Annotated in this window: 47 protein-coding genes, 1 tRNA gene and 6 pseudogenes (1 of these 54 running past the window's edge); 18 read left to right on the top strand and 36 right to left on the bottom strand. The window is 35.3% G+C overall.

The window, feature by feature from the left end; translation table 11 throughout:
• The 3 genes from BWZ41_RS04150 to BWZ41_RS04140 form a co-directional block, all read left to right on the top strand.
• Positions 1-462 carry the 3' portion of a hypothetical protein gene (locus tag BWZ41_RS04150; protein WP_143689501.1) on the top strand. It extends 342 nt beyond the left edge of the window, so the window shows 462 of its 804 coding nt (coding positions 343-804); its start codon lies off the left edge, out of view; its stop codon occupies positions 460-462.
• Positions 463-562: 100 nt separating this feature from the next.
• Positions 563-1,723, top strand: coding sequence for a porin (locus BWZ41_RS04145; RefSeq protein ID WP_143689500.1), 1,161 nt, complete (start codon positions 563-565; stop codon positions 1,721-1,723).
• A gap of 263 nt (positions 1,724-1,986) precedes the next feature.
• Positions 1,987-3,345, top strand: coding sequence for a DNA recombination protein RmuC (locus BWZ41_RS04140; protein ID WP_143689499.1), 1,359 nt, complete (start codon positions 1,987-1,989; stop codon positions 3,343-3,345).
• 32 nt (positions 3,346-3,377) lie between these two features.
• Here BWZ41_RS04140 and BWZ41_RS04135 read toward each other — a convergent pair whose 3' ends face one another.
• A complete protein-coding gene (locus BWZ41_RS04135) occupies positions 3,378-4,484 on the bottom strand; it encodes a D-alanyl-D-alanine carboxypeptidase family protein (protein WP_143689498.1) in 1,107 nt (368 codons plus the stop codon).
• Between the two features lie 557 nt (positions 4,485-5,041).
• Between BWZ41_RS04135 and radC the strand changes: the two genes are divergently transcribed.
• Entirely contained in the window at positions 5,042-5,722 is a 681-nt protein-coding gene (gene radC, locus BWZ41_RS04130; RefSeq protein WP_143689497.1) for a RadC family protein, read from the top strand.
• 214 nt (positions 5,723-5,936) lie between these two features.
• Here radC and BWZ41_RS04125 read toward each other — a convergent pair whose 3' ends face one another.
• Complete coding sequence (locus BWZ41_RS04125; protein ID WP_143689496.1) at positions 5,937-7,187, bottom strand: hypothetical protein; 1,251 nt, start codon at positions 7,185-7,187, stop codon at positions 5,937-5,939.
• 155 nt (positions 7,188-7,342) lie between these two features.
• Here BWZ41_RS04125 and BWZ41_RS07965 point away from each other — a divergent pair.
• A pseudogene (locus BWZ41_RS07965) lies at positions 7,343-7,648 on the top strand (heme lyase CcmF/NrfE family subunit); the annotation flags it as partial.
• A gap of 311 nt (positions 7,649-7,959) precedes the next feature.
• Here the strand turns inward: BWZ41_RS07965 and BWZ41_RS07670 are convergent.
• The 3 genes and pseudogenes from BWZ41_RS07670 to BWZ41_RS08680 all read right to left on the bottom strand — a co-directional run bounded on the left by BWZ41_RS07670 (position 7,960) and on the right by BWZ41_RS08680 (position 10,287).
• Complete coding sequence (locus BWZ41_RS07670; RefSeq protein ID WP_206663879.1) at positions 7,960-8,247, bottom strand: methylated-DNA--[protein]-cysteine S-methyltransferase; 288 nt, start codon at positions 8,245-8,247, stop codon at positions 7,960-7,962.
• Positions 8,248-8,499: 252 nt separating this feature from the next.
• Positions 8,500-9,060, bottom strand: a pseudogene (locus BWZ41_RS04110) (DUF2339 domain-containing protein); the annotation flags it as partial.
• Between the two features lie 80 nt (positions 9,061-9,140).
• Positions 9,141-10,287: pseudogene (locus BWZ41_RS08680) on the bottom strand (IS3 family transposase).
• A gap of 63 nt (positions 10,288-10,350) precedes the next feature.
• Between BWZ41_RS08680 and BWZ41_RS04085 the strand changes: the two are divergent.
• Together BWZ41_RS04085 and BWZ41_RS04080 are read left to right on the top strand one after the other, a co-directional pair.
• Entirely contained in the window at positions 10,351-10,779 is a 429-nt protein-coding gene (locus BWZ41_RS04085) for a hypothetical protein (protein WP_143689495.1), read from the top strand.
• A gap of 86 nt (positions 10,780-10,865) precedes the next feature.
• On the top strand, positions 10,866-11,153 hold the full coding sequence (locus BWZ41_RS04080) for a hypothetical protein (protein WP_143689494.1): 288 nt from the start codon (positions 10,866-10,868) through the stop codon (positions 11,151-11,153).
• Positions 11,154-11,313: 160 nt separating this feature from the next.
• On the opposite strand, the gene BWZ41_RS04075 is transcribed toward BWZ41_RS04080, so the two are convergent.
• From BWZ41_RS04075 to BWZ41_RS04020, 12 genes are all read right to left on the bottom strand, one after another.
• Positions 11,314-11,640, bottom strand: a complete 327-nt coding sequence (locus BWZ41_RS04075; protein ID WP_143689493.1) for a hypothetical protein — start codon at positions 11,638-11,640, stop codon at positions 11,314-11,316.
• 49 nt (positions 11,641-11,689) lie between these two features.
• Positions 11,690-12,181 (bottom strand): hypothetical protein, encoded by a 492-nt coding sequence (locus tag BWZ41_RS04070; RefSeq protein WP_143689492.1) that lies wholly within the window; start codon positions 12,179-12,181, stop codon positions 11,690-11,692.
• Positions 12,181-12,705 (bottom strand): hypothetical protein, encoded by a 525-nt coding sequence (locus BWZ41_RS04065; RefSeq protein WP_143689491.1) that lies wholly within the window; start codon positions 12,703-12,705, stop codon positions 12,181-12,183. Before BWZ41_RS04065 ends, BWZ41_RS04070 begins: the two co-directional genes overlap by 1 nt.
• Entirely contained in the window at positions 12,695-14,356 is a 1,662-nt protein-coding gene (locus BWZ41_RS04060) for a portal protein (protein WP_143689490.1), read from the bottom strand. Before BWZ41_RS04060 ends, BWZ41_RS04065 begins: the two co-directional genes overlap by 11 nt.
• Positions 14,338-16,140: a hypothetical protein gene (locus tag BWZ41_RS04055; RefSeq protein ID WP_143689489.1), complete on the bottom strand. Its 1,803-nt coding sequence runs from the start codon at positions 16,138-16,140 to the stop codon at positions 14,338-14,340. The genes BWZ41_RS04060 and BWZ41_RS04055 overlap by 19 nt, the downstream gene beginning before the upstream one ends.
• A complete protein-coding gene (locus BWZ41_RS04050; protein WP_143689488.1) occupies positions 16,134-16,409 on the bottom strand; it encodes a hypothetical protein in 276 nt (91 codons plus the stop codon). Before BWZ41_RS04050 ends, BWZ41_RS04055 begins: the two co-directional genes overlap by 7 nt.
• A 113-nt stretch (positions 16,410-16,522) precedes the next feature.
• Positions 16,523-17,923, bottom strand: coding sequence for a hypothetical protein (locus tag BWZ41_RS04045; RefSeq protein ID WP_143689487.1), 1,401 nt, complete (start codon positions 17,921-17,923; stop codon positions 16,523-16,525).
• Positions 17,910-18,590: a hypothetical protein gene (locus BWZ41_RS04040; protein WP_143689486.1), complete on the bottom strand. Its 681-nt coding sequence runs from the start codon at positions 18,588-18,590 to the stop codon at positions 17,910-17,912. The genes BWZ41_RS04045 and BWZ41_RS04040 overlap by 14 nt, the downstream gene beginning before the upstream one ends.
• Entirely contained in the window at positions 18,583-19,989 is a 1,407-nt protein-coding gene (locus BWZ41_RS04035; RefSeq protein ID WP_143689485.1) for a hypothetical protein, read from the bottom strand. Before BWZ41_RS04035 ends, BWZ41_RS04040 begins: the two co-directional genes overlap by 8 nt.
• Positions 19,989-20,474: a hypothetical protein gene (locus tag BWZ41_RS04030; protein WP_143689484.1), complete on the bottom strand. Its 486-nt coding sequence runs from the start codon at positions 20,472-20,474 to the stop codon at positions 19,989-19,991. Before BWZ41_RS04030 ends, BWZ41_RS04035 begins: the two co-directional genes overlap by 1 nt.
• 23 nt (positions 20,475-20,497) lie before the next feature.
• The gene (locus BWZ41_RS04025) at positions 20,498-22,828 is read right to left on the bottom strand and encodes a hypothetical protein (RefSeq protein WP_143689483.1); all 2,331 of its coding nucleotides are present in this window, start codon (positions 22,826-22,828) and stop codon (positions 20,498-20,500) included.
• Between the two features lie 305 nt (positions 22,829-23,133).
• Positions 23,134-23,433, bottom strand: coding sequence for a hypothetical protein (locus BWZ41_RS04020; RefSeq protein ID WP_143689482.1), 300 nt, complete (start codon positions 23,431-23,433; stop codon positions 23,134-23,136).
• Between the two features lie 144 nt (positions 23,434-23,577).
• Between BWZ41_RS04020 and BWZ41_RS04015 the strand changes: the two genes are divergently transcribed.
• The 5 genes and pseudogenes from BWZ41_RS04015 to BWZ41_RS03995 all read left to right on the top strand — a co-directional run bounded on the left by BWZ41_RS04015 (position 23,578) and on the right by BWZ41_RS03995 (position 25,977).
• Entirely contained in the window at positions 23,578-23,793 is a 216-nt protein-coding gene (locus tag BWZ41_RS04015) for a hypothetical protein (protein ID WP_143689481.1), read from the top strand.
• Positions 23,784-24,059 (top strand): type II toxin-antitoxin system RelE family toxin, encoded by a 276-nt coding sequence (locus tag BWZ41_RS04010; protein WP_064085396.1) that lies wholly within the window; start codon positions 23,784-23,786, stop codon positions 24,057-24,059. Before BWZ41_RS04015 ends, BWZ41_RS04010 begins: the two co-directional genes overlap by 10 nt.
• A gap of 210 nt (positions 24,060-24,269) precedes the next feature.
• The gene (locus BWZ41_RS04005) at positions 24,270-24,512 is read left to right on the top strand and encodes a hypothetical protein (RefSeq protein WP_143689480.1); all 243 of its coding nucleotides are present in this window, start codon (positions 24,270-24,272) and stop codon (positions 24,510-24,512) included.
• An 8-nt stretch (positions 24,513-24,520) separates the two neighbouring features.
• Positions 24,521-25,107 (top strand): annotated as a pseudogene (locus BWZ41_RS07950) (DnaB-like helicase C-terminal domain-containing protein).
• A 51-nt stretch (positions 25,108-25,158) separates the two neighbouring features.
• Positions 25,159-25,977 carry an Rpn family recombination-promoting nuclease/putative transposase gene (locus tag BWZ41_RS03995; RefSeq protein WP_143689479.1) on the top strand — a complete coding sequence of 273 codons (819 nt, stop codon included), beginning with the start codon at positions 25,159-25,161 and terminating at the stop codon, positions 25,975-25,977.
• A gap of 420 nt (positions 25,978-26,397) precedes the next feature.
• Here BWZ41_RS03995 and BWZ41_RS03990 read toward each other — a convergent pair whose 3' ends face one another.
• Positions 26,398-27,393 carry a ribonucleotide-diphosphate reductase subunit beta gene (locus tag BWZ41_RS03990; RefSeq protein ID WP_143689478.1) on the bottom strand — a complete coding sequence of 332 codons (996 nt, stop codon included), beginning with the start codon at positions 27,391-27,393 and terminating at the stop codon, positions 26,398-26,400.
• A 130-nt stretch (positions 27,394-27,523) separates the two neighbouring features.
• On the opposite strand from BWZ41_RS03990, the gene BWZ41_RS03985 reads away from it, so the two are divergent.
• Complete coding sequence (locus BWZ41_RS03985) at positions 27,524-27,862, top strand: outer membrane protein assembly factor BamE (protein WP_143689477.1); 339 nt, start codon at positions 27,524-27,526, stop codon at positions 27,860-27,862.
• Positions 27,863-27,914: 52 nt separating this feature from the next.
• Here BWZ41_RS03985 and BWZ41_RS03980 read toward each other — a convergent pair whose 3' ends face one another.
• A complete protein-coding gene (locus BWZ41_RS03980) occupies positions 27,915-28,442 on the bottom strand; it encodes a TonB C-terminal domain-containing protein (RefSeq protein ID WP_143689476.1) in 528 nt (175 codons plus the stop codon).
• A gap of 196 nt (positions 28,443-28,638) precedes the next feature.
• Between BWZ41_RS03980 and recO the strand changes: the two genes are divergently transcribed.
• Positions 28,639-29,367, top strand: a complete 729-nt coding sequence (gene recO, locus BWZ41_RS03975; protein WP_143689475.1) for a DNA repair protein RecO — start codon at positions 28,639-28,641, stop codon at positions 29,365-29,367.
• Positions 29,368-29,389: 22 nt separating this feature from the next.
• Here the strand turns inward: recO and BWZ41_RS03970 are convergent, their stop codons facing one another.
• From BWZ41_RS03970 to BWZ41_RS03950, 5 genes are all read right to left on the bottom strand, one after another.
• Positions 29,390-30,763: a PleD family two-component system response regulator gene (locus BWZ41_RS03970; protein WP_143689474.1), complete on the bottom strand. Its 1,374-nt coding sequence runs from the start codon at positions 30,761-30,763 to the stop codon at positions 29,390-29,392.
• Positions 30,735-31,025 (bottom strand): Sec-independent protein translocase subunit TatB, encoded by a 291-nt coding sequence (gene tatB / locus BWZ41_RS03965; protein ID WP_143689473.1) that lies wholly within the window; start codon positions 31,023-31,025, stop codon positions 30,735-30,737. Before tatB ends, BWZ41_RS03970 begins: the two co-directional genes overlap by 29 nt.
• A 6-nt stretch (positions 31,026-31,031) precedes the next feature.
• Positions 31,032-35,684 (bottom strand): NAD-glutamate dehydrogenase, encoded by a 4,653-nt coding sequence (locus tag BWZ41_RS03960; protein WP_143689472.1) that lies wholly within the window; start codon positions 35,682-35,684, stop codon positions 31,032-31,034.
• A 27-nt stretch (positions 35,685-35,711) separates the two neighbouring features.
• Positions 35,712-38,264: an ATP-dependent chaperone ClpB gene (clpB, locus tag BWZ41_RS03955; RefSeq protein ID WP_143689471.1), complete on the bottom strand. Its 2,553-nt coding sequence runs from the start codon at positions 38,262-38,264 to the stop codon at positions 35,712-35,714.
• Positions 38,265-38,388: 124 nt separating this feature from the next.
• Positions 38,389-39,221, bottom strand: a protein-coding gene (locus tag BWZ41_RS03950; RefSeq protein ID WP_143689470.1) for an IS5 family transposase whose coding sequence is annotated in 2 segments (ribosomal slippage) — positions 38,389-38,855 and positions 38,855-39,221 — 834 coding nt in all. Because the reading frame shifts where the segments join, the coding sequence is not laid out codon by codon here.
• A 194-nt stretch (positions 39,222-39,415) separates the two neighbouring features.
• Between BWZ41_RS03950 and BWZ41_RS03945 the strand changes: the two genes are divergently transcribed.
• A complete protein-coding gene (locus BWZ41_RS03945; RefSeq protein WP_143689469.1) occupies positions 39,416-39,607 on the top strand; it encodes a hypothetical protein in 192 nt (63 codons plus the stop codon).
• Here the strand turns inward: BWZ41_RS03945 and metG are convergent.
• The 3 genes from metG to BWZ41_RS03930 form a co-directional block, all read right to left on the bottom strand.
• On the bottom strand, positions 39,604-41,133 hold the full coding sequence (gene metG, locus BWZ41_RS03940) for a methionine--tRNA ligase (protein WP_143689468.1): 1,530 nt from the start codon (positions 41,131-41,133) through the stop codon (positions 39,604-39,606). The two genes, BWZ41_RS03945 and metG, sit on opposite strands and share 4 nt — an antisense overlap.
• 132 nt (positions 41,134-41,265) lie before the next feature.
• The gene (locus tag BWZ41_RS03935) at positions 41,266-42,168 is read right to left on the bottom strand and encodes a hypothetical protein (protein ID WP_143689467.1); all 903 of its coding nucleotides are present in this window, start codon (positions 42,166-42,168) and stop codon (positions 41,266-41,268) included.
• A gap of 83 nt (positions 42,169-42,251) precedes the next feature.
• On the bottom strand, positions 42,252-43,655 hold the full coding sequence (locus tag BWZ41_RS03930; RefSeq protein WP_143689466.1) for an NAD(P)H-dependent flavin oxidoreductase: 1,404 nt from the start codon (positions 43,653-43,655) through the stop codon (positions 42,252-42,254).
• 135 nt (positions 43,656-43,790) lie between these two features.
• Between BWZ41_RS03930 and coaE the strand changes: the two genes are divergently transcribed.
• Complete coding sequence (gene coaE, locus BWZ41_RS03925) at positions 43,791-44,369, top strand: dephospho-CoA kinase (protein ID WP_143689465.1); 579 nt, start codon at positions 43,791-43,793, stop codon at positions 44,367-44,369.
• Here the strand turns inward: coaE and BWZ41_RS03920 are convergent.
• The 5 genes from BWZ41_RS03920 to BWZ41_RS03900 form a co-directional block, all read right to left on the bottom strand.
• Positions 44,359-45,543: a ribonuclease D gene (locus BWZ41_RS03920; RefSeq protein WP_143689464.1), complete on the bottom strand. Its 1,185-nt coding sequence runs from the start codon at positions 45,541-45,543 to the stop codon at positions 44,359-44,361. The two genes, coaE and BWZ41_RS03920, sit on opposite strands and share 11 nt — an antisense overlap.
• 84 nt (positions 45,544-45,627) lie before the next feature.
• A complete protein-coding gene (locus BWZ41_RS03915) occupies positions 45,628-46,947 on the bottom strand; it encodes a dihydroorotase (RefSeq protein WP_143689463.1) in 1,320 nt (439 codons plus the stop codon).
• A gap of 125 nt (positions 46,948-47,072) precedes the next feature.
• Positions 47,073-49,583, bottom strand: a complete 2,511-nt coding sequence (locus tag BWZ41_RS03910) for a lipase family protein (RefSeq protein WP_143689462.1) — start codon at positions 49,581-49,583, stop codon at positions 47,073-47,075.
• Between the two features lie 91 nt (positions 49,584-49,674).
• Entirely contained in the window at positions 49,675-50,277 is a 603-nt protein-coding gene (locus BWZ41_RS03905) for an RDD family protein (protein WP_007302723.1), read from the bottom strand.
• A gap of 22 nt (positions 50,278-50,299) precedes the next feature.
• Positions 50,300-50,382: transfer RNA gene (locus BWZ41_RS03900), tRNA-Leu, on the bottom strand.
• A 102-nt stretch (positions 50,383-50,484) separates the two neighbouring features.
• Here BWZ41_RS03900 and BWZ41_RS03895 point away from each other — a divergent pair.
• Positions 50,485-51,927 (top strand): replicative DNA helicase, encoded by a 1,443-nt coding sequence (locus BWZ41_RS03895; RefSeq protein WP_017531675.1) that lies wholly within the window; start codon positions 50,485-50,487, stop codon positions 51,925-51,927.
• A gap of 210 nt (positions 51,928-52,137) precedes the next feature.
• Positions 52,138-53,095: pseudogene (locus tag BWZ41_RS03890) on the top strand (IS256 family transposase).
• Between the two features lie 92 nt (positions 53,096-53,187).
• On the opposite strand, the pseudogene carB reads toward BWZ41_RS03890, so the two are convergent.
• From carB to BWZ41_RS03870, 4 genes and pseudogenes are all read right to left on the bottom strand, one after another.
• Positions 53,188-55,040, bottom strand: a pseudogene (carB, locus tag BWZ41_RS03885) (carbamoyl-phosphate synthase large subunit); the annotation flags it as partial.
• A 64-nt stretch (positions 55,041-55,104) separates the two neighbouring features.
• Positions 55,105-55,863 carry a cell division protein FtsQ/DivIB gene (locus BWZ41_RS03880; protein ID WP_143689461.1) on the bottom strand — a complete coding sequence of 253 codons (759 nt, stop codon included), beginning with the start codon at positions 55,861-55,863 and terminating at the stop codon, positions 55,105-55,107.
• Entirely contained in the window at positions 55,844-56,797 is a 954-nt protein-coding gene (locus BWZ41_RS03875; RefSeq protein ID WP_143689460.1) for a D-alanine--D-alanine ligase, read from the bottom strand. Before BWZ41_RS03875 ends, BWZ41_RS03880 begins: the two co-directional genes overlap by 20 nt.
• A gap of 473 nt (positions 56,798-57,270) precedes the next feature.
• Positions 57,271-57,645, bottom strand: a complete 375-nt coding sequence (locus tag BWZ41_RS03870) for a ferredoxin family protein (RefSeq protein WP_143689459.1) — start codon at positions 57,643-57,645, stop codon at positions 57,271-57,273.
• Between the last annotated feature and the right edge of the window lie 26 nt (positions 57,646-57,671).

Genomic DNA, 57,671 nt, shown 5'->3' with positions numbered 1-57,671 from the left:
TATGAGCTATTGATACGTGACATTAGCCTGTTTCATAAGCTAGCAATGTTTAGGGATAAATATCTGATGGGTAAGAAATATAAAAAACACAACTTGTTTGATATACCAGACAATGATTCAACGATTTTGGAGTTATATGTCATATTGAATTTTGCCTTTGAATATCAAATTAATGCAGTTATAGGAATAATAGGCTTCAATAATAAATTTAATGAGATAAACGATGCATTGAGTATGATCACAGAGCATTTTTATAAAAATTGCCGTAGTGATGATTTTCTAGGATTTATTGATGAGAATAAGGTGCTTTTTATTTTGATTAACTGTGATGCAAAGAACACATCTAAAATAATTAGTCGTATATATTCTACCATTAATAAGCAGTTACTAAAGCGAAAGTTACCAAGTATATCAATTATTTATGGAAATATAATTCAAAAACATAGTGTGAAGAATGCTTAAACGCTTTTGTCATTAATTGGTTTGTAGTATCTAAGTTCTACACAATATAAGAATTGTTTTTTATTTCTATTAAGCTTATATTAAAAATTTAAGCTTAACTATGAGGTTACTGATCAAACTATTTTCATTATTATTCGTGGTAGGGAGTGTCAATGCTAGGGTAATTCTGGATAAGGAGATGTTTTATGCAGAACTAGATGGAAAAATAGATTTAAGATTTGGCTACGCTTTCAACAGAGATTCTTTTAGCTCTACAAAAGACAAGACCTCAAGTTATTCAGACCTGCGCTTTCTTTATTTGCAGCAAGTTTATCCCAATACGCAAATGGGGTTTAATGTTAAGGCAGGAGTTTCTGCTATTGCAAACCTAAAAGCATTAGACATAGAAAAATTAGAAATGGAGAAGTGCTATTTTATCATAAAGAACCAGGAGTTTGGATCAGTTGAATATGGTAAAGGAAGTTTAGTTAGTCAGAGTATGTTAGTTAACACTTCAAAAATTTACACAGCTGCTGGAGGAATAAATGGTCATTGGACAGATTATGCAAATTTGCGCGGTAATAAAAAAAAAGATGATGGTTCTGGGTATGATAAGGATAAGGTATTTTGGGTCAAGCCTAATATTTATAGCGACTATAATAGACTAGAACTAAAGTTAAAACAACTAACGTTAAACTATATCTCTCCTAAAATCTATAACTTTCAACTTGGATTTAGTTATGTTCCAGGTAAAAATAATTTACAATATAACAATCTAATAGCCGCTGGTCTTTCGTATGAAAATGGCCTATCAGATGATATAAGTTTTACTACTGCCTTGGCTGGTGAGTTTGCAAGGGAAAATTTAACTGACTGCTCGGATGGTACTTCTCAAAATTATGAATGCCGTAATCAATTACTACACTGGAATTTTGGATTGAAGCTAAAACTTTTTGAACTTGATTGCATTTTTTCGTACGGTAATGGCGGTAAATCTGGTGAGAAGCGTAGTCCTGAAACAAATAATATGCATTATGTAAATGCAGGTGTTGCTTATCATTCTGATTCTCGTAAAGTGAGCTTAACATATTTTAATAGTGTTAGGTATATTGCAGGTAAAGGTACAAACGAATTCACATCACAGGCTTTCAGTCTTGAATATCCATTAGCTCTTGGCACTTCATACTACTTCGATATTGTAAAATTTAGTACTCAGGAACCTGTAGTAAAAGATAACAACTACGGGTATGTGCTTTTGGCCGGATTGAAGCTAAGTTTTTAGTGAAGTAACTGGTATGTAAGTATTGTAGTAATGAGAGTAAAATTGAGTTGTTAATATATGTGCTATTTGATATTATAAAAATAACTATTACATAAGATTTTCAATAAAAAGACATTCTGTTACTAATCCAAGTGTAGAAGAAAACGGTTATTAATTAGCAAACCAAGCCCTTCAGTAAGCGCATCTCTTCAGGTGCTCTTTTTTTCTTTTTTATATATAAAAAAATTAGATAGTATTGTGAGTGCGGTTTTTTCTGTGTTCTGATGCTTTTCAATTCTATAGCTTTTGTATTGAATGTCCTTTTTTTACTACTATTTCTCTATATCATTGCAAGAAAGAACAGAAAGCTAAGTGAGGAAAATATAAAGTCAGCAAATCTTGAGAGGAATTTACTTAAAGTAGAGCATGAGTTTCAAGAGACAAGGCGAACTTTACTGAATAAGGATGAGGAAATAGTTGATTTGAAAGTGAGGAACGCAGAACTTGAAGTAATTCTTCAAAAAGAGCGTGAAGAAAAGAAAAAGGAAATAGAATTACTGACAAAAGCAGAGGAGAGGCTTACGAACACTTTTAAAGTGCTTTCTCTTGATGCTTTACAGGTAAACAATAATAATTTTCTGAATTTAGCGAAAGAAGTAATCGATAGTAAACTAAAAGAAACAGAAAGTGACTTCAAAAAAAGGCAAGCAACGATCAACGAAGTTGTCACTCCAATAAAAGAAAAATTAGAAAAATTCGACAGCGAAATACGTGAGCTAGAGAAGGAGAGGGTAGGGGCTTACGAAGGTTTAAGAGAGCAAATTGGAGCGCTAATGAGCCAAACCTCTAACCTTGCCAACGCCCTGAGGAAACCTCACATTAGGGGCAAGTGGGGTGAAATGCAGCTCAAAAGAGTGGTAGAAATGGCGGGAATGATTGAATATTGCGATTTTTTTACTCAATCCTCAGTAATTGATAAAAATGAGGGCAGTTTGTTACGTCCTGATTTAATAATAAAAATGCCATCAGGAAAGCAAATAATAATAGATGCTAAAGTACCACTTGATTCTTACATGGATGCTATGTCGCAAAATGATTTACAGATACAAAAGGAAAAATTGAAGAATCATTCTCTGGCAATAAAAAAACATATAAATGATCTAGGCAGAAAGGAATATTGGAACCAATTTGAAAATACGCCAGAGCTTGTGGTGCTTTTTTTAACAGGGGAAGGGGTTTTCAGTGCAGCACTAGAATGTGAACCAGCTTTGATAGAAATTGGAATAGAAAAAAAAGTAATTATTGCAACACCAATCACTTTAATCGCGCTACTTAGGGCAGTAGCCTATGGATGGAAGCAAGAGATGATAGCTGAAAATGCAAAGAAAATAAGTGAATTAGGCCATATTTTATATGAGCGAATCTGCACAATGGGCGAAAATTTTGATAATTTACGTAGAAGCTTAAAAAGTGCTGTTGATCATTACAATAAAACTGCTGGTTCGCTTGAGGCAAGAGTGTTTCCTGCTGCCCGAGAATTCAATAAGCTTGGTATACATGCAAAAAATAAAGAACTAACTGCTGCAAAAGAGTTGGAATCTTTACCACGTAGTTTACATGCTGAGGGGTTGAAAGTAGATTAGTATTTCAGGTTTCCTTAACTTACATTTGCTGATTAAAATAACTTTCTAAAAATTTTTTTTATATAGCTCAATTCCTGCACATCATTTGCTGCATAAACAGGTATAGTTTTTTGCTCAGTACCAGGTATTTCTACAAACATTTTGCCCACTTCTTGACCTTTTTTAATTGGTGCGGGTACCATATCTTTATACTCAATACGAACTTTAATTTTATCATGTAATCTGCGGTTATAAGTTATGGTAACATCGTTTGCAACTGTAACGGGCACCTTTTTATCTTTTCCATAAACAATATTTATTTCTTCAACTACGCTATCCTTAGCAAATATTTTCTTGGTATTAAAATGATTTAAGGAATATTGTATTAGTCTTTTTGCTTCCTCTATTCGCTCTTTCTCGGTGTCCAAACCATTCACAACAGCAAAAATTCTCCTATCGTTCCGTTTTGCAGATACTATAATTCCATAACCACCAGCACTCGTATGACCTGTCTTTAGACCATCAACTCCAATATCATGGAAAAGTAAAAGATTTTTATTTTTTTGTACAATATCGTTATATGTCAAATATTGTTCAGAGAATAAATCATAGTATTCAGGAAAATCGGTGAAAATTCTTTTTGCCAGTGTTACCAAGTCTTTTGCGCTCATAAAATGGTTTTCATCTGGCCATCCACTTGAGTTAACAAAATGACTATCATTAAGATTCAAATCTTGTGCAACTTCATTCATTTCAGCAACAAAATTCTCTTCTGATCCTGCGATACCCTCGGCTAGCACTATGCATGCATCATTACCTGAGGCAATTGTAATTCCTTCAAGCAGTTCTTTTACAGTAACAAATTGACCTTCTTTCAAAAACATAGAAGAGCCTTTCCTTTCCCATGCTTTTCTACTTACTCCAAATTTATCTTCCATTTTTATTATTCCAGCTTTTAGATAATCAAAAGCTACATATAAAGTCATTAACTTGCTCATTGAAGATGGGGCCATTTTTTCACTGGAATTATGGTCAAAAATGAAAGAGTCTGAAGCTAAATCTAAAACAACTGCTTGCTTTGCTTTGGTTCTAAACTGATATGAGTATGAGTAAAAAGGAAATATAAAAATTAATAGCAAAGTTACTAATTTGCTTAACATATTTATAATTTTAAATTTATAATGTGCTAAATTAATAGTATGATTTTGCACGAGCATTTCAATAGATCTCTTGCATAAAACTTCCTTGACAAACTGCGCCAGCCCCCTTATTATGACAATAAGAGTATTTATCCTTGTTTTCGATCCGCGCGGGTTCAACAACAAAAATTCAGTAAAAAACTCAGATATTTATTGGCAAATTACATAAAAATTATAGCGGCTGCATGTCTTTTTTATTTTTTCTACATTCAGCCAAAACGTGCTTATTTTAAGCGTTAGCACATTATTACAGCGCCAATTTACATTATTATAGGGTCAAAACTCGTTACACGGGGATTTTTTTGCCTTTTTTTCGTTTGGTAAATTTATTAATATTTGAGGTGTCATTCCAGTGTCAAGCACTGGAATGACACCTTCTTGGATGGAGGACAGTGTCAGCTACTTTCATGACACCATTTGCTGTCTTCAAAAATTTACAATTATGCTTCATATATTTTATTAAATATTTTACTTAAAAATTCAATTTCTTATTATAAGAGATAAGCAATTCATGAATAATGAAAGATTACAAAAAAGGTCATAGAAAGCGCCTAAGAGAGAGAATTATTTCAGATAACGGACAATCATTACTTGATTATGAGATTTTAGAACACATTTTATATTCAGCATATAGTAGAATTGATGTAAAGCCAGTAGCAAAGAATTTGATAGAAATTTTCGGCAGTTTGAATAAGGTTTTTAATGCCGATTTAGAAGCACTGCAGAATATTAAAGGAGTTAGTAATGCAGCTATATCTGCTATCTTTTGTGTTAAACAGGCTTTTGTTCGTTCTGCACGAGAAGAAGTAAAGGACCTACCTATAATCAATAATTGGGAAAAATTGCTTGATTATTTAAAAGCAAGTATAGGAAGCCTTAATAAAGAAAATTTTCGCGTTATCTATATGAATAAAAGATATCGTCTAATAGCAGAAGATCTACAAAACTTTGGTACAATAGATCAAACTCCTCTTTATGTTAGAGAGATCATAAAACGCGCTCTTTTGATTGGCTCAACATCGATTGTAATATCCCACAATCACCCAAGTGGAGATATACAGCCTTCAAGTAGCGATATGTTTCTCACCAGACAGCTTGCAGAAGCTTGCAAAAGCATAGGAATAGAATTAATAGATCATATTATTATCACATTTAGTAGCTATTTTAGTTTCAAGGAAAATAGGCTTTTATTAGAGTAGATCTAAAATTGCTTTTGCCATTTTTCTTATTATGGAAGTAAAGCTATACATGAGGTGGTTGCCAGTGGAACAAAAATTTTCCTTCTGGAAGACAATGTGTGATTTAGGTAGTGGCAAATTGAAAGAAATACATGGTATTTGCCACCATTAGAAATCTCCTGTTTTGATAAGACTTATGAGGTCTTTGTTGGTTTTTTGAATTTTGTTGAAGCATTCACATGCTTACTCTAATATTTTGTTCACAGAGCCTAGTTAGCTCAATTTCAAAGTTAATTTGTGAAGCTCTGAGTTCTGTTAGGGGATTTTCTGGTTGAATATCTAGCTTATTCTGTATGTTCGGTAAACAAATTAAAGCCGAATCAAAAATTTCATCATACTGCTCTGCTTCATGTGCGCAATTGATTATTTCTTCGAATTCTTCCACATCTTGCGGCGTATCTTTTAATATTGCTCTTATTTGGTTTAGGTTTTGACGAATTTTTTCCTGATATCCAGCAATTCTCTCTTGATATATATCAATCATTTTTTGACATGCGTTGCCTCTAAATGGATGTTCTGCTTTTTCCTTTATGTAGGAGCTCTGAAAATTTTTGCAACTAAGGACTGCTTCTCTACATTTTTTTATATCACTAATTATACTGGTTATTGACTTACTGATTTCCCTTAAGCTTTCTTTCTGTTCTTTTTTTTCAACAGCATGATTTTTTATCTGGCTCATTTTATCATACAGATTTCTGCATTCTTTATAGGATGCCAGCGGTTGTAGTATTCCTTCCTCTACACCTTGATTATAAAAATTTTTCAACTCATCGCTTGATAGTATTCGTATAGCATCTTCCCTTTTACCTTGTGATTTAGGATACTTTTTGTTCAGTGAACTAATATAATTTAATAGGAAACTCTTAGTTAAATCTTCCTTTTTAACTTCTGATAATTTTTCTAGTGTTTCTATATATTTCAAAGTTTCCGCAAAAAGCTGCGCACCAGATGTAGCAAATCCTGGCAGTGGTTTGCTCTGCGCCTTATAAAAATCGGTTTGTAAAAAATCTTCGGCTTGTTTTTTTATTACTGAAAGTTCATTGAAGGCTTTTTCTGGATTGATTTTTTTTAAAATACTAGTAGCTTTTTTAATCGCTCTTTCTCTCTTTTTATTATCTTGTTTTTCATTTAATATCAGATGTTCAGTTTTGGTAAAAGCATCACCTTGATCACTCTTTGCAATGTTACAAACGATGTTTTTTACAACTTTTTCAGTTGCTGCATAATCTATTTCTTTTGCAAAGCAGTCAACAAATGATTGCCAAACTTTTTTATTAGCAAGCTTACTTGTTTTATTTTCAAAATCTTCTATATCTTTGAATCCTAAAATAGTATAGAGATTTTTTTCAATTATTGGTTCAGCATGTTGTTTTGCCACTTTACCTTTTATATTGAATAGAAATTTACTAATCTTAGTTGTGCCCATAATATTACCTCACAATATTAATGTTATATAATATAAAGTATAAAAGCTTAATGCTTAATTTTTACTTACTATTAATATAATTGAAGATTAGCTTTGTTCCTATATTAAAACTTTAACTCCCAATTTATTATTAGTAATATCATTATATGAATCTTATGCCTGAATTTGGGAATATATTGTTATTGGTAGCCTGTTTGTTATCTTTAACGTATTTGTTTCTACCGTTTAGCTCTTACCGATTCGTCTCCTCTGCCATATTTTTTTGTGTGTCAGCATCAATGGCTATTTTGATCTACTGCCACATTAAAAATGATTTCTCACTTGAAAACGTATATTACCACTCACACACAACAAAACCTTTGATCTATAAGATTTGTGGTGTTTGGGGAAATAAAGAAGGGTCTATGTTGCTTTGGACCTTAGTGCTTGTCATGTATTTATTACTAATGGATATTTATATACCTTCTGTCATCCCAGTGCCCAGACACTGGGATCCAGACTCATTAGTCAATGTTAAACAAAGTACCATAGAATTCAAGAGGACAATTTCCAGAAAATCATTACATCCAAAAAAGGGCGAAATGCTACCTAAATGAGCTAAAGGTAAGCTAAATTTTTTAAGATGCAAGATGTTTTTGAAATAATAAGATAATGAAGTTATGAGGTGAGTGGCTGTAATATTTAAACTACCATAATTAAATCAACCTATGGAAGGGTCAAAACTTACTGGCATGTAAAACATATATAAATTAATAAATAAAGATAGTTGGATTTATTGATCGACGTTATGCCGCATAAAGTTGAGTTCATAAGCAAGAATAGCCTTTTTACGTTCTATTCCCCAGCGGTATTTATTAATTTCTCCAGATTTACGAATAACACGATGGCAAGGTATCAAGTAGGAAATTGGGTTATTGGCAATTGCATTTGCAGTAGCGCGTACAGCTTTTGGTTTATCAATGATATGTGCAATATTTTCATAGGCCGTTGTTGTACCTTTAGGAATTGAGAGCAATGCTTGCCAAACTTTAATTTGAAAATCTGTTCCCTTAACAAGCAAAGAAAATGACCTCTCAGGTATTTGTATGTCAAAAATATTATGTACAATTTTCTCTGTTGTTAGCCTATCTTCTTTTAGGCAGGCTTGTGACCATTCTTTTTCAAGTATCCCAATAGCTGAAGTTTCAAAATCACAAAAAGAAAGGTGACAGATGCTTTGTGCAGTAACTCCAATAAGCGCTTTTCCAAAAGTGGTGGAGTGGTACCCATATAAAATATCGATAGACTCTTTATTTTTTCTAGGCGTTGTAATCTAATATTTAGCCATATTCAAGAGATTATTATTTTTCACACTTTCTGAAAACAAACTATGCATAAAACCAACTGAGTCCAAGGCCAAAGAAAGAGAATACACGCAACAATCCAGTAAGCTCTGATGCGTCATAGAGAAATACTTTTCCACTGTTAGAATCATAACCACGAGCGATGCAATACGAATAGACTGATTTTGTTGTAGCGCACCAAAAAGCAGTAGAATGATACCAAAAATTAGCCATATTATAGAGTAAGCATAAATTTCAAAATTACTTATTTCATATTTATTTAGATACTCTCCATGAAACATTTGCCGCACATTTAGCGATACTAATACAAAAGAAAGCAGTAACATGAAGATATAGCTGTATCTTTTCCACTCTACTTTTTTTATGTGAGATATGATTTTTGAAGTCCACACAATCGGTAATCCATAAGTGAGCAATAAAGCATTGAATATAAGAAACTTACCTACAGCTTGCGATGACCACAATGGGTTGTAGATAAGAAGGTCAAAGTAACAAATGCGGAACATTGCAATAACAGAAAGAACAATACCGCTTAAAGATACAGCTTGCCTTGTAAAATGCCTTCCTGACCTTACCCAGAAAAAGTAGACAGAAAGTTAAGACGTTTTTGCTATGAGAATGATGAATCAAAAAGCTCAGGAATGCAATAGTTAATAGTAGAATGTCTACGCTGTTTATTATAAAAAATTTCTATATATTCAAATATTGCGGTTTTAGCTTGTTGTGCAGAGTGTTGTGAAGTATCAATGAGTAACTCTCTCTTAAGTGAACTAAAAAAAGCTCTCTGAAACAGCATTATCATAACAACAACCTTTGTGACTCATACTAGAAGTAATATTTTTTGTACTTAGTAAAAATTGATAATTTTTAGAGGTGTATTGCGATCCTTGATCGCTATGAAATAGTAGATTTTTAGCAGATTTGCGCCTACCAATAGCCATGAATAACGCATCTATAACTAATTGCCTATTTACTGCATTACTCATTTACCAGCCAATCACCATGCGTGAATATAAATCTATTATTGCTGCCAAATATAACCATCCTTCATTAGTTTTTATGTACGTAATATCAGTTACCCATATCTTGTTAGGTTGATCAGCAATGAAATTCTGATTTAATATGTTAGGAGTTATAACTCTATTGTCTATTTGTGGTTTTTTACTTTTAAACTTTCGTCTAAGCTTAGCTTGAATGCCATTTTTCTGCATAACATTTTGCACTGTTTTGATGTTATAATTTTTACCTAAAGCCTTTAATTCAGCGTGAATTTTAGGAGCTCCGTATCTGCATTGTGATGATCGATATACCTTCTGAATATCTTGTATGAGCTCTTCTCTTATTGATTTTTTGTTGTTTTTTTCCTTAGTAATCCATTTATAATAACCACAAGCAGATACGTTCAAAAATCTGCATAATTCCCGTATTTTATAGCAGTTTTCATGTTCTTTTATAAAAGAATATTTTACTCTTTTTGGTTTGCAAAATATCCCAGGGCTTTTTTTAAAATGTCTCTTTCCCTCGTTACTCTTGCCAGCTCTTTCTTTAAATCAAACTTTTCTTTGTCACAATGAGCTACTTTCCCCTTTTCTGGAAACGCATCTACTCCAGACATTCTATCATTGTATGTTTTTACCCATCTGCTTACCGCTAATACCCAAATCTCTTGCTATTTTTGCTGATGATTGACCTGTTTCTTTTACTAGTCTTATAGCTTCAATTTTGAATTCTGCTGTATATTCTTTTCTTTTTGTCATACCACACCTCTTTGAAAAAACGTTTTAACTTTCTGTCTACTTTTTCTGGGTAAGGTCATTGCTATGCAAAAGGATTTGTATGGCAGATACAATAAATTCATGGAGAATCTCGGAGGCCTCGGGAAAGGTGGTCCCGGAGGATTTATCAATCAAATAGCGTCGCAGTATAAAGAAAGTCCTTATCAGCAGCTTCTTAGCAACCAAATGAACACCGCGCTGGGTAACAACTTACGTGCCAGTGGTCTTGATCGCTCAAGCTATGGTTTATCGAAAGTTGCAAGTTTAAACTCTGATCTTGCTTCTAAAGGGTTAAATGATTTTATCAGTTCATCTTTAGGGGGAATGCAGACTCTACATGGTCTTGGTGCACAGATTGGTCAGAACTTGAGTGGCAGTTACACTTCTTATGGCAGGTCAATAAATGATCGCTGGCTAGCTATGAATCAGATGCTCGGTGGGCTTGGTCAGGGTATTGGGAGAAATTTGGTTTGATTATTATGAAGAGTAAATAGACCATCATTAATATAACATTAATACTAATATGTTTAATTTGTGTTAAATTTTTTGAGGAGAGTGTTATGCATAATATTATATCTGGTGATCAAAAAGATGAATCTTTAACAAAGGAAGATTTTTTAGAATTGATTCTTGACAGAGTTAATATAGATTTCAGAGAGTTCGATTTTAAGTTAGAAGAAGTCCATGATAGGTTAGGAGCATTTGATTCTAAGTTAGGAGAATTCGATTCTAAGTTAGAAGACGTCCATAATAGCTTAGTAATATTCGATTCTCAGTTCAGACAATTATATTCTGTGTTAGAAAATATTGTGAACGATTATGTTGAGAGCAAAGACTGGCAATTGTAAATCAAATGCTAGGGTGAAGCTGCAGGTACCAATACTAAGTATTGGTACCTTATCTATATTAAGATTCATATTATTTATAAAAAATTTAAAGAAGTTAAGTGTTAAATCAAGAAGATATTATTTTATGCCGCAAAGACTTTGGTTTCTTTGCGGCATAAATCTAGGTCTTTTCTTTCCAAATGCCCAACTCCTTTTCACGTTTCTCAATTTCCCAATCCTTTTGGAGCTTCCAAAGTTTCTCTTTTCTATGACCATAATATGCTAATGGAATTCCTAAAAATACTCCTGAAACCGCAATAACAGACATTATAATCTGTACCGTAGGTTTAACCGTATAAAACACCTCCATAAAGCATGCACCTATCACTATAACTATCCCTACAACAACTGCTCCACAAAATGCTTCAGCCAGTACACTAAGAGTTGCATACCGTGTAAATTCGGAGTAGCCAAAAAAAACCACCATAAAAGCCAAAAATAGAATCATTACCTTACTTAATTAATATATTAATATTATGTTAATACTGATATAATCATTAAACTAAATTCCTCCCAATACCCTGACCAAGTCCACCCAGCATCTGATTGATAGCTAGCCAGCGATCATTTATAGATTTTCCATAGGAAGTATAGCCACTGCCAAGGTTCTGACCAATCTGCGCACCAAGTCCATGAAGACTCTGCATTCCCCCTAGAGATGAACTGATAAAGTCATTTAACCCCTTAGAAGCAAGATCAGAGTTTAAACTTGCAATCTTAGAAAGACCATAGCTTGAGCGATCAAGACCACTGGCACGTAAGTTATTGCCAAGTGCAGTGTTCATTTGATTGCTGACAAAACTCTGATAAGGCCCTTCTTTGTATTGCGACGCAATTTGATTGATAAATCCTCCTGGGCCACCTTTCCCGAGGCCTCCTATGAAGTTGTTGTACCGACTAAATATCTCCTTTTGCATAGCAATGTTATTTTCAAATTGGCGATTAGCCTTAGAGCTACCAAAAAGCCAATCAAATAAATCTCCAAACATCATTCCTCCTTTTTTAAACCAGCAAAGAGTCCTGCTATGCTATCTGCTGTGTGATCACATAGCCGGGAAACATTAAGCATTTTTTTAATACGTTCTTTGACAATTTCCTTACGAGCTGTACCAAAACATCTCATTTTAAGGCTACCTCCAAAATAACGTTTCACTTTGCCCTTCCAGTGCAAACAAAACAGTCCTTCAGCGATTATTTGCAGCTTTTTGTAATACGACATGTGGCTACCTCTTATATATTTTTGTTTAAAAAAATACTGATTATCCTCAAGTAGCACTAAATCAAGCTCTGGATTACCATGAAGTAAAAGCGCAATCACTCCTTGATACTCATATCTAATTTGGCGCAATGTCTCGCCATTCAGTTTCCATTTTTCTACGCCTAAAACATAGCTGCCACAATAAAGCGTTTCGTCCCTGACATAGGCAAAACCATTGCTCTTACCAAGATCAATGCTCAAAACATTCTCAGGCAGTTTCCTCGCAAGTGGAATTTTCTTTATCTTAAGCTCCACTTTTCTCCCTCAGCATTTTTTCCTCATGCGCATTACGCATCTCTTCACGTATTACAGCTAACTTCTCCGCCAGTAGATCAACCTCTGCTTTTAGCTCAGCAATTCTTTCTTTTGATTGTATCTCAAGTAGTTTAATTTCCTGCTCACTTGGCTGCTGCGCCTGCTGCTGTGCTTGCGCCTCTTGCTGCTGACCAATATTTAGCACTTTTTCCCGTAGCATCTTACTGCTCACCGTATCTTGATTGAGCAGCATCTCTCCTAAAAGCTCGACACTGATCTGCTGGTTGTTCGGACCAAGATACTGCATAACGCTTAGCATCAGTTCATTATCCTTCTCACGTTGTTTTTCTAAAGATTCACTTATTTTAATTTTGACATTTGTCGACCTGCTAAAATTAATTAAACTCTCTAGAGTCTCATCATCTTGTGCCAATTTGTAAGGTAGTAAGGAAAGTAGAACATTCCCTACTTGATTGAGCGTAATTTGATGGGCAAAGTAATAGGAAGTGACACTACCTTCATTTTCCCTCAACTTGTCACGAAGTGCGGCAGCAGATGAATACTTGCTGTCTTTTACGATGTTTGTAGTGTCACTCCAAATCTGTGAAAGCAAACTAAGAGCCTGCTGCATTAATATAGCGAGGTTCGGATCAGAACCAGTTGGCGGTATTACGATAGGCTGGATTCCATCTACTGTCACATACTCGAGTAACATCTCACGAGGATCAGCAAAACGCTGTGCTTTGCTGCTAGGAACACTTGCTTGCGGCATTAAAAAACGATTCTGAAAATACTTAGCGCCATAGTTCATCATCGCTATACAGTGGTTATAGGTCTTCTGCGCATAATGACACATCACTCCCAGCGGTCTTGTCACCTCACGGCTCTCAATAAAGTGAGAGCAGCCACCATGAAAAATAAGCGGCAGATAAAGGTGGCCATATAGCTCTTTAGTCTCAAGAATTTCTTCACTCGTAAACCGATAAAAAGTTATGCCATCATTCTTTTTCAGATAAAGATCAGTAACTTCAATGTAAGGCACAGTGTCCTTATCCTTAAACTCGAGCCGGTCAATTTGCGCATATCCCATCTTTTCTAAGCTGGTTTTATACAAGCGATGAGTTATCCCACAGTAACGACCATCGCCCTTGTGCGGTTCATTACTATGAGGGTCGAAAAAAAAACTCTCTGTACCGCTAATTGCCCTGATTTTAAATGTCAGTTCATCATCTTCAACATCCTCATTGTTGTAACCAAAACCAATATAGAGGGCAGAATAGCCACCAATAATTGCTTCTTTGAGCGCTTTGCTATATTCCACATAGTGATCTTGACTAAAGATTAAATCAGTGATAGACTCATGCATAAATTGCATGACCTCAGAGTCGGGGGTTTTACCATTGACCTTCAGCTCTAGGTCATACTTTTTGCCACGCACAGTGTTTAAAATCTTCTCAGCCATTGCAAATGTGACGTTAAAGACTATCGGTTCTGCACCGATGCTCAGCAGCTCTCGTTTTTCGTTCTCAGTATATTGTTCCCCCATAACCACAAACTTATGCTGACGCCTCGCTTGCTCAATATTCTGACTCCAATAATCAAACCAGCTATTTCGCAGCCTGGTTAAATATTCTAATCTTCGTTTTCCCATTTTATTCCCACAGAAGGCAACATTTTGGCACCACTCATTTTTGCTCTTTTGAGCATCTCGGCAATAAAACCACTTTGCTCTTCAATGATTTTACCTTGAAGTGCTGCCATTAGATCTTTGGTTTTAGCAGAGCCAAAAGCATACTTAGCAAACAATTTGGCAATTTTTCCATCGTTAAAGCCATTTAGACCTATTTTTGCCAAAGTCTCTCTTCCTAACCATGAAGCTGATTGCTTGAACCAACTCATTTGATTCGCAAGTTCCATCAATTGCGTCGTATCAATCGGTTTTATGTACTTATTTCTAATGACATTTGAATTTTCCAGCAAAAACCCTCTGATCACTTGGTCTTTTGTGAGTACTCCACTGTCAATCGCTATCTTCTCCGGTAGTTCACTAAATATCTCAGCAACTCTTCTCACGTTTCCTCCCTGTAGCGCATCGCTCGCGCCACTTAAAAGCCCCATAGTCTTACTGACATTTGCACGTAGTGGTAAAAAGTGCTCTTCTAGTTTGCTGATAACCTCTTTAACTTGATTTTCTGGTATGCCATGCTTTTCCGCTAATTTATAAGAAGAACCTCTAAGACCTGACAATATATCAGCAAACTCCTTAGATTTATAACTTCCAGCTTCACCGGAAAATTTACTTCCTAAATCTTTAATAATCTTTCTTTGAAAAGGATTATTCGTCTGTTTAGCAGCACTCTTTAAATAGCTGCTCACATCTTTCACTCCTATATTTGGCACGTCTTTTACTGCCGTATCAAAACCACGACTAACTACATTGAGTACCGGTTCTCTGCCTTGTTTAAACAGACTAGTTATTGCTTTTCCACTCCTCACTACTCCAGCACCGAGGCCATGGGCTGCAACAATGAGCGGCGCATCTTCCAGTGTGTCAGTAAGCGAGTTATAAATTGGATTTTTATCACCTGCTATTCCCCTCTCAGCAGCAGTACCAGCAAAAGCTCCAACCAAACCTCCAAGGCTTCCTCCTATAAACATTCCAATAGGTCCTAAAGGTGAGCCAAGTGCTGCTCCTATCATAACTGCTGGAACATCTGCAATTATCTGAAGTCCCATTTCTCGTAAAAAATTCTTTTTTACTTCTTGCGGCTCTTCTAGTATCTTAGGATTGCCTGATAGTTTGATTAAGGCGTCAATAGCCTCACTACCTAAACCCTCAATCTGACTATCGAGCTTTCTTGTTGCTTCTTCCTTTACGGTTTTTTCTATTTGCGGATCTTTCATCAGCTCACTTAGCTGCGCTTCAGAGAGTCCTCTGACTTTCTTTTGAATATCAAGAGCTCGAGCATTAAGTTTTTCTTTTGTCTCACCAAAGAATTTTCTCCAATCTTTAGCCGAGAGTTTATTTATATTGAATTTTTCCTTAAAAGACTTTACTGAATATTCATTCATTGGTAGACCTTCTATCTGCATGATTGCAGGTAGAAGTTCGCCTTCTAAATAACGGCTAAATTCATTGCGAGCATTAAGTTTATCTTTGCTTCTAAAAAGATCGGTAATTGCATTAATTTTATTGCCACTGAACATTCTAGAAAATCTAGAATCAGGAAGAGCATTTTCAGCAGCATTTAGTTTCTCATTTGCCAGCTCCAGTGCTCTTTGATATCTAGGAACATTTGAGATATACGCCTTCTCCTCACTCGACAGTTCCGTTTGCTGCTTCTGCCACTCTTCAAAGCGTTTTCTCTGGAGGAGCTTCTGCTCATACTTGCTATCAAGTGCGCCTCTCCCAAGGCCGCTCAGGAGTCCTAACATCTCTCAAAATCCTCTCTATACTCACCAACAATGTCATCGATCATCTCCCCACTTCTTGAAAAGCTGCTTTCGCTTTTTAATTTGTCGTGGGCAAAAACCAGATTCTTTAGCTCACCACCATCGATCTCATCGCAAACTCCAAGGCCAAGCTTCAGTATTAAAGCATGCTCTAAATGTTTCATCTTTTGCTCTTTATCAAGAGAGTTAATGACGTTAACTAGTTCCTTATTGATCGCTTCGCGGATTAAGCTTTTTGTCCCCTTTTCCATTTTTCTCCACGTTTTTCACATGTTCTGCCCACAAAACATTCAAACGATCAGTTAACACCTGAAAATACAAACTGTATTCAGTGAGATAACCCTTAGGGGCTATCAAATCGTGGTCAAATTCTTTCTTTTCCATAGATCCTCTTTAATAAAAAACTGCTTTTGCACTGTTTAAATTCAAACTTAAAATGTACTAGTCCACTGTTAATGCCAAAAAGGTTATAATTGAGTTTGATCATCTTTTCCCTGCTTTCTTCAAATTCATCGGCAAAAATTGTCATCCTATAATCTGGCTCAAGCGCAAAATTCCTCTTATACGAAACAAACATGTCGACAAACATTTCCGTTTTTCCCTCATAGAAATACAAAAACGCCAATTGCTCGGTAATGTAAGGTTTATATGATGGAAAATAATCCGTGGTTATTGCTCCAGTGAAACTGATTTCTCCTTTTCTGCTGGTTTTGCAAACCTTTATATTGTCCTTCACCAAGAGGTAGTAAACTCTGGTCTTAACATTAATGTAGAAACTCGGGTTTTGTTCTTTCAGCAGCGTCCAAATACCTAAATTAAGGTGCAGGCAGTAAGAAAAATCTTGCTTATTTAAATCTCCTTTTGGCAAATTAAAAAACAGGACATAGTAAGTATTGTTGTTATAATTGAACATGCTACTAACCATGTAGCTCACGATGCTTCTGTCCTTCCAGAGAGGAGCATTGTCGAGCACTTTCATCTCCTGTCCATCAAAAGAAATTATCACAAACTTGCCGTCAAATGAGTGAAAAGCGCCAATTAAATTAGTGCCATCGTTTTCTAAAGTACGCTTGCTGATTAGCTTAAAGGGAACACTCAGTTCTCTTCTTTTAGTCAGGGGAAAAAGTCCATCACTGCTTGGCTGACCATACCACACTTCCATACCATTCTCTGTAAAGATACAGAGATTATTTTTGATTACGCCAAGTCCTACTCCTTTGCCCGAATAGGAAATAATCGTAAATGCTTCCCATTTTTTAAAGTCAGCGAAATCACTAGTGTAGAATACCTCTCCCCTGCTGAGCAAATAGATAGTTGAGTTCATCACCGCAAAATCTACGATATTCTTTGGTTTTATGTCTCCTTTTGAGAGATCAATTTCAGTAAAGGTTTCATTTACTAGCCGATAAAGTCTTCCCGATATCAACCAAAACTGATAGTCGTTGCAATTGCACATCGACGGACGATCGTCCTGAGGAACATTTGCCAGCGTAAAGATCTCTTTGTATTTGTTTTTCTCTAAATCAATGTGATAAATTGTCAGTAGAAAAACAGCACTTACCTTAGCCAAATAAATGGTGGAATCATTTCCGTAGTAAAAACCAACGATAACATCACCAGCTCCAAAAGGAACATCAAAAAGTGGAGAAAGTGCTGGTCGTAGCCGCAAACCTTCAGGTGTAGCCAAAAAGTTCTCCACGCTAAAATCATCAATAGCATGACCATATTTAATGTCTTTCAGTAGTGGAATTTCAAAAGCACTCATCATTAATCCAAATAGATTCCTTAATACTTTGACTACCTATAGTGCCACCAGCAGATAGCCGATCTTTAATCTCGCGATACTGCTCAGCAAAACCCTGTGGCAATGGAATATTAAGCCGCACTGACAGCTTAAAAGCCGTCGCATATTTGAGAAATTCCCTTTTTAGCCCGTCAAGACCAACTATTTTGTAATCAACATCTTTAAAATGAATGAGATATTTTGTTGTGACCTTAATTGCTGGAAAAATTTTAATCTCGCGGCAAGTATCACGGGTGAGAAGCATGAAAGACGGTACCCACACTCCGCTCAGCGACTTTATTGGGCGCAGAGAGCGTCCACTACTGCTATCAATTAGTTCTACAACATGAAAGTTCTTATAGCTCGTTAGATTAACATCAAAAGCTGTTTTTTTCTTATTACAATCATCAAATAAAAAACCACCACCAACTGTTTGGCCGGGCTCTAAAGTAAACTCCTGGACAACATCAGAGTCTAGCCAATAGTAATTTTCATGCAGTTGATCAAAAGCCTCAGAAAAGAGTCTCTTGACTAAATCAAGTGTGCCTAAATGCTCAGAGGCATCACGGCGCGAATTGATCCCCAGCATTCCTTGTACTTCGACAAGTAGATTGGAAAAACTGTCATCGTAAGTCTTTATCTCACTCATCTTCAGGCTTTTCCTTATCGTCTTTCTTCTCTTCAGCAGAAAGATTTTTGATCGTTTTAATGTAAGTTTCTGGTTTTGGTGATTTCGGTGGCAATATTAAAGTGCCAACAAAAAAGTTGAAAAAATCACTATAGAGATATGCCATTAATTCACCAATCTCTTGTGGATGCCGCTCGAGCACAAATTTGCTTTCTGTCGCAAATGACATTGAGTTACTTCTTGTCGGCCCAAAAGCGGCATTAGGAGCAGATATTTCCTTATAGTTATATTTACTAGTAGAAGGTGCAGGTACCGTGGACATCTTAAATATTGAAGCTGGTTGCCACCATAAGAACGCCTTACAGTGATCAGGTACAACTTTTCCTTTTGCGCCTTTTAGATAATCTTCATTTGGTACATCAACGCCATAGGTAATTCCAGGCGAAACGCGTGCAGTTTTTTCATCTGTATCCTCCATCACCGTGACCGCGATTGGCACTCCCGATGGTACATCTTTTCTATCTCTGGCTAACCACTCTTTATCCTCTAGCTGAATAATATCTCCTTTTTTAAACGAACCTTCGGAAAAAGTTGCAGTCATACAGTGGTATTCATCAATTGCTTTATCGATTTTTGTGAGCGTGATACTATCCTTTTTAGATGCTTCACCTGCCTTGTGAAAATAAGTTGAAGTATCGATATAGAGTTCTGCTAAATCAAACATCAGTGACGAGAGCATATTCTTAGTATCGCTAAGGAACATATCGCTCTTCGGCGCTTGCGTGTAATTGAGTCCCGACTTAGTACGTAGTAGTCCCATTGCAGAGTTTGGCATTGAACCTACAAGTCTTGAAGTTCTCATGACCCCACCATTGACCCTTATCATGTAATCAACAAGGAGGCGCATATATCCCTCTATGCAGTCATACATATTATCATCAGTAGAGCCAGCGCAGATAAATGCTCGTGACGCTATCGTTTTAAATTGATAATCATTGATCTGTTTAACTACCTTCATGAGAAGTTCATGATAAGCGCGTTCACCACGCTCGATAAATGAGGTTAAACTTGTTGGTGCATTTGAAGGAAACTGATCGCGATTAAATAAAAATTTCACATCATCATGGTCAATTTTTGCTGCTCCAGAAACTCTTTTGTAATCAATTCGCATGGTTTTTTGCTTGACGGTATGAATACCATCTTTTTCATCCATGAACCTGTCATCACTGATTAATCCCCCCTCTGTCGAGATAAAAGGAGGCTGAATTAAAAAACTATCTTTTCCTGAATAACGATTTGGAATATCGTCAGCACCAGAGCCAGTAAAAGCGAGCAGCGGACTTGAAAAGAGTACTAACTCAATCAGCCGTTGCGAAAGTAGATCTGTTCTATAATAAGTCGAATCTGAGGTAATAGGCATCAGTATCCCCTAGTGCGAAAGTAATTTTGCACTTCTCTTAAGTCAGCTTCAAAACCTGGAACCTCGTTGTACTGATAATTAGTTGGTATCGCAGTTGCTTTACTGCTTTTGTGTAGACCTTGTTTTAAATCACTCACTTCTTCTTTGAACTTAGACAGTGGCTTACTGCGCAGCTCCTCTGCTAACTTACCATCTTTGGCAATATCAGCTATCTTTTTCACAAAAGAAGTCTTATTTTTGCCTTTTGCTATCTGCTCGTTGATATAGCGAACTTTGCTGACAGTTAAAGTATCACAAAAATCCTGTAGATCCTGATAATCTTCACCATTTAGAACTTTTTCAGCAAACTGCTCATTGGCTTTAACCATCTCTAGAGTTTGACGATCATCATCACTGATCGTATGCCCCTTGGCTATCGCCTCATCAAGAATACTTTTTGTTTTTTCTACACTTTCTGCATAAAAATCATCAGTATTTTCAATCATGTTTTTCTCCTATTTAAAATTTTTTAGTACCTAATGTAGTAGTCATAAGTTTTGTCACTAATAGTTGGAACATTGAACATCGTTGTTCCTTTGTTGTTAATGCTACTTGCAATCATATCTGCCAGCTCTTCTGGTGTTGTCTTCTTATTGGCTTTTACTTCTCTAAATTCTCTGGCAGTAACATCAGTTGGTTGTTTCCCCTCGCCACCCACACTCCACCAAATTACCGTATCAAAATTGTTACCAGTATTTACATTGTCATGAGTCTTCAGACCGATATAGTCTCCTCCTTTCACTTCTTTAAATTTGATCACATAGAGGCATCTTTGCGTAAACAGCGCCTTATGCTGCATAGCGTAGGTTATCACTGAGTTTTTTCCAGCAAAGAGCACATTCGGTTTTCCTGGTATTCTTTCCTCCTCTGCTTTTTGCTTGTAAACAACATGATCACCCCATGTCTTAATCAACGTTCTGCTATTTTTTCCCTGGTCATAAGAATAAAAATCAACAAAACCTCCTCGATCATTATAAAATCCATTGATTCTCGAGATTGAGTACACAAACCACGGTGAAAACAAAAAGTAGTTTTGAGAATTATTACTCTCGTGATTTCTTTCTATAAAAGTAGCGCTGACCTTTGGTATGATCAAAGGAAACCCAATATCATAAACTTTACTGCTAAAATTAACTGGATCAGTAAAACTATTATAACCAGCAGGATTTTTGTAGTGCTGAAAGTTATAATTTACCGTTAAATAAAAAAATCCGTTTTTAACGGAATAATGCATTTTTGTTTCTTTAGATACGCTATCAATACCCTTTTTATAGTCTGCTATCTTGTCGTTAAAATAAAACGCAGATGCTCTAGTTTTACAGTTAAAATAACCTGGAAAATCGCTAATTTTAGTATTTGCAAATCTCGCTTCATAGAGCTGTGAGTGATTTACAAAAATGCTAGGATTATTGATGTTTGTATAAGAGTTAGTAATATCAAATGAATGACAACAAGTAGTAACATCCGCTCCTGTAACATACTGAAAATCATAAGTCACATTTTCATTAGCATGAAACGTAGTCTCAAGCCACAGATGACCAATATCGTCACCTTCAGGCTTACTATTTACTACTCCCTCTCCTTCAAAAGCAACTATAACTTTATTGTTTATAGCAAACCTTTTAATGTACTCACTTGAGATCGCATTAAACCAATTTGGTACATCTTTGGTTTGCAGCATATCAAAGTTTACTGGTGCATGATCTAACTTTTCATATAGCCTTTTGTATTCAATGCCAAGCGGACTAATCGCCGCTCCATCAAGTGTGCGACCATCGCACTTAAGTAGATTTATTTTTCCCTCATCAACTTTCGCTCCCTTCGGGTACTCAACAATCTCGCCGATGTTGTCTACAAATTTAAGGCCATTAATGGTAAAAGCAAGCTCATTGTAACTGTTATTAATGCTGTATTTATTTTCTTTAAACGATGAAAATAACAAATTAGATTTTGCTAAATCAGAATTTTCTGTTGGATATTTAAAATCAATAGTTGAAACTGGTGCTGAAACCTTTGCACAATAAAAATTTGTTGCTTTAAAATTAAATGTCCGATCGGTCGGTAATAGAAATTTGAGTGTCAAACTTTGATCATCACCAATATCAGAAGGGATGACAAAGTCCAGCAAAGTTAAACTAGCGTCATAAACTTTTGGTGAATCAGAATCAATTAAAAATTCATCTATTACATTCACTTTCGGCGGTGTTGATGATTTTGCACCAAAATCACGAATTGCTACTAATTTAACGACTATATCATCACCACCTTTCCAAGCATAGAACTTAAGCTTCAGTGATTCAGCAACAACACTCCATAGAGCATTAGAGTTTTTAAATACTATCGCTTTCTCAAGAGGCGAATTTTTCTCATTAGGCTTTTCACAAATAACATTTAAATAAAAACGAGGATTGCCTTCATCGATTCGTTCAGCCTCAGTAATGTCTTTAATGAAAACCCTATCGACATCAGTTCTATCTTGCATCGCCACTGAATCAGCATAAATTCTGAAAAACTGCCATGAAAGTCCAGCAATTGGCACCTGTGAAAACTGAGGTAAAACATAGCCCGGTCCCTGCCCTCGATCATCAATCTGCAGACCAATATTAAACTGCCCATCGATAAACAAATTATCAGATATGACAGCGCTAATAGGATCAGCGCTTCTCTGAGTCTGAAAATATGGTAGGTCAGTAAAAACAGTCTCAGGAGCCGCAGCATTGCCGTAACAGCACTTTAGCTCTGCAATGTAACGATCTTCGGGGTCATCTACGTCAACAAAGTAGTAGATTTTATGGGGCAATGCACCGTTTTCATCAAGTTGCAGAGGATTTGGTGCCGGTACGACAGTTCCTTCTTTATTTTTGTAATAGGCAGTACGAAGAGTTGTAGGACTCTTCTTGTCATATCCAGTAGCCAGCGGCTGGCATACCTTCCCTATTCCTAATAATGTCTTGCAATACTATACTTAGTATTAACTTCTGTGTCATTTCTCCCTAACCTCAGCAAAAGCTAATACTCGTGTATACTTAACCTACCATAATCTGTCAATATAATTCTTTATTGAAAATTTTAGGAAAGAATAAAGAAGCCTCACACCTGTATCTACTACAGAACAGAAAATGAATCTGCGAGAGTATGGAAACTATCTCCAATATTTTCTAATGTACTCTTTATGTTATTAGCTGTTGATTTTTGTGAATAGTCACCTTCTGTAAACAAAGGAAAAGGAAAATGATGATTTCCAACTTTAACATTGCAGTCTGCTTCGCAGATTAGTCGATGGAAAGTATCACCGTTATTATCTTTACACCATTTGAAGCACTCTTTCTCTGTATTAGGATCACCAGGAAAATAATTAATCGCTGTTGCTGTAGACTCTACATATTTTTGTATAATTTTTGGCATAATATTCTCCTTAATTAAAAAACTAACATAATATTAATATATCAGTATTAATATTATGTTAATACTGATATAATTACTTCGTTTTCTTTATTGAAAATTTTAGGAAAATGTTGTATAATTATGCAGTAGATTTCGGTAAAACTTATGGCAAACGCTAATTTATCTTTCAGTAAAGAAACTTTACAGCATCTTGCTGAATTATCTGAACTTACTAAGCAACCTGCTCAAGCATTAGCAGAAAAACTACTTAAAGAAGCAATCGAGCTTGAAATTGAGGATTTTTTAGTGTCTAAAATTTCTGATGAGCGTGATGTCGAAGGTGCAGAAACAATCGATTTTGAAGATATTAAGTGGGATTAGAGCATTATAAAGTTAAGTCTCTCAAAAGTGTTGTTGAAAGAGATTTACCAAACCTTCAAAAAACAATAAGGCTAAGAATCCAAAAGGCTATAAAAGAACGTCTTACAGTTGACCCAATAAACCTCGGTGAACCATTACATCATAACCTAAAAGGACATAGAAGACTAAGAGTTGGTGAATACCGTATAATTTATAGAGTAAATCAATTAGAACAAATAGTAACTATCACAGAGATAGGACATAGATGTGATATTTATAAAAAATAAATATAAACATTAAATATACATTATACAGCCCTCTTTCCTGATCCATTCTCCACCTTAGGTGGCTTTGCTCAGCTCAAAAATAACCATTTTTTGGGTACCCCCCCACTATAAGTTATATATATATTATAAGTATAATATATATATAACTCATTGGGAGAGGCGACGAAAACAAGATCTTGAGTTTGAGGAGCCTCCGGTTCAAGGTGGAGAATGGATCAGGAAAGAGGGCTCAGGGTCGATGATGATGTCAAACTAATATTTGATTATCTCAAAGACTACAGAGACTACATCGATAAACGGCTAGCAAACCCCGACGAAATAGAAGGAATAACAACAGGAATAGAGGAGCTTACAGGTGGCTTCAAGGAAGGAGAACTCTCTGTGCTTGCAGCACACACTTCAATTGGTAAGACCTCAATAGATGGCTCTAGAGGCCGCAAAGCTCTTAAATAACCACGAGTATGTCTGCTTCTTCTCACTTAGCCAATCAACTCATCAACAGAATTATCAGCATCGAAGTCAACGAAACAATTAACAACATCATCAAGAAGAAGAATATGGAGCTTCTGTACCAAGGATTAAATGAATTAGCTTTCTTAAATCTCCTTGTCGATAGTTCAGGAAGTATGGATTTAAATATGCTCAGAAGAAAGATCTCCTCAATCTGCAAAAAACACAGCATTAAATGCATCTACATTGATTATTTGCAGCTACTCAGAGGATCAGGAAGAACAGAGAACAGAACGCTTGAAGTGACAGAGATCAGCAGAACTTTAAAGAACATCGCTAAAGACTTTGAAGTTCCTGTTGTAGCATTATCACAAATTAGTCGCAGAGTAGAAAAAACAAAAGACCGCAACTAGCAGACCTGAGAGAGTCAGGGAGCATCGAACAGGATGCCGACATAGTTTTGCTGCTCTACAGAGACAGTTACTATAAAATAGGCTCTAATAACGAACTGGAGATAAACATTGCAAAGAACAGAAGTGGCTCAACTGGCAAAGTCACCGTGCCTTATCAAGTTAATACTGGGAGGATATTAAATTGAAAAATCACGGAAAATAGTGTATAATATTAATAATTTTAAGGCGAATTCCTTATGGCTCTTTCTAAATTTCTTGATCCAAAAAACAATTACGCTTTTAAACGTATTTTTGGTACTGAAAAAAATAAAGACATTCTTATTCACTTTCTCAATGATATTCTAGGTCTTACTGGTGAAGCTAAGATAAAAGATGTGCAGTTTCTAAATCCTATTCAAAATCCTGATATTGCCGCTAAAAAGGAAAGTATTGTTGATGTACTTTGTAGAGATTCCAAAGGTGTTCAAACAATTGTTGAGATGCAAGTCGCTAGAACTACTGGCTTCGAAAAACGTGCTCAATATTACGCTGCTAAAGCTTACTCTAGTCAAGCCGATGTAGGCGGTCAATACCAAGGTTTGAAGGAAGTTGTCTTTATTGCCATTACTGATTTTATTCTATTTCCTAATAAACCAGAGTATAAATCCGATCACGTTACTCTTGATAAGAAAACATTTGAACATGATCTAAAGGATTTTAGTTTTACTTTCATAGAACTACCAAAATTTCCAAAAACACAAGAAGATCAATTAGAAAATATAGTCGAAAAGTGGTGTTATTTTTTCAAATACGCAAACAAGACTAGCGAAGAGGATCTAACGAAAATAATAGGAAGTGATGAAATTATTGGCAAGGCTTATAATGAGTTAAATCAATATAGTTGGACTAGCGAAGAACGAGCTATATATGAACAAGATAAGAAACGAGAAGATGATAATTTCTCTTGCATCATGCAAAGTAGAATTGAAGGAAAGATTGAAGTAGCAAAAAACCTACTCAAAGCTGGCGTATCTGTCGACTTAATAGCTGAATCCACCGGTCTTGCAATTGATTAGATTAAAAAACTAAAGTAATACCATTCGTACTGGAAATCTTCGAGAAGAACTTCTTTATATTCTACCCATTCTAGTAGACAACAAGCTTAAAATTTAAGGGGAATTTATGTAAAGGGCAACTCTGCCCTTTACACTCATTTTATTTTTTAGTAGAATTCAAGCGCCAACCAAATTAACTACTAAAATCCCATGAAAGGATATCAAAATAAAGATTACCAAAACAAAAAAAAGAGTCAAGCAAAAAAAAACTTGACTTCGCATCATTATGTCTATCACAACTTCAGCATACGTGGAAGCCTTCACATAGTTAACGTCAACAGCAAGCATGTGCAGGCACAAATGAGCTCTAGGAGGCGAATAAAAGCGCGAGAGAAGTCAGTTGAGCGCAAGCTTCCGTTGAAATGATAAAAAAGGTTGAAGTTACTGCTCTTCACTTTTTGTATCGTTTTTAGCAAAAGCTTCCTCCCAAGTGCCTTGAGTTGCTGCGCGGCTATACTCTGTTACTCTATTTTCAAAGAAATTTGTATGTTCTACGCCATTTAGTATTTCATCAAGCCACGGAATAGGGTTATCTTTAACATTATATATAGATTGAAGACCCAGTTGCGTTAACCGTCTATTTGCTATGTAGCGTATATAATTGCGCACTTCTTCTGCAGATAGTCCTTCAACATCTCCGAAATCAAAAGCAAGCTTTATAAACTCATCCTCAAGCTCAACAATAGTGCGACATGCAGAATATAATTCTTCTTTGAACTCGTCATTCCAAATTTCATTATTCTCTTTAATAAACGTATTGAACAAATTGATAATTGAATTGGTATGCAAGGTTTCGTCACGTGCTGACCAAGCAATTATTTGCCCCATACCTTTCATTTTTCCAAACCGTTGAAAATTGAGCAAAATTGCAAATGATGCAAATAACTGCAATCCTTCAGTGAAGGCACCAAATACTGCTAAAGTTTTAGCAACATGTTTTTTATCGTGCTTTCTACTTTCCTCAAATTCTAACATGTATTCATACTTCTTTCTCATAGCATCATATTTTAAGAATGCTTGATATTCACTTTCTGGCATGCCAATCGTATCTAGAAGGTATGAATAGGCTGCAATGTGTATAGTCTCCATATTAGAAAAGCTTGCAAGCATCATACATATTTCTGTTGGTTTAAATATATTTGAATAATGCCTCATATAGCAGTTATTTACTTCAATATCTGCTTGAGTAAAAAACCTAAAAATCTGGGTCAATAAATTTTTCTCCACATTTGAAAGTTTAGTTTTCCAATCTTTTACATCATCAGCAAGCGGAACTTCTTCAGGTATCCAGTGTATCCTTTGTTGCTGCAACCATGCATCATATGCCCAAGGATAATTAAAAGGCTTGTATATTGGATCTGCTTCTAGCAATGACATAAGATACCTAATTATTTTGAAGTAAATACTATACTAAATAATATTGGGAATTAGTCAATTTAACTTTTTTAAAATTTGACGGCAGATAGTTTATTAGTTTATTATGATCTCAAATAATTAATTGATAAAAATGCGAGTATTAATATTTTTTGCTTTATTGTTTTTAGTGAGCTGCGTGCACACTATCTATAATCACGGAGTTCCTGTCATTAATGTTGAACTGTGGAGCAAAATAAAAGTAGGTGATGATAGAGAGAAAGTGGTTCATACTTTAGGATCGCCAACATTAGTATCAAAGTTCGACGAAAATGTTTGGTACTATGTCTCATATAAAATTAAACAAGCTAACTTCTTGGGAAAAAGGAAGTACAGTAGTAAGTCTTTGCAAATTTCGTTTAATCAGAATGACGAAATTGCAGATATAAGAGAAATCAACGTTGCAGAAAGGTCTTTAGCTGTTGTTGATTGAAAATTTGCTGATCCGTTTTTCATCACAAGTAAGTAATTTAGGTAACGCAAATTCACCTATTTAGAATAAAATCTAACGTAACTTCGCGCCAAATGTGATGCTGCTCAGCAGGTAAGCCAATTAACGGGCTACATTTATATACTGCACGCATTGCATTATCTGCTGCTGATCTAAAAAGAGGATTATTTTGATAAGAACTACTATCTACTACGTTGGCTACAACGATCTCACCTTTACTGGATAATAACAAGTTAATTTTTATACTAAAATTTTCTTTATAAACTATGCCCTCAGGAATGCTCCAACACTCTGTCAGTTTATCCCTTATAGAATTAATAATTTCTGTTACAACTAACTCATCATCTTTGTTCTCAATGTTTTTCTTATCTCTTATTTCATTTTTCACCTCTTTGATGTCTTCTTTTAGCTTTCTTTCTACAACCTTTTTTCTTTTTGGAATTGGAATATCCTCATCAACTTCCTGCATTTCAATAATTTGCCTCGATTGTACTACTTCAACTAATTCTTTTTTTCTTTGTGGTATAGGAATAACTGACGAACCATCCGGTTGGGCTTTCATTGAAAAAAGCAAAAAACAACATAGAGATAAAAGAAGAATATAATTAAAATAGAGAGGGCGCATATGTTGAGCAGCTTGTTTTACTGGTTTAAAGCTAATATTGCACATAAAGTCAATATATTTCAGTTGACTTAAACCCAAATTTGCTACACTAATTTTATTATCTCTATAATATCATACGGTTAATATACTCTAAATGAGATGGAAAGATGAAGGTGTTATTATAGCTGCTAAAAAATACGGTGATAAAAATTTAATTCTTTCTCTATTTACAAAAAATCATGGAAAGTGCAGAGGATTAACTAGGTTAACAAATAATAGTAATTATAAGTTTCAAATAAGCAATCTATTACATGCAGAATGGAGTGCTAAATTACCTGAAAATCTAGGTTTTTTAAAGTGCGAATTGATTGAATCTCCACTTCATCATTTCTTTCAAGATAGGTTAAAAAGCATTGCTATTGTTTCTTTCTCGTCTATATTAGAAAAAGTGCTTCCAGAAAGTGAATCCTGTACCAAGTTGTATGGTAATTTTAGACACTTCATCGATGTAATAAAACACAATAGCCAATTTTGGCAAAGTTATTACCTTAACTTAGAGCTTCTGCTTCTTACGCAACTTGGATTTAAGTTAGACCTATCAAAATGTGCTGTAACAGGTGTGAAAGAAAATCTACAGTTTATTTCTCCAAAAACTGGTAGAGCAGTGTCAAAAAAAGTAGGTGACTGTTATGCAGATAAATTACTACCTTTTCCACAGATGTTGCATGATGTATACAATAACAACCTACAAAATAGCTACTCATATCAAGAATTCAGACTAGGGCTAAAAATTACAGGGTATTTTTTAAATAAATATCTATTTCTACAGTTAAATGCAAAATTTCCGGAGTTGAGAAATTTTATGCTATCATTTGAATCTTAGTTACTACCTATTTGAAAGAACTTCAACCAGTAATCACTCTATTTCTACCACTGTTTTTTGCTTTATATAAATATTTGTCAGAACGTACTATAAATTTTTTAACATCACCAAGGTCAGATCTTTGCATTGCTGAAACTCCAATGCTCACAGTTACATTATGGGTTGTATTTTTACCCACAAGTATAGGTTCTTTGGCAATAATTTTTCGTATTCTCTCTGCAATAGTATACGCATCTGATACACTGGTATCTGGCATTACAACAACAAATTCCTCACCACCAAACCTAGCCAGCAAATCTGTCACTCTGATATTTTCAGAAATTCTTTTCTGTATTTCCTTTAAAAATTCATCTCCAGCATTATGCCCAAAGTTATCATTCACCATCTTAAAATAATCTATATCAAGTATCATAAGGGATAAACTTCTATCTTTTTCCACAGAATCCTTAACAATATTTCTTAAGTGTGCATCAAAATATCTTCTATTATAACAGTTAGTTAATGGATCCTTTATAGACATCTCCACATTATTAAATAAATTCATTCTCAAGGCATCTTGATATCTTTTGCGTTTCACTTGCGAATTAACCCTAGCTATTAATTCACTCTCATCTAAAGGTACTGTTAAATAATCATTAGCACCTACATCAAGTGCCTTTACTAAATTGCTTTTATCATAATCTTCAGAAAGGATCAGAATTGGTGTATAACGTGTTTCTACTTTACTACGAAACTTAGAACACAAACGTAGGCCATCAGTTTTTGAAAATTGCATGTCAGAAATAATCAAGTCGTAATTATCCTTAATACCAACCTTCAATGCTTCTTTTGGATCGTGCAGTATTTTAATTGATCTGAAGCGTTGCTTTAGAACATTATTTATCTGCTCTGCTTGAAAAGTGTCCTCATCTACAACAAGTATGTTAGCATCAAAAATCTGATTAGAATAATCCATAATACTGCTTTCTGCTACCCCACCAATCTCAGCATTAGTTTCTCCTCTCAAGCACAATTCGTCTATTATCATCTTTAAGCGCACAAGAGACTTAATTCTTGCAGATAAAGCAGTTTCATCTATCGGCTTAGTTAGAAAGTCATCCGCACCAGCATTAATTCCTTGCACTCTATCATGAGTGTCATGCAGCGCAGTTACCATAATTATTGGAATATAAGTCGTTAAGGGATCATTCTTTAGCTGCTTACAAACCTCAAAACCACTCATTTTTGGCATCATGACATCAAGCAAGATAATATCTGGCTGCTGTTTCTTTACTAAATCTATCGCCTCCTCGCCATCATGAGCTACTATAACTGTATAGTACTCTGCTTTTAGCTGAGCTTCTAAAAGTTTAACATTAGAAGGTATATCATCTACTACTAGGACCTTTGCTGTCATCTTTTGTATTATCTACATTATAAGCAGGATAAAGCTTGCCATCTTTACCAACTATGTAATTGACTTTTTCAACGTCACACTCCTCATATAACTCTTCAATCCCGGCATCCTTCAACAAATTCCTAATTCTTGACTTCACAATCACAAAATACCTATACATATTTTTAATAAGATTAAAAAACACAGATACTTTACTCTTATCAAGAACAATTATACTTACTAAAGCTACAACTAAAATTTCTGAAAATCCTATATTAAACATTTTTTTCTACGAAGCAAGTACTTTTACTCTCTTGATTATGAGTGTTAATTTACTTAAATCAAGTTTAGAAGCAACCATCTCATTTAAAAAGCTATTGTAACGTTCTATATGATCCTTATCATTAAGAGCCCAAGTTTGTACATGATTATCAATAGCTTTTATAACTTTAACAGCCAGCTTATGATGATAATTGCTTAAATCATCTAATAAGTCATTGATTAAGCTGCGATCCCAATAAGAAGAATGACTTTTCATCTTGATGGCAATTGTTCTAATAAGATCGAATCTTAACAGCGACTTTAACTCAAAGTATATTTTACCAGCTTCAAAAAGAGACAAAGATGTCTGCTCAGCAACAGATATAACGTCCAGCGCATAAATAAGAATACGTAGATCAGCAACCCTTTTTGCTAGATCTTTATTTATGTTAAGCTCTAACAAAGAAGCTAATCCATGATTATAGACCTCTAATAGGTGCTCATCTAAAATATCATGGCCTAAAGTTTCAATTGCACCCCTAAATTTTGTAACATCATCTAGTTCTGTAAGATTAAGTTCACCAAGATTTTTTACTAACCAAAATGACACTCTACCAATAAATTTTTGTACATTTCTCACTATTTGTAAATACGAATCGGCATCAATCTTGCCATCCAATTCATCAATTTTCTGCCAAAGGCTACTTAAATTATATAGGTGATTAACAACGATATATATGTTAACTGCTTCATGTACTTTAATTCCAGTACTCTCAACCAAATTATTAATAAATATACAGCCCATCCTATTTACTACATCGTTTGTAATGCAAGTAGAAATAATTTCCCTATAAAGTTGATGCTTTAGTATGGAATTCTTAAACTCTGTTACCATCTTTTGTGGAAAATAATGTAGTAAGTAATCACGGCACAAGAAATCTTTTTCAGGCAGATCAGAGTGTATAATTTCATTTTTTATTGCTGTTCTTGCATAAGACATGAGAACAGAAAGCTGAGGAGAACTAAAACCTTCCGCACCAGTTAATATCCTTGCTACTTCTTCTTCAGCTGGAAGGAATTCTACATCTCGATTTAACAAGCCAGATTTCTCTAAACTGAGTAATAATTTATGGTGCTGCTCCAACCTTTCTTTAGCTTGCAAGCACTCAAGGAGCAATGCTTTTGTTTCAATCTTGTTATGATCTTCAAGTACCTTAGATGCAACTTCGTCTACCATGCCAGCCAGTATTTCATTCCTTTTCTCTAGGAAAATTCCACTTTCTTTCATAAATGCAATCTTAATGTTAACTTCAAGATCGGAGCATATTACTCCCGCTGAATTGTCAACAAAGTCTGCATTGATGTACCCACCTATTTTAGCATATTCTACCCTCCCAAGCTGCGTGCAACCGAGATTACCGCCCTCTATAAACATAGAAGCTCTAATATCTTGACCATTTACTCTTAACTCATCGTTTGCTTTATCACCAACCATGCTATGACTTTCATTCTTTGCTTTAACAAATGTGCCAATTCCTCCATTCCATATGAAGTCCACTTTTGCTTTGAGCAGATATTGGATCAAGTCACTTGGAGATAACGTATCTTCTGTTATATCAAAGCACTTTTTCATTTCTCGAGAAATGTCTATTTGCTTGCTACTACGCTCAAATACCCCACCACCTCGAGAAATCAAATCTTTGCTGTAATCCATCCAAGTTGAAAACGGTAATTCAAATAGGCGTTTACGCTCTGCGAAACTCTTTTCTGCATCAGGGTTTGGATCAATGAAAATATGCATATGGTTAAATGCGCCGATTAAATTTATATTTTTTGAAAGCAACATACCGTTTCCAAATAAGTCACCAGCCATATCTCCAATTCCGATAACAGTCACATCTTGATAAATCTCTTTATTCATTTTCCAAAAATGCCTTTGTGCAGCAATCCACGCACCTTTTGCTGTAATGCCCATCTTTTTATGGTCATACCCTGCTGATCCACCAGATGCAAATGCATCTCCGAGCCAAAAGTTATATTCAGAGGCTATTTGATTAGCATAATCAGAAAAAGAAGCAGTACCTTTATCTGCTGCAACTACCAAATATGGATCATCTTCGTCATATCTAATGACATTCTTTGGTGGAATTATTTTACCATCAATCACATTATCAGTGATATCAAGCATTCCTCTGATAAAATTCCTATAACACTCAACACCTTTCTCTCTTAAAATATTTTTATCTTTATAAGCTTGCTTTATTACAAAACCACCCTTTGCACCAACAGGAACAATAACCGCATTTTTTGTCATCTGAGCTTTCATGAGTCCCAAAACTTCAGTGCGAAAATCTTCCGTCCTATCCGACCATCTTAAACCACCACGAGCTAATTTTCCTCCTCTTAGATGTATTCCCTCAAAAAGGTTCGAATAGACATATAATTCACGATACGGGCGAGGATCAGGTAACCCATTTATTTTACTTGAATCAAATTTTATAGATAAGTATGGCTTGTCATCTTGATAATAACTGGTCCTTAAAATTGCCATTATCAAGTTAAATATCGAACGTAAAACGTAATCATGTGAAACATTACTGATCTCTTTTAGTAGTTCTTCAATTTTTTCTCTAAAAATATCAGTAGTTTCCGCTCTATCAACATCTATACTTGGATTAAATCTTGAATGAAACAGCTGTATTAGATGTTTCATTATTTTTGGATACTCTGATACTACTTTTTGAATATATTCCTGATTATAGTTAAATAACGTCTGCTTTAGATAGGCACTTAGCGCTCTAATCAGAAGCACTTCTTTCCACTCCAGTCCAGCAATAATGACCAAACTATTAAAATAGTCATTTTTTATTTCCTTGCTAAACACTTTGACAAGCGTCATCTCAAACTGTTCTTTCAGAGTAATGTTATTTATTAATTCATCGACTCTTGATAACAAAAAATGGTGTATCCATATTCCGCCGTTAATTTCTATGTAATAACCATTATGAGATAGAATCTTCGCTCCAAAATTCTTAGTAATTTTCAATATCTTTGATAATTCAAGACCACCGCTATTTGGAGTGTAAACCTTCAATTGATAGTTGAGATTGTCACGAGTAAGCCTCAAATCAACTTCACTGACTTTTTTCTTTCTCACTATCTCCAATTTTTTCATATCATAATACGCATCATGAGGTTCAAAATTCTCTTGATAACTTATCGGAAATGCCTTGCAATACCGGATAAATATATCCTCAACAGTGCTAAAAGTATTATATAAATTGTCTATAAAACGATCTTCCCACTTTTCTGTAATGTTTCTTAACTTGTTTTCGATACGCAAAACTTCATCATCAAAAACGCTAGCGCTTTTGGTTCTTAGCACCACGTGTAATTTCATCAAATCATATTCATTGATAATGTGATTGTTATAAATATCTGAACTTTCTGCATTCGTTTCATCTTTCAATATATCGCGTATCTTAAACATTAGTCTTGCACTAGCATAACGCATCGGTATCAATACTATGCAACTAATAAAGTTCCCTACCTTTCTCAAAAATAATTTGACTCTTGGCCTAATCGCAAGAGACATGATCGAGGTGCAAATTTCAAATAACTCGTCTTCATTTGATTGGAATAATTCGTCACAAGAAAATGCCTGTAAAATGGAAATTAAAGCTTTATTGTTATGGCCACCAGGAACAAATCCTGCCTTTTTTTCTATTGTTGTAACCTTATCCTTTATTACCGGAATAGTTCGAATATCTTGCACTTCCGCTACAGAAGTAAATAACCCAAAGAAATGCTGTTCCCTTATTACATCACCCTGGTCATTAAATTCTTTCACTCCTATACAATTCATATAGGTACGCCGATGAACTATTGAGATTAGGTCTGATCTTAGTATGTATAAAGAATTCAAGCTTTCAGAAAAAATTGATGAATTTTGGTACTCTTCACTTGCTCTCATTAACCCGAGGCTCTCCTTACCACTTAGAGCAAGCTTTCCTTCTTTATTAGTAATGTATTCTTGATAACCTAAAAATACAAAATTGTTATTTTTCAACCAAGCTAGAAAATCTCTGCCTCCAGCATCCAATGCCGGATGCTCAAGAAGCTTCTTGAGCATCCATTGCCAGTCCTTTACAACGCAGTTAACTGCTTTTAGCGTCTTTCGTAGAGATTCTTCTAGTGTATCAACAAAGCTATCACTTATGCCTTTAATAATTACATATATTACTGACTCTTTGATTCCATTACTTTCTTCCAAAAGATGAATTTTATCTATTAGGCTATTTTTTCTTTGAACATTAATTATGCTGTTACTATAATAGCATATAGTTAAACCGTGTGACTTAATAGTGGAAATGACAGAATCCACTAAAAAGGGCATGTCATAATTTGTGATTTTAATTATAGTGAAATTGCCTTCTATTCCTGAAATATCATTTACATTACTTACTGCCAATTTACTTTCTTCTTTTTCTTTTTTAAGAATGAAGTTGTATGCATCTTCTGCAATGTATAAAAGAAATTTATCGTTGACTTTTAGGTCGCTATTATAAACAAAATTATAAAAGTATTTTATAAACTCTTTAATTTTTTCTTTCTCTTTTTTATTCCCTTGATCAACTAGCTTAAATAAAGACTCAACATTAACATTATGATTTATACACATTTTCCAAAACAAAAATACACAGCGAATCTAGATCTTTTTAACTAAGATTTCGTTACCAGAAGTATACACTATTAGCTCATCTCCTTCTACTACTTCCCCCGATAAAACTAACTTAGCTAGATTATTTTGAATGCATTCTTGTATTACCCTTTTCATAGGCCTCGCTCCATATTCAGGGTCATAGCCAGTTTGTGCTATTAGCTCCTTAGCTTCTTGCGATAAACTAATACTTAGTTTACGCTTAGCAAGCATCTTTTGTAAATAAGAGAATTGAACATCTATAATTTTATAAATGTCATCTTTGGTTAAACCGTGGAATATAATAATTTCATCCAGTCTATTTAAAAATTCTGGACGAAACGCTAACTTAACTATTTTCATCACCTCATCTTTTACAGATTCAGCAGTTCCTCTGAGCATCATCTCAGCGCCAAGGTTAGAAGTTAAAATCAGTATGGTATTGCGAAAATCAATTAATTTGCCATGGCTATCGGTGAGTCTACCTTCATCCAAAATCTGCAGTAATATATTAAATATATCTGGATTTGCCTTTTCTATCTCATCAAACAAAATTACCTGATATGGTCTTCTCCTCACTGCCTCAGTTAATCTTCCACCTTGTTCATAGCCAACATACCCTGGAGGTGCACCAATCAGTTTTGAAACGGAGTGTTTTTCCATATACTCTGACATATCAAAGCGCAGAAGTGCTCCTTGGTCATCAAATAAAAATTCGGCAAGGGATTTTGCCAACTCCGTTTTCCCAACTCCAGTTGGACCTAAAAATAAGAATGAACCAAAAGGTCGATTAGTATCCTGAACACCAGAACGGGAGCGCCTTACTGCATTACTTATCGCTTCAATTGCATCTTTCTGTCCTATTACTCTTTTCCCTATTTCATTCTCCATGTTAAGAAGTTTTTCTTTTTCACTGTGCATCATGCTATCAACAGGAATGCCTGTCCATTTCGAAACAATATTTGCAATATCACTCTCAGTAACTTCTTTCTTTAGGAAACTATCAGTAACTTTTTCCTGATTTTTTAACTCATTTTCAAGTTGAGGAATCACACCATACATCAACTCCCCTGCCCTTCCTAAATTTCCATTGCGCTGAGCCAATTCTAGCTCTTTCCTCGCGTTATCCAATTTTTCAGCAATTTCTTGTATTTTAGCTATTTTATTCTTTTCCATCTGCCATTTACTGCTTAAGTCAGCAAATTTACTGTTTAGACTCTCAATTTCCTCATTTATCTTTTTTAAACGTTGCCTAGAGTTTTCATCACTTTCTTTTTTCAAAGCCTCTGACTCAATTTTCAGCTGTATAATCTTTCTTTCAAGCTCATCAACAACCTCAGGCTTGCTGTCCATTTCAATTCTAACCCTACTTGCTGCTTCATCAATTAAATCGATCGCTTTATCAGGTAAAAATCTATCTGTTATATATCTATTAGAAAGCGTTGCAGCAGCGATTATTGCACTATCTGTAATCCTAATACCATGATGTACCTCATACCTTTCCTTCAAGCCCCTCAGTATTGAAATAGTATCAGTTTCAGTGGGTTGAGAAATAAACACAGGCTGGAAACGCCTCGCAAGCGCAGGGTCTTTCTCTATATGCTGACGATACTCATCTAAAGTTGTAGCTCCTATACAGCGAATTTCTCCGCGTGCAAGAGCAGGTTTCAGTAGATTTGAAGCATCCATTGCACCACTTGTTGCCCCTGCTCCAACTAAAGTATGAAGCTCATCTATAAATAAGATAACTTTCCCCTCTGCTTTTGAAATATCATTGATCACTGCTTTTAGCCTTTCTTCAAATTCTCCTCTGAATTTTGTTCCAGCAATTAACGCACCAAGATCCAAAGCTAAAACTTTTGCATCACGCAAACCAAGTGGTACATCATTTGCAACAATTCTGTTTGCTAAACCTTCAACTATTGCAGTTTTTCCAACACCAGGTTCACCTATCAGCACGGGATTATTTTTTGTTCGCCTAAGCGATACCTGCATAGCTCTTCTGATTTCTTCATCACGACCAATTACAGGATCAAGCTTACCTTGCATCGCAAGCTCTGTAATATCTTTTGTATATTTCTTCGCCGCATTTAATTTTTCTTCACTATTTGGCGAATCTGCACTGCTACCTTTTCTCATTTCTGCAATAACTGAATTTAATTTTTGCGGTGTTACACCACCTTCTGCTAAAATTTTACCATCTTTTTGTGCAGCAAGGCCCTGCAGTAACCGCTCAACTGTAACAAATGTATCTTTATTCCTCCTCGCAATACCGATTGAATCCTCAAAAACTTTTGCTACCTCTCTTGAAAGCTGAAGGCCGCCACTTCCTGGCCCTTCAATCACTGGAAATTTTTTAATTGCACTATCAACAGCATTAGAAATATTCTGCACATTTCCACCACAGGCACCTATCAAGTCCTGAACTAAACTCGATTCATCTTCAAGCATTACTTTAAGTAAATGTTCAGGCATAAAAATCTGATGCCCGGCTCCCAATGCTTTCATTTGAGCACTCTGAATTAAGCTTTTTACTTTTTCTGTAAATTTATTCAAGTCCATAATATAAATTCAACTCATACTTGCTGATATATATAGCAACCACTTCCTCAATTTTAAACCTAAAGTCATTTATCAATAAAAATTTTCTAAGTTCATATAAGAGGTTGTACGGAAACTAGTAAACTCAAGCATATTTCCTACTTAACATAACTTTACTCATAGCCAGATATATGAAACTTTCAGTAGATGTTGTAAGTAAATCGTACTCCTTTGATAGTCTTCTATTTCTATTGATCCAAGCAAAAGTCCTCTCTACCACCCACCTTCTCGGCTGTACTGAAAATCCAGGATCCCGTTGTGGCAATAGTTCTAGTGGTGTATCTTTATGCACCCAAAATCTACATGGAGGCCTTTTCACAATTTCAATGTCTATCCCATATTCCTCCTCTATATGGGTTTTTAAATCTTTTCCTTGGTACCCCATATCAGCCCACATTTTCTTAATATTGCTGTATTTTTTCTTCATATTGTCCAATGCCATCTTCACCCCATCTCTGTCATTTTCGCTTGCAGCTCCTACATAGCAACCAAGCACAAATCCTTGAGTATCTGTGATTATATGTCTTTTTCTCCCCTTTACCTTTTTTGCACCATCATAACCTTTGATCCCCCTTTTTCCGTGGTTTTTACCGACTGACTGTCCACTATGCATCCGCTCGGCTCTTCATTTCTTCCCATTTTTGACCTACTATATTTAGTGATATCATAGTTCATTTTCTCAAAATTCCTCTGTTTCTTCCATTGCCTAAACTGCTCATATACAGTCTTCCATAGCGGAAAATCATTTGGTAAATACCGCCATTGGCACCCTGTACGCAATATATAGAAAATTCCCTCTAACATTTTTCTTTTACTATATTTTGGCGGTCTTCCTCCTTTTTTGTATGATACTCTGAAGTACTTCTCTATTTGTGCCCACTCCCTTTCACTTAGATCTGTTGGATACTTTTTTCTCATCTTTACCCCATACTAAAATTTCAAATATCATAGCCTTTTACTAGTTTCCGGACAACCTCTACTTATCCTAACCCGACTTATCAACAGGTTGTACAAAGAGCAGAATATTCTCTGTTCTTCGTAACCTATGGGAAAGTCTTGTTGGTCGTGCAAATAAGAACGATAACAATTCTGAGCCTAAATGGTATAAGGATTTGCATAAATCAGAAGATCTAGAGGAAATTATAGATGGTGGTACTCTTGACAATTTATTTTACCCTAAAGTAGATAATTGCATAAACACATCAAGACAAGCAGGTACCCGTGTTGATGATGTTGAATTAGAAAGGCTAACTAGAGAAACACCTCCTTCAGCCTATTCTAATGGTTTACCAAGAGTTCTCTAAGCATCAATCCTCAAAAAAATCGGCGTAGGTCTAGGTAATGTAACACCTAAGCTTACGCGTGCGCTGCACAGAGATTGTAAATCGCGTTGTTCTTTTGGAATTTGCAATTGATCAAGTATCATTTCTGCTGACTTTGGAACAATTGGCTGCAATAAAATACCAATTATTCTGATGTATTCGAGTAGTTTGTAAATTACTAAATTCATATGCTCTCTATCGGTTTTACTTAATGTCCAAGGTGCACTTCTATCTATGTAAGCATTGGCCTTGGAAGAGATATTGATAATCAGGAGTATAATCTGGTTAAATTCATACTTTGATAGATGATCCATTACTTGATCAATTATGGCTTTGCAATTTGGTAAACTCTCATCATCTTTAAGCAAATTGCGATCGACCACTGGTACAACTCCAAAGCATTGCTTGTGCAGAAATGAAATTGTTCTTTGCACTAAATTGCCTATATTGTTTGCCAGCTCTGAGTTTATGCGGCTGATCATGTTCTTCTTACTGAAATTACCATCTTGACCGAAACTTGCTTCCCGAAGGAGAAAATAGCGTAGTTGATCAACACCAAACTCTTCTGCAAGATCAATTGGATCTATAACGTTACCAAGAGATTTGGATATTTTTTCCCCCTCGTTTAGCCACCAACCATGAACTGCAATTTGTTTTGGCAGTGGTAAATCTGCTGCAAGAAGAATAGCTGGCCAGTATACAGCGTGAAAACGCAGTATGTCTTTACCGATCACATGAACGTTGAAGGAGTTTGTCCAAAACTTCTTATATTCCTCATCTTCTATATTAGGAAAGCCTATTGACGTGAGATAGTTAGTGAGCGCATCTATCCAAACATAAATTACGTGCTTGTCATTCCCTGGTACTTTTATTCCCCAATTAAAACTAGTACGAGAAATCGAAAGGTCAGTAAGTCCTGATTTTACAAACGATACCACCTCGTTTTTTCTGCTCTCAGGAAAGATGAAATTCGGCTGATTTTCGTATAACTCTAGTAATTTATTTTGCCAACTTGACAAACGAAAAAAGTAGCTCTCTTCTTTTATCCACTGAACTTCAGCGCCTGTTGGTGCTCTGCCATCTATCAACTCTGATTCCTGATAAAATGCTTCGTCACGAACTGAATACCAACCTGAGTAAGAATCCAGATATATTTGTCCTCTCTCTTCAAGCCTATTCCATAGAGCTATAACTGCTTTTTCATGACGTTCTTCTGTGGTGCGAATAAAATCATTATAATCAAAGTTCATTAGCTCAGCCAATTTTCTGAACGTAACACTGATTTCATCTGTAAATTCTTTTGGCTCTATTCCCTTTACCTTAGACGCTTTTTCAATTTTCTGTCCATGTTCATCTGTACCAGTAGTAAACTTGACGTTCTTTCCAGCTAATTTCATAAATCTAGCTGTAACATCACAAATAAGGGAAGTATATGCGTGGCCGATATGTGGCTTGTCGTTTACGTAATATATTGGCGTAGTAACGTAAAAGCTCTCAAATTGCTCCATTTTGTACTGTTTAAAGCTTTATCGTATCTGCACTAGTAATAAAAATCAATATATATCCTATCGTACAAGCAATCTGAAAAGCCATTATACCGCTGCGTTTTGCAGCGGTATTCTCGATTAGTAACTCATGCTTTATCTATTACATTGTTGTTCATAACCTCCAAGATGTTGTTCTAGATAAGAACTATCAAATACATCTTGAGGAGGAGTAGTTGGAGCAGTATTAGAATCGTAAGGAGGTGGTGCATCATGAGAAGAACCTCCAGAGCTATGCCCAGGTTCTGGTTTATGATAATAATCTACCGCTTCTTCAGCTTTCTTAATATTTTCTGACTCTTTCTCATGTTTCATATGAAAAGCCACACCACCAGCAAGACACACAAGAGAATTAATGCCAAGAATGACTAAACCCCAAACTGGTAAGACTGGGTTAATAGCGCAACCTATCAAAGCTGCTAAAGAAATTGCACCAACTGCAAATTCTATATTTCTGAACATTTTAAGTTTATTATCCAGGTAATCTACCTTTTCTGATTTTCTAGCCGTTTTTTCGCTGCTGTTGTACCAAATACACATTAAAGCATGGAAAGCAACACACGTAACTACAGCTACTATCCCTAAAGCTAATAATTTCCTGTTGTCTTCTGCGTCTTTTTTCTTATCTTCTCTGCTTGGCTGGTTACTGCTACCGGAACCAAGGTTATTTATCACTGTAGTATGACCAGTATTACCACTAAACAGGCTACGAAGTAGAAAATAATCCCAAAAATCTAAACCTCTATTATTGTGTACATGTACGTGTCTAACCTGAGGGCTTGTAGGTTGTTGCCTACTATCACGTCGATCACTTCCTATATCGTGTTCATTAGTTGGGTTATAGCGCCTAAATTCCTTACACGCATTTTCAAAATTTTTATCACTCCAGTCCTCAATATTTTGCATACCACGAGAACGTAAAAATTCTTGAACATTCTTGTCACTGCCATTTTCTTTTATATAGGCAAGTGCATACCTTTCTAAAACACTATCACGCATAAAAGTCCCCCCCCTAAATTAAGATTAAATTAATAAAAATTTATTATAACAAAGTAAAGTTTACTTGTCAATTCAACCATAACCTAATACCCAGTTAATATCCTTCCCACCAGTTCTTTTACTGTCGGTACGTAGCCATTCTCATAAAATGGGTCTTGCTTAAATCTGTACACATTGTGTCCAGAAAACATGAGTTCATTTTCAACATTGCCGTCATGTACAATGTTTTGCAGTGTCTTTTGTATACAGAAACTCCTTGGATCTGGTTTTTGTCCTGTTGAATGGTCACCGTGATCTTTCCAATTGCTAAACAAACAATGGCTTAAACATCCCATGCAATTAATTTGATCTTGCCTTATCTCCTCAAATTTACCTGGTGTCACAAAAATAACAGTCGTATCTGGAGTTTTCATTACCTCTGTATACCCCGCTTTAATCCATGCATTTGCTAGCTCTTTGTCTTTTGCAGTAAGGTAAATCTTTCTACCTCTGCTACCCATTGCAAATTCATCATTAAACTCTCCACTCGCACTTTCCGAAAATTTTATTTGGCGTGAGTTACGCTCCTGTAATTCACGTATGAAGTTATTTTTTACTGCAGATGAGTAAAATCCTGTTGGACTGAACTTATTCAAAAACACATCACCTTCTTCTAAAGTGAGTAGCCTCTCTTTCCACTCTGCAGAAATTGGGCTTTCTTTTGTTAAAAGTGGACGGGTGCCAAATTGAAAAGCTATTGGTCCAATTTGCGAATTGTCAAGCCAATGTTCCCAGTCTTTCAAACGCCACACTCCTCCTGCCATAACAATTGGCGTTTCAGAAAGACCGATCTCGTTCATGAAAGACCTAAGCTCTGCAACTCTTTCAAACGGAGCCTGTGGTAATTCCGGATCTTCACTATTACTGAGTCCGTTGTGACCACCAGCAAGCCACGGATCTTCATACACTACTCCACCAAGTAAAAAAGAAGATATTTTTTGGTAAGCACGTTTCCACAACGCTTTAAAAGCGCGCGCCGATGAGATAATAGGGTAGTAATAAACTTGATATTTAGCTGCAATTTCTCCAAGCCTGTAAGGCATACCAGCACCGCAAGTGATGCCATGAACTAAACCTTTTGCTTTTTCTAATATGCCATGAAGAACTTGTTCTGCTGCTCCCATTTCCCAAAGCACATTCATATGTATTCTTCCACGGCCCTTTGATATTTCATTCGCTATTTTTGCTTGACTAACTCCAGCCTCAATACTATACTTAATTAATTCCTCATGCTTTTCATTTCTTGTTTTACCTCTATAAATCAGCGGCACCAACTCACCATTGTCATCAATAAGTTTAGCATTTGCACCAGAAAACGTACCAACAGCATCTGCTGCAGCAAATGCCCCACTTGATCTTCCATCACTGATTGCAATGCCTTTACCGCCCTCGACGATTGGCCAGACTTTTTTCCCTGAAATCACTATCTTTTTTATCTTATCTTTCAAAATTTCCTCTTAATCTTTCACTCTATTTTACTGAATTACTAAAAAAATAATAGCTTTTCTTTTTTATACCTATGCATTCAGTTTTAAATAGGCATAGGAGATGCTATAAATATAGTTTTATAAGAAATTTGCTATATGATCATAGGTTTAACAGGTGGGATTGCAGTTGGAAAGAGCTTTGTAGCCAATTGCTTTAAAGAATTTGGTGCCGCTTTGTTTGATGCCGACTCTGTCGTGCACCAGCTTTATAAAGTAAACAAAAACATAATAAGTTACGCAGAAGAAAAAATTCCTGGGGTGATAGTAAATGGTGAAATAGACAGAGCAGTATTGTCTAAATATTTTTTGGCCTACGATGAAAATTGGAAGCAATTTCAATCTTTAGTGCATTCTGCTGTGCATAGTGAATTAGCAATTTTTATTGCTCAGGAGAAAGAAAACGACAGAAAACTCCTAGTCCTAGACATTCCACTCCTACTGGAAACGAGATTCCGTTTATATTGCGATTTTATTGTTTTTATCCATGCAGATAGCACTGTACAAGCTCAAAGGCTTAGTGAGCGTAATATGGATAAAAAAAAGCTGGATCTAATGTCTAGTATTCAGTTACCTATTGAAGAAAAAAAGCAAATGAGCGACTTTATCATCGATACCAGTGCAAATGTTCTTTCTCAAGTGAAAGATATAATAAACTCGTTAGACCTTAACACGTGATACGGTTATTCTCCACAAGATTACTCCGAATCTTAGCTATACTATCAGCAGATTTTACCATTAAAATTTCAAACCTTGAGCCTGCATTCAAAAACGATTCTACTGATCTGCCGAAAAAATCATATCTCCATCCCTTGAATAGTTTATCTATCTGCCCAGATATTGAACCAGCTAACTCATCTTTTGATGAAACTAACTTTCTTGATATGTTATTTTCCTTACATTTGCTCTCTAAAATAATCGAGAGTATATCAAATACAGATTTATCATAATTATCTGACAGAGTATAATTTTGCTGCACAAACTCCTTCTCATTCTCATTGAAAATATTCATAAATTCTAATAAATCTTCCTCTTTTATATTTTTTGTGTTCCTCTCAAGATCATCTAAAACCTCGTCAATACGCTCCACATTTTTTTCAATAAGACCAATTATTACAGCATTATTAATTACTTTATTACGATTGATGTTATAGCGTTGTGCTAAAGTCTCTTGCCACTCACTCACTGCTTTAACAACTAACATTAGCCTCGGATTTGCTTCATAGTTAAATTTAATCCTCCTCCATGCATCTTTTGGACTATGCAAATACTTATTGACATCAACTATTGATTCCATCTCTTCTTGAAACCAGCCCATCCTATTATTTTCTTCAAGTTTATTGCACAATATTTGGTGTAGGTCATATAGGTGTATCACGTCATTTACTGCATAATCTAATTGATCCTCAGATAATGGCCGTTTTAACCAGTCTGAATTTTTAGCTTTAATTTTATCCAGCGCTACCCCCTGATATTGCTCTACTACTTTTGAATAACCAATAAAGTCGTGATAATAATGACAAAACATAGCAGCAACTTGGGTATCAAAAATGGGAGTAGGAACACATTTAAGCACGGTGAGTAAGGATTCTATGTCTTGCCGACAACTATGAAAAACTTTGGTTATTTCTCGATTCAGCATTATTTTCTTAATAAGCGATAAGTCAATTTCCGGTACTAACACATCTACAATAAAACTCTTCTCTCCGTAAGAAATTTGAATTAGTGATAATCTAGGATAGTAGGTTAAATTGTTTCTAATGAACTCTGTGTCCACTGCTATAAATTTTGGATCTTTTGCCATCAATTCTTCACATGCATTCTCCAGCTCCGATATCGTACTAATTAGCATATATTTTTTATTCAGTGGCTATATTTTACCACTTATATTGAATATTTACAATTGATTGAAATTGAGAACGCAACTGTATGATAACTAATTCTTCTGTAAATATACAGTTTTGCCAGACACAATGGTACGTATTACGCGCCCTTTCACTTTGCGTCCATCGAAAGGGGAATTTTTTGATTTACTAGCAAAGTTGTCAACTTTAATTTTCCATTCATGATCCAAATCAACTAAAATTAAGTCCGCTGCAAGGTTTTTCTGTATGCGGCCACGTGGCACATGTATGATATCTGCAGGCTTATATGTCAATTTTGCAATCACATCAAGTAGACCCATTTGTCCACTGTGATATAGTTCAAGTGAAATGGGCAGCATTGTTTCAAGGCCAACAATACCAAATGCAGCATTTTCAAGTGGCAAATCCTTAGAACTAAGATCATGCGGAGCATGATCGGTTGCAATACAATCAATCACACCTGTCTTTAAACCTTCAATCATAGCTAAACGATCTTCCTCTGTACGCAGTGGCGGATTCATTTTTGCGACTGCTCCATGTTGCTTTACTATATCTTCAGTTAAAGTAAAGTGATGAGGAGTTACTTCACATGTAACATTTAACCCCAAATCTTTCGCTCGTTTAATAGCATCAAGTGAATCTTTTGAAGAGACATGTAAAATATGGTAGTGTACATTTTCTATGTCCTTCATTAGCAGTATATCACGAGTTACCATGACCGACTCTGACGCACTCAAGATTCCCTTTACTCCCAATTCTTCAGAAATCTTACCCTTGTTAATTGCACCACCAGCAGATAGATTCAAATCCTCTGCGTGTTGAGCAATAGGAACACCAAGCATACTTGAATAAAGCAGTGCCTGTCTCATAATCATTGGATTCATAACTGGCATACCATCATCGGTGAAACCAACTGCACCTGCTTCCTTTAAGAGTGCCATTTCAGTTAATTTTTCTTCCGAAGTGGTGATTTTAGCGTAAAATTCCACATTCACATGCGAAGTTTCAAATGCTCTATATTTCAAATACTGAGCCAAGACAACACTATCAATCGCTGGAACAGTGTTTGGCTGACAAACTACAGTTGTAACGCCTCCTGCAGCTGCAGATTTACTACCCGTATGTATATTTTCTTTATGCTCTTGACCTGGTTCACGAAAATGCACGTGAATATCAATAAGGCCTGGCATTAGAACAAGCCCTTTACAGTCTATTGTTTCATCAACCCCACTTGTTGAAAATAACGATTCGCCAAAATCAACAATTTTATCCCCTTCAGTTAACAATGAACCTTTTATATCAAGTTTAGTTTCCGGGTCAATAATACGAGCATTGGTATACGCAATTTTATAGCCTTCCTTTTGGCCTGTCTGCAATAAACTCCAAATCATATTTTAGTATCAATTATAAAGTATAATCTAAAGTTTTTTTAGTAAAACACAAACAAATTAAAGCGATGGCATAATAACTAGCAATGAAGAATATTTAAATTAATACTCAAGCAGCTACTCTACAACTAAACTAAAGAATGACTAAGATCATTCCCGATTTGACTAACTTCAACATTATTAAGTGCGGTATTTGCGTTATAAGAACAGTAACATCCTACTGCAAGAAAAGTTAATGCAGCTACAGCAAGCGAAACACACATTGCTAAATGAACCATTGTTAAACTTGTACCAACAGCAAATGCTCCAGATAATACAAAAGAAACAGAAGCATAATTACCTTGCCTTTTACTGTAAGTTCTTGCTTTCAAGAATTTTTCACTTAGCTCTTCATTCTTGCTTTCAAATTGCTTCTGTAGACTCTTCTCTAGTACTTCACTTTTGTTTTCAATTTCTTGCAGCTTTGTCTTTAAGTCGTTATTTTCATTTTCGCGTTGCATTATTTGATCAGCGAACGATTGTCTTGCATCATTCAGCTGCCCTTCCAACTGATCATTTTGTGTAGTCAATTGAGCTACCCGACCATTTAGCGTATCAGCAACCTGTGTTAATCGGGTTACTTCATCAGTTTTATCAATTAGACCTTGCTTTGCATCATCCAGCCGCCCTTCCAATTGATTGTTTTGTATAGTCATTTGATCTACTTGATCTTTTAGCCTTCCAATCTCTTTTTTCTTCTTTTCAAGCTGAGCTCTTGCTTCATTAGATTCTTTGCTAAGTTGCATGACTTTACTAGTTTCTTCAGCTAATTTTTGCTTTGATGCTACAAGTTGAACTTCTGTTTGCTCACATTTCCTTTCAAGCTCCCTTGCTTGACTAGACAAATTACTATTTTCCTGTTCAAGTTGAGCTTTTACTTCCCTTAGCCCTCCCTCACTCTCTCTGAATTGAGCTCTAGTATCCTTTAGCTCTTTTTCTGCACATTCTACCTTTTCTTCTAGCTTAGTTTTTGCTTTCTCAAGCTTCTTCAGTTGATTAGTCAGATTACTATTCTTTCTTTCTAATCCAGTATTTGTTTCTTCAAGTTTTTCTACAGTACCGTTAAGCCTAGTTACTTTGCTAATTTGCTCATCCAACTCTGCTTTGTTTTCTGCAAGCTGATCTTTTGTCCCTTTAAATTCTGCAGTAAGTTTATCTACTTGATCATTGAGTTGATTAGTCTTCTGTTGTTCTTGTGTTAATTTTCCTTTTTCATCATCTAACTCTTTAGTTTTTCCAACCAAACTTTGTTGTATACTATTTAACCTTCCCTCTAGTTGAATTTTTTCATTAGTAAGCTGAGCTACTTTTTGTTTTCCTTGTCTAAATTCCTCTTCTAAATTTGGAGCACGTTGAATTGGTATCTCAGAAAGCTTAATGCCTTCATTTTCTTCTCTGACTTCTTCAAAGAATTCCTTATCATCCACATCAACATATGACAAAACTGCATGGTAAAATAGGCCACAAATATAAGCAATATGACGATACTTAGATGCTTCGCTATCCGATTTAAATTTTTCCTGCTCTATTTTCTCAATAAGGTTATAATAGGTATCGATTTTATGATAGTGTAGTTCTAAATACTCCAGAGTTTTACCTGTTTCTAATTTTAATGGTTTACCTACATGTTTATAGTGCATACCAGCATTACCATGTGGCAAACATGGTACCGGATCTGATTGACAAGCTACTCTAATAGTATTATGTCCAAGACACTCATTGTAAACTTCAGCAGCACCATTGTAGAACACTCTTGGAGAGCCAAAAGTTGCAACATGAACATCTTCAGCACCTTCTGTTTTATTAAGACATAAAGCAGTTATACTAGCAAGAGCACCTCCCATGCTATGGCCTGTAACATTGATTTTTAAATCTTTGATTGCTAATCCTTTATCATTAGCATGCCCTTGTAATATTTTATGTACGCTGGGCCAAGAACGTTTGAATAGAGAGTAAAAACCAGAGTGAACATAATTATCTCCAGACAAAAATGGCAACTTAGTTAAAGAAGCACGCAGATCTTCCTTCACATCATTTAAATCACGAGTGCCATGGTAAGCTATATCTACTTCGTTATCTTTAATAAAAATATAACCAGCATCTCGATTATATGAATTTTTACCAGTTAAAGCATAGCCAACATCGTGTTGCTCTAATTTATAATCAACATCTGAGCAATATTTATCTTCAATAAGTTCATTATCGTAAAATCTTATAATCTGATAACCTTCTTCTTCAAACTTCCTTTTAGTTTTGTATTTACCTTTCTCTAATTTTCTATCCACATCACCATAGGAAATTTTGCTAAAGGTACACATTTTCCATAATTTTTCTTCATCAAATTCTGCAATTTGCCCTTTTATCAGATCAGCAAAGTCAGAAGCATCCTTTAACTCAGCACCTTTAAAATCTTCTATCTTCTTCCATGCTTTAACTAGGTCAGAAGTTCCTAGCCCATTAAGGTCAAAACTTTGAGCTTCTAATTCGTTCTTAAATGTTTCTAGTGCCTCAATTACGCATTCTTTTATTTCATTATCATCAATATGTACAATACTATCGCTAATAGAATCCATACTTTGATCATGAGTAATACTTGGCATATTTTTTACCTACTATTTTAGTATATCATTAATTAAGCATTTAATCAAATTTATCAATAAAACTATTAAAATTTTCTTATTTTAAACGAATTTAGTTCATTTTATCACACTTAAGACTTTTGTTTGTGACAACTGCTGTATTTGCAATCTTATCGTGCCAAGTTTGGCAGCGTTTATCGAAACTTGCCCATATGAAACCCAAGAATAATGGTGCAGTTGACAATATGAAGGAAAAAAACCTCTTTGTTGCTTGTTTCAGAGTCAATTTTTCAAAAGTTTGTGCATTTACAACTCTAAGTCCAAGTAAGAATTTTCCAGGTGTAGCGCCAAATCTTATCCACATATATGCTACATAACTAAAAAGCATAATAAATTGAACTATCTGATTTAGAACTAGTAACTTTATTAGTTTACTCTGCATTGCTGTTTCCTCTGCAGATAGTGGCACCTGCATTTGATATTTTGCAGCAATTTGGCCTAATATTTTACTGCTCTCCGAGCTCATAAAGAGTTGATTTAAGGCCTGACCGCAAAACTGTAAAAATAAAACGATGATGATTAAATCAAGCAGTACTGACAAATAGCGTCTAAGTCCCGTTACGTAACATATTCCATTTTCATCTTTCTTTATCCTTTGAATAGCATTTATAGAAGAAAGAATGGCAAATGAACGATTAAAAAACTTGTGTAACATAAAGCACTTTCCAATGTTTGAGTGCCCCTGGCCGGACTTGAACCAGCATGCTCTTGCAAGCAACAGATTTTGAGTCTGCCGTGTCTACCATTCCACCACAGGGGCCTATTTTAATGCTATAAGCAACACAAGATTAGTCAAATTTTTTCTCTTTTAAGTCGAGATTGAATATTCTACAATAATCAATCATTACTCTAAAAACTTAAAATGAATGAATTAGTTAACCTTATTAATTCAAGAGAAGAAATATGTAAATTGCCACATAATTTAGAAGCAGAGCAAATGCTCATTGGTGCAATGATTCGTGATAATAGAATTTGTGATGCAGTTGAAGATATAATTGCAGCAGACAATTTCTACGATCCACTACATCAAAGCATTTTTACCCAGATATCTAAAACCAGAAAACACGGCATAGTTGCCAATGAACTAAGCCTTAAGATGTTTTTTGAAAATGATAAAGCATTTGCCGAATGTGGTGGAGTTGAGTACCTAGCAAAGCTTGCAGCGAAGGCAAGTATTGCTCTTGATATCTATAGCTTGACCAGAATAATCCGTGATACTTATTTAAGAAGATGCTTAATCAAGCTCGGACAAGAGACAATTGACGATAGTTATAACTATGACATCGAAAATCCTGCACAGGTACAAATTGAGCAAGCAATGACAAAATTGTTCAATTTAGCAGTAAAAAAGCAAGGTGAGAAAACATACATAAAGCTTGCAAGTTCAATTAAAGATGTGGTTGAGAAGATTAGCAAGCTAAAAAATAATCCAGAGGCTCTAGGTATTACAACCGGACTTCAAGATCTAAACCAGCTTCTTGGTGGTTTGCAGAAATCTGATCTGTTAATTATAGCTGCAAGGCCCTCAATGGGGAAGACAGCATTGGCACTGAACATCGCACTTAATGCTTGTAAGATTTTGCAAAAAAGAACAGACAAACAACACTACGTAGCGTTTTTCTCACTTGAAATGTCAGCAGAGCAATTGACTGCAAGATTGATTACCATAGATTCAGGTATTGGTTATTATAAAGCAATGACTGGGAGAATTAGTGATTTTGAATTACATGAATTCATTAATGCTAGTACAGGACTATCTGAATTACCTTTCATTATAGATGACACTCCTGCTCTATCAATTAGTGCCCTTCGTACCAGAATACGACTGCTATATCAGCTATACAATGTAGAGGTAGTATTTATCGATTATCTGCAATTAATTCGAGGAACAACAAAAAGGAGTAGTGAAAATAGAGTGCAAGAAATTTCAGAAGTGACGCAGGGTTTGAAAGCAATTGCAAAGGAACTAAATATTCCCATTGTTGCACTATCGCAGCTCTCTCGTTCTGTTGAGCAGAGGGATGATAAAAAACCACAACTTTCTGATTTACGTGATTCAGGAAGCATAGAACAGGATGCGGACATAGTAATGTTCCTCTATAGAGAAGAATATTATGAATTAAGAAAGCAACCAAATGAAGGAAGTAATAAACATCGAGAGTGGCAAGAGAAAATGGAGAAAATTAGAAATATTGCAGAGCTGATCATTGCAAAACAAAGAAACGGGCCAATTGGCAGTGTGAAACTACATTTTGACTCCAATAGAGGTGCATTTAAAGACTATACAGAAAGATATAGTCTTTAGCGGTGAGTAATCCTGGAAGTGTTTAACAAACCATACGTGCCAAATTAATTAGCTATCGTAAAATATAGCAATATTTAAGATTGGCATTTTACTTGTTACATTTATTTTTTTTAGAAAAATCTATAAATTACTAACTTAAAGGGAACGTTTAAAAAAGTGCGTCAAAGCGAGAAGTAAAAATAAAATAGAAACAAAAAATGGAGATTTGACATGAGTCAAGTAAATGGAACTACTGGATTGGTAGACTATAAAGAATTAGAAACAAATATTCTATCATCTATACGGGACCATTGATGGGGAGAGATGGTAACAAGGCTACTGGAAGCGAGTCTGGAAGGTACCATTTACCCACTGAAAGAGAAGAAACGGAAAAAACTTTGAGGACAAATATTTGAACTTTTGACACCAAGAGATAGAGAGCGAACCACAGATAGTGAAAAAAAAAGGTAAACAACTGAACTTGAGGCAAAAAATATCTGCAGCAGAGATATCTGGAATTACAGATAAATTACTACCTATAATCAATGAATGGTGTAGTCGTCCACTACAATCAATATATCCGATAGTATTCATGATTTTTTAAGGTGAAAGAAGACGGTTGTTGTGTAAGTAAGTGCATGTATAACATATTGGGTATAGATCAAGAAGGCAAAAAGGATGTATTGGGTTTTTATTTGGCTGAAAGAGAAGTTCTGGTTGGGGGTATTAAATGAGCTAAAAGAAAGAGGAGTAGAGGATATTCTAATAGCTTGTATTAAAAAGTTTTCCTGCTGCTATAAATAGCTAAAGCAGAAATGTATAGTACATCAGATAAGAAACTTACTGAAGCAGCAAAAACTTTCATAAGTGATCTGAAGAAAGTATATCAGGCTTCAAGCAGAGAAATTGCTGAAAATTATTTACTCGAGCTGATGGAGTGAAAAATATCCTTTGGTCATAAAATCGTGGCAAAACAATTGGGAAAATTTATTTTAAGTATTTCGGGCCAGTTAGGCGGCTCCACTAATCCTATCGAGGAGACATTTACTAAAACCAAAGGTTCATTTACCAGCTTGTACAAGTTGGTATATTGTGCTATAAGGAAGGTGGAGGAAAAGTGCTGTACATATTAACTATATCTCAGCTCAACATTTTCTTTCTCCACAGATTGAAAATTGAGTTGAACTAAAAATTCGCTTTGACGCAGTTTTTTGAACATTATCCCTTAGCTTACAAGATCCTCATTTTGAAATAAGTAATAATTTATTATAGTCTTGATATTTAAACGTTTTGTATCTGCTGTAATGATTTCACTTCCAATTTGCTATTCTTTACATATTGAATTGCAAGCGCTAACGCTTTACTTCCAGAAGCTGTGGTGCTATAAGCTATATTTTGCAAAATAGCAGTTCTGCGAATATCTTTGCTGTCTGAGACTGACTTTACACCTTTTGAGGTATTAATCACTAGATTTATTTTTCCATCTTTGAGCATATCAACTATGTGGGGTCTGCCTTCTCTCACTTTATTTACAGCTTTTGCAGCAATGCCGTTATTGTTCAGATACGAAGCTGTGCCTTTGGTGGCATATATTTCAAAACTCAGTTCTTTCAACATTCGTGCAACAGGCAATATACACTCTTTATCATCATCTTTTACTGAAACCAGAGCTGCTCCTTCTGTTGGTAACTTGTATCCTGCAGCCATGTGCACTTTTGCAAGTGCAGCTTCGAAAGATAAGTCAATTCCCATCACTTCTCCTGTTGATTTCATTTCAGGACCAAGTAAAGTATCAACTCCTGCAAAGCGGGTAAATGGAAAAACAGCAGCTTTAACTGCAAAATGATTGAAAGGCTTGTTTTCCTGATTCAAATTTTTACCCAAAATGACCTGAGTGGCAAGCTTTGCAACAGGAATGTTGATTACCTTGGAAATGAAAGGAACTGTACGGCTAGCCCTTAAATTCACTTCAAGTATGTATACATCACTCTCTTGAACAGCAAACTGAATGTTTATCAGACCTTTCACTTTTAATGCTAATGCTATTCTTTCAGTTTGGAGCTCGATCTCTTTTATTACTTCGTCACTCAATGTATTTGTCGGTATTGAGCATGTTGAATCGCCAGAGTGGATACCAGCTTCTTCAATGTGCTCCATGACCGCTGCAATGAAAACTTTTTTCCCATCACATACAGCATCAACGTCAACCTCAACTGCATTGACTAAAAATTTATCAAGAAGCAGCGATCCGTGTTCAAAAATTTTGGTTTGATTCAAGACATACTCTTTAAAGCTCTGAGTATCATGTCTAATCGACATAGACTGACCGCCGAGGACATATGATGGCCTGACTACTAGTGGAAACCCCACCTTTTCTGCGTTGGTTAACGCTTCTTCTACTGAATGGCAGATAGAATTTTCAGGTTGTTTTAAATTAAGTTGCAAAGCAAGATTTTTAAATCTCATGCGATCTTCTGCAAGGTCAATAGAATCAAACGAAGTTCCCAGAATTTTGAAACCTCTCTCGTTAAGCACTTTGGCTAACTTTAAAGGCGTTTGCCCGCCGATTTGAACTATTACACCAACCAGTGTGCCATTTTCTTGCTCTTTGCTTAGTATTTCAAGCACATCCTCTGCAATCAGTGGGGCGAAATATAAACGATCAGCGGTATCGTAGTCAGTTGAGACGGTTTCTGGATTACAGTTAATCATTATTGTTTCATATCCCATTTCTTTGGCGGCAGAAGCTGCATGTACGCATGCATAATCAAACTCAATACCCTGACCAATGCGGTTTGGACCACTTCCTAAAATGACAACTTTTTTTCGATCCGAAATATTCGCCTCACATTCCGTTTTATTTTCAACATCACCCTCATAGCAGCCATACATATAAGCAGTGCTCGATTCAAATTCAGCTGCACAGGTGTCTACACGTTTATAAACTTGTTTAGTACCAAACCTTTTCCTTATTGCTTCAATTTGCTCTACTTTCTTATTGCTTAACTTTGCCAACCTTGCATCTGAAAATCCCATTTTTTTCAGCTCTAACATTTCATATGCAGTTCCAGGAAGGCCATTTTCCTTGATTTTTTGTTCAGCTAATATAATTTGCTGTATATTCTGCAAAAACCNATTCCACTTTCAAGCTACTCGGATGACAGAGAAAGTTCTACTTGAATGACAAGGAAAGAAGCTCTACCTTTTTACAAAAATTTTATCAGCAACACGCATATCAATTATGCTCCAATTGCTAAAAGTAAAGTCGGTTGTATTTTGCAAGTGGCTTAAATAATCCCATGCGCTATAAGGATTATCTTCAGGCAATTTTACTGTGACACTGTCATCGAGTATGATATTCCATCTTCTATTGCCTACATAAACACAAGAAGAAATATGATCACTTAATTGAGTTTTCCTCTCTAGTATATCTTTAATGAATTTTAGGCTTGATAACGAATTTTGTCCTTTGATTATAACAAGGTTATCTATCTGGTAATCATCTACGATTACTTTACCTTCAGAGTCAATTACTGAAGTTCTGTTATCATCTTTCCAAAGAGCAAAAGGTTTGTGTTCATTTACATCAATGCGTAAGGTGTTGGGTAAAATCCTATAAATTCTTACATGTTTTATCCATTCGCTTACAGATTGTATATTATCTGTTAGTTTTGAGAGTGATACATACATGATAGGTTGTGTTCTATCTACTAAACTTAGAATGTCCTGTTCATTTGTAAATTTGTTTCCAGTAACGGTTACTTTGTCCATTGAAAATCCATTGCTAATTAATAAGCTCGATAAGCGATCGTTACACCAAGTAAAGTAGTAATTGAATCGATTTGTTATTTTATCAAGTGAACTATAAAGTACTAGTGTAAGGAAAAGTGCAGTTATAATCATGAAAGCACACTTGCGCAAAAAACTCCTTTGGCTTCTAGTAACATTGTTCAACATCGACTTGATCTCTAATATTCTTGTGGTGTAAACTGTCTTTGACAATAATTTTAATTAATTCATTAAAATCAATTCCTTTTGTCAATTTTGCAATTTCTGGTACTAACGATAATTCAGTAAAGCCAGGATGTGTATTAATCTCAAGCATTTTTAAAGTGTTATTTTGGGGATTATAACGGAAGTCTGAGCGGGAAACAGTTTTGCATCCTAAAAATTGATGAACTTTTAGTGCGTGTTCCAAGGTCATTCTATATATGTTGTCAGGAATTTTAGCAGGAAATATATGTTCTGCAAATCCATCTGTATACTTTGCTTCATAATCATAGAATTTATTTTTTGGTCGTATTTCCATAGTGCCAATTGCTTCATTCAGCAACACAGCAGTATGTAACTCTATACCCGGTATGTATTCTTCTATGATCATCTTTTCCATTATAGTAGAACTGTTATTTTTCAGCTCTAAGTAATCCTCATGTGAGAAAATCATGTGTACTCCAATGCTTGAGCCTTCGTTAATCGGTTTTAAGACGTACGGATAATCAACTTTAATATTATTTTTTAGCACATCTTCTCGACTAATTACATAACCTCTTGGAGTGTCGATATTAAGAGAATGGAATATATGCTTTGACATCACTTTATTCATAGCAATAGCCGAAGCCATAACTCCGGAGTGTGTATATTTTATACCTAAAACCTCCAGTAAACCTTGAATACAGCCATCTTCACCATAAGGTCCATGTAGAGCAATAAAAGCAAGAGCGGGATTAGTTTTTTTAAGCTTTTGAGCAATGTTGCTATCAACATCTATTTCTATTGCATTATATGAAAGGCTATCAAGCGCCTTCTTTACTGCTTTTCCGCTCATAAGCGATATTTCTCTTTCGCAAGAAAATCCACCACTTAAAATTGCTATAGTTGGAACCATAAGCACCCTAATATTTTGCTATATATCATATATAAAAGATACTTTTATCTTCAATAGAAAAAACACTTTGAAAAATTCTATAGCTCTATCCTATGCACAACTGTACGAACGTTTGTTTTGTTAAGATACAACAAATGGTGTCATCCCAGTGCTCCTTTTTTTGTCATCCCAGTGCTTGACACTGGGATCTATTTTGCATGTCACTCCAATTGTGTTTTGGCATAAAACGCGACGCGTATTAGACTTATTTGCAAGCAAAGCTTGCTAGATCCCAGTGTCAAGCACTGGGATGACATCATAGAGGCACTGCCCTTTTGGATGAAAACCAGTGTCAAGCACTGGAATGACATCTTTCTTGGTGGACTCAAACTACGATGTTCGTACGATTGTGCGTTACGCCCTGTAATGACAAAAAAGAGTGAGTTGGTAATTTTTCATATGGTTATGCAAGAAGTCTGATCTTTTTTTCTTTGTTAATATTACCCTAAATTTTCATCAAAATAAGCTGTTTTATCCTTTTTTTCTTTATACTCTTCTGCTGTATCTAGGGGTTGCTTTTTAGCTGTGATATTTGGCCACTTTTGCGAATATTCTACATTTATGTTGTAAAATGATTTAAAGATTTTTTGTTCATTATTTAGTAAGCCTTCATCTAGCTCTAGAATATCTTTTATGGAATCATCAGTTACAATTGCATCTACTGGGCACTCAGGTATACACACTCCACAATCAATACATTCATCTGGGTTAATCACGAGCATATTTTTACCTTCATAAAAGCAGTCAACGGGACATACTTCTACACAGTCTGTATATTTACATTTTATGCATTTATCTGTAACAAAATGCGCCATAAAATACTGTATATTTGAATTATCTT

Source organism: Wolbachia endosymbiont of Nilaparvata lugens (assembly GCF_007115045.1).
Taxonomy (GTDB): domain Bacteria; phylum Pseudomonadota; class Alphaproteobacteria; order Rickettsiales; family Anaplasmataceae; genus Wolbachia.
Note: the sequence above shows the minus strand (reverse complement) of the source record. Positions and strands in the feature narration are given on the sequence as shown.

What these genes read in the sequence shown, in the direction of transcription:
- BWZ41_RS04145 (WP_143689500.1), top strand. Translation starts at nt 563, where the DNA reads ATGAGGTTACTGATCAAACTATTTTCATTATTATTCGTGGTAGGGAGT.
- BWZ41_RS04140 (WP_143689499.1), top strand. Translation starts at nt 1,987, where the DNA reads ATGCTTTTCAATTCTATAGCTTTTGTATTGAATGTCCTTTTTTTACTA.
- BWZ41_RS04135 (WP_143689498.1), bottom strand. Translation starts at nt 4,484, where the DNA reads ATGTTAAGCAAATTAGTAACTTTGCTATTAATTTTTATATTTCCTTTT.
- radC (WP_143689497.1), top strand. Translation starts at nt 5,042, where the DNA reads ATGAAAGATTACAAAAAAGGTCATAGAAAGCGCCTAAGAGAGAGAATT.
- BWZ41_RS04125 (WP_143689496.1), bottom strand. Translation starts at nt 7,187, where the DNA reads ATGGGCACAACTAAGATTAGTAAATTTCTATTCAATATAAAAGGTAAA.
- BWZ41_RS04085 (WP_143689495.1), top strand. Translation starts at nt 10,351, where the DNA reads ATGCAAAAGGATTTGTATGGCAGATACAATAAATTCATGGAGAATCTC.
- BWZ41_RS04080 (WP_143689494.1), top strand. Translation starts at nt 10,866, where the DNA reads ATGCATAATATTATATCTGGTGATCAAAAAGATGAATCTTTAACAAAG.
- BWZ41_RS04075 (WP_143689493.1), bottom strand. Translation starts at nt 11,640, where the DNA reads ATGATTCTATTTTTGGCTTTTATGGTGGTTTTTTTTGGCTACTCCGAA.
- BWZ41_RS04070 (WP_143689492.1), bottom strand. Translation starts at nt 12,181, where the DNA reads ATGTTTGGAGATTTATTTGATTGGCTTTTTGGTAGCTCTAAGGCTAAT.
- BWZ41_RS04060 (WP_143689490.1), bottom strand. Translation starts at nt 14,356, where the DNA reads ATGGGAAAACGAAGATTAGAATATTTAACCAGGCTGCGAAATAGCTGG.
- BWZ41_RS04055 (WP_143689489.1), bottom strand. Translation starts at nt 16,140, where the DNA reads ATGTTAGGACTCCTGAGCGGCCTTGGGAGAGGCGCACTTGATAGCAAG.
- BWZ41_RS04050 (WP_143689488.1), bottom strand. Translation starts at nt 16,409, where the DNA reads ATGGAAAAGGGGACAAAAAGCTTAATCCGCGAAGCGATCAATAAGGAA.
- BWZ41_RS04045 (WP_143689487.1), bottom strand. Translation starts at nt 17,923, where the DNA reads ATGAGTGCTTTTGAAATTCCACTACTGAAAGACATTAAATATGGTCAT.
- BWZ41_RS04040 (WP_143689486.1), bottom strand. Translation starts at nt 18,590, where the DNA reads ATGAGTGAGATAAAGACTTACGATGACAGTTTTTCCAATCTACTTGTC.
- BWZ41_RS04035 (WP_143689485.1), bottom strand. Translation starts at nt 19,989, where the DNA reads ATGCCTATTACCTCAGATTCGACTTATTATAGAACAGATCTACTTTCG.
- BWZ41_RS04030 (WP_143689484.1), bottom strand. Translation starts at nt 20,474, where the DNA reads ATGATTGAAAATACTGATGATTTTTATGCAGAAAGTGTAGAAAAAACA.
- BWZ41_RS04020 (WP_143689482.1), bottom strand. Translation starts at nt 23,433, where the DNA reads ATGCCAAAAATTATACAAAAATATGTAGAGTCTACAGCAACAGCGATT.
- BWZ41_RS04015 (WP_143689481.1), top strand. Translation starts at nt 23,578, where the DNA reads ATGGCAAACGCTAATTTATCTTTCAGTAAAGAAACTTTACAGCATCTT.
- BWZ41_RS04005 (WP_143689480.1), top strand. Translation starts at nt 24,270, where the DNA reads ATGGATCAGGAAAGAGGGCTCAGGGTCGATGATGATGTCAAACTAATA.
- BWZ41_RS03995 (WP_143689479.1), top strand. Translation starts at nt 25,159, where the DNA reads ATGGCTCTTTCTAAATTTCTTGATCCAAAAAACAATTACGCTTTTAAA.
- BWZ41_RS03990 (WP_143689478.1), bottom strand. Translation starts at nt 27,393, where the DNA reads ATGTCATTGCTAGAAGCAGATCCAATATACAAGCCTTTTAATTATCCT.
- BWZ41_RS03985 (WP_143689477.1), top strand. Translation starts at nt 27,524, where the DNA reads ATGCGAGTATTAATATTTTTTGCTTTATTGTTTTTAGTGAGCTGCGTG.
- BWZ41_RS03980 (WP_143689476.1), bottom strand. Translation starts at nt 28,442, where the DNA reads ATGAAAGCCCAACCGGATGGTTCGTCAGTTATTCCTATACCACAAAGA.
- recO (WP_143689475.1), top strand. Translation starts at nt 28,639, where the DNA reads ATGAGATGGAAAGATGAAGGTGTTATTATAGCTGCTAAAAAATACGGT.
- BWZ41_RS03970 (WP_143689474.1), bottom strand. Translation starts at nt 30,763, where the DNA reads ATGACAGCAAAGGTCCTAGTAGTAGATGATATACCTTCTAATGTTAAA.
- tatB (WP_143689473.1), bottom strand. Translation starts at nt 31,025, where the DNA reads ATGTTTAATATAGGATTTTCAGAAATTTTAGTTGTAGCTTTAGTAAGT.
- BWZ41_RS03960 (WP_143689472.1), bottom strand. Translation starts at nt 35,684, where the DNA reads ATGTGTATAAATCATAATGTTAATGTTGAGTCTTTATTTAAGCTAGTT.
- clpB (WP_143689471.1), bottom strand. Translation starts at nt 38,264, where the DNA reads ATGGACTTGAATAAATTTACAGAAAAAGTAAAAAGCTTAATTCAGAGT.
- metG (WP_143689468.1), bottom strand. Translation starts at nt 41,133, where the DNA reads ATGGAGCAATTTGAGAGCTTTTACGTTACTACGCCAATATATTACGTA.
- BWZ41_RS03935 (WP_143689467.1), bottom strand. Translation starts at nt 42,168, where the DNA reads ATGCGTGATAGTGTTTTAGAAAGGTATGCACTTGCCTATATAAAAGAA.
- coaE (WP_143689465.1), top strand. Translation starts at nt 43,791, where the DNA reads ATGATCATAGGTTTAACAGGTGGGATTGCAGTTGGAAAGAGCTTTGTA.
- BWZ41_RS03920 (WP_143689464.1), bottom strand. Translation starts at nt 45,543, where the DNA reads ATGCTAATTAGTACGATATCGGAGCTGGAGAATGCATGTGAAGAATTG.
- BWZ41_RS03915 (WP_143689463.1), bottom strand. Translation starts at nt 46,947, where the DNA reads ATGATTTGGAGTTTATTGCAGACAGGCCAAAAGGAAGGCTATAAAATT.
- BWZ41_RS03910 (WP_143689462.1), bottom strand. Translation starts at nt 49,583, where the DNA reads ATGCCAAGTATTACTCATGATCAAAGTATGGATTCTATTAGCGATAGT.
- BWZ41_RS03905 (WP_007302723.1), bottom strand. Translation starts at nt 50,277, where the DNA reads ATGTTACACAAGTTTTTTAATCGTTCATTTGCCATTCTTTCTTCTATA.
- BWZ41_RS03895 (WP_017531675.1), top strand. Translation starts at nt 50,485, where the DNA reads ATGAATGAATTAGTTAACCTTATTAATTCAAGAGAAGAAATATGTAAA.
- BWZ41_RS03880 (WP_143689461.1), bottom strand. Translation starts at nt 55,863, where the DNA reads ATGTTGAACAATGTTACTAGAAGCCAAAGGAGTTTTTTGCGCAAGTGT.
- BWZ41_RS03870 (WP_143689459.1), bottom strand. Translation starts at nt 57,645, where the DNA reads ATGGCGCATTTTGTTACAGATAAATGCATAAAATGTAAATATACAGAC.